Genomic DNA, 56,959 nt, shown 5'->3' with positions numbered 1-56,959 from the left:
CCTGCAGCCAGGGCTGACCGCGCTCGAAGCCGAGATGCTGGATGAATTTCGCTGCCGTCAGGATGGCGTCCGGGCCGCTCTGCTTCAGGCGGACATGGCCGTCGCCGTCGCCGTCCATGCCATAGGCGATGATGTCGCGCGGCAACATCTGGACCTGGCCGATCTCGCCGGCCCAGGCGCCGGTGTTGGTGGCGGGGTCAAGGTCGCCGTGCTCGACCATCTCGATCAAGGCGATCAGCTGCGGGCGGAAGAGTTCTGGGCGGCGGCAGTCGTGCGACAGCGTCACCAGAGCATTGCGGGTGTTGAAATCGCCCTGGACGGCGCCGAAATCGGTTTCCATCGCCCAGAATGCGGTGATGACGCCTTGGGGAATGCCGAATTCCTGCTCGGCCCGGGCAAAGACGTCGGCATATTGCTTCATCTTCTGGCGGCCGATGTCGAGACGGGCTTGGCTGACGGTGCGCTGCGAGAATTCTAGGAAGGTCTGCTTGAAGACGCCCTGGGCGCGATCCCGGCTCAGGACCTTGGGATCGATTTCGGCGCCGGCCAGCGCCTCGTCGGCGGCTGCGGCGCTGGCGCCTGCGGCGACCGCATCAGCCTTGACGCCCTGGAGAAAGGCAGACAGATCGCCGCCGCAGGGGGCTGCCGGAGCCGAGGCCGCGGGCGCCTGCTGGGCGGCCGCGCCGCCTGCAAAAGCGAGGGCAAACAGGAGGGCGAGTGCAGAGCGGCTTGTGAGCGAGCGGTGCATGAATGCGGTCCTTATAGCAAATGGATGCCCGTCGCTTTCACAGAGGAATGTGACGGAAGCAAGAAAGATTGAAAGACGTTACTAAGAATTTCTATCCTTGGAAACGGCCGCGACCCAATTGTTCCAGTTCTTTGCGCTGCCGGCAAAGACGTTGATGTCGGTCGGCCCCTTGATGCCGGGAATCACGCCGGTCGAGGTATATTGCCAGAAGGCCCAGCGGCGGTCGGAATAGGTCACCTCGGGATGTTTTGCCACCGAGCGGACCCAGAAATGATAATCCTGGAAGTAGCCGGCGAGATTATCGCGGTGGAAATCGACCGAGGTGTAGATAATCGGGCGCTTGCCATAATAGGCCTCCAGCCGGTCCATGAAACGCTGCATTTCGGAGCGCACGGTTTCCGCGTCGGGGCGGTAACGACAGGTCTTCGATTCGGCGTTCCATTCGACGTCGAGCACCGGCGGCAGGCGCATGGCCTCCTTCGGCACGTTGCGGATGAACCAGTCGGCCTGCTCATCGGCCGAGGAGCAGAAATAATAGAAATGGTAGGGGGCGTGCGGGATGCCGGCGGCGCGCGCCTCGCGCCAATATTCATCGAAGCGGGGGTCGACCCTGTCCTTGCCTTCCGTCGCCTTGATGAAGGCAAAGGCGACGCCGGAATTCCTCACCGTGCTCCAGTCGATATCGCCCTGCCATTTGGAGATGTCGATGCCGTGGATCGCATTCTGCTGCGGATGCTTGGGGCCGAAATCCTGCGGATCGGTATCCCGGAAGCGCGTCTTCGGCTTGATCGATGCGGTTTCGAGATAGTCGTGACCGGAGGAGGAACACCCCGCCAGCAGGATGGCCAGGGGCAGAACGCAAAACAAAAGCCGGCGCATGGGTATCCCGTCGTGAACCGAATGATCTCTTTGCTCCACAGCCTGACCTTCGAAAATGACTAGCCCAGCAGAGGAATAACCCTCTTTTCATCATATCAACGTAAAAAATCGGTTAGTTTCAAGCGAATTATGAGCGCCTGCTGATGATGGCCGCCCGCCAGGCGTAACCGCCGCCGACTGTTTCGAAGGATAAACGCGCATTGTGTTCCTGGGCCTGCGCTTCCAGGACCTCCCGCAGATCGGCGCGCGGAGTGACATGGAATCTCGCAAGCCAAGCCTGCAGCATGCGGCGGAACCAACGCGGCAGGCCTTCCTGCTGGCCGAAATCGACGATATGCAACTGGCCGCCGGGATTAAGTGCGGCGATCGACGCGTCGACGGCGCGTTCCCAGTCCGGGATCATCGACAGGGCATAGGAAATGAGGATGCGGTCGAAGCCGCTGACGCCGAATTCGCGCGGTGTAAACGCCGTCGCGTCGGCGACGCGGAATTCCGGGATGGTCGCCTTGGTGGCGAAGGTCTTGCGGGCCGAAATCAGCATTTCCTGGGAAATGTCGAGGCCGAACAGCTTTGCGCCTGGAAAATGCTTGTGCGCCAAGGCCATGTTGCGGCCGGTGCCGCAGCCGACTTCGAGCAGGGTGCCGCCGTCTGGCACGTCGAGATGGCGGATCGTGCTGTCGCGGCCGAGGAGGTAATATTTGCGGGTCAGGTCGTAGATATGGCGCTGGTAGCGGTACATGCCATCCATCAGGCTGGCATGTTGATCGCTCTTTCCTGCCGTCTCGGCGCCGATCTTACTCACGCCTTCTTCCCGTAAATGTGGAAACCGCCGTAGATCGCGGAGCGATCGAGCGCGGTCAGTTCTCGCGATTTCTCCTCGAGATAATCCCATTGGTCGCGGATCGAAGGAGACAGACGGCCTTCGATGATGCTCTTTTCGGCGGCGGTGCGGAAGATCACGCGCGCGCCTTCGCGCGCCGTGCGGGTGATTTCCCGCCAGACGTCGTTCAGTTGGTCGTCAGTCATCCAGTCCTGCGCGTCGAGCAGGATATAACGGTCGCGAGAGGCTGCCGGCTCGCAGGCCAGAAGTTCGGTGAAGCTTGCGTGGTGGACGTTGACGCGGTCGACATTGGCGCGGATCACCTCGTAGTGCTCCGCCTTTAGATAGGTCGGCAGCGGGCCCTCTTCTTCGGTGCCGTAGCGGCGGCCGAAGGCCTGCCAGGCGAAATAGTTGTCGCGCATCGGGAAATGACAGGCGAGCTTTTCCAGGCGATGCTTCAGCACCGGTGCGATCGAATGATCGGCGGCAAGGCTTGCGAGCTCGTCATATTGCTGCGGCGGAATGCCGAGGCCGAAGAGTGAGCTCTTGCGGCCGGTGATCCAGCGCACGACCGGCTTTTCGAACAGGGGGGCGATCTGTTCTTCGAAGAATTGGCGCTGTTCGCGGATCGAGCGGGTCTTGGTCATTTCGCGCAGCTTGACGCCATGCAGGCGGGCCAGAAGATGGGCTGCGCCGATGAAGCGGCCGAGCAGGCCTGTTTCGTAGATGTTGCGGTCGAAGACGGTGACGCGGCGGCGGCCGAACTTGCGGCCGTTCCAATAGCTGCGGGTCGCTTCATCGAGTTTGGCAGCGAGATGCTGGTCATAAGCGCGGCTGTTCGACTTCTCGTTCGGCATCGCCAGGAATCGGACGAGATCGGCGTGACCGGGAAGGTGCTTGAACGCAGCAAGCTTCAGGCGGTTCAGCGCGATGTGGTGCGGGTTGAGGTCGACGACGTCGATCGAGGCCGGCGCCTTGGAGAGATAGGCGAGCATGTTGCAGCCGCCGGAGCCGATGGTGACGATGCGATGATCGGGCTTCAGCTCCATCGCCTGCATGTCGAGGTCCGGATCCTCCCAGATCTGCGGATAGACGAGACCGGAGAAGAGAAGACTGAAGAGACGCTCGGAGAAGCCCTCCTTTGAAAAAGCCTTGTGGCGGAGAAGGGCGTCCTTGAGTTTCCGGTTCTTGCGGAAGCCGGCATCCGGTGCAAATTCTGACATGAGTCTGTCACCTTTTTAGCGTTCAGGGCGTGTAGCGCGCCACTGCTACAGTTTGATGACGCGGGCTGTGGGCCCGTGCCGTTCGAAAACATCGCCCCTCCTCGGAAAGTGATCGGGGTGACGGGATATTCTTGGCGCCGCGCCCTTCCAGGCAGGCGGAATTCCTGCTTCTCTCCGGGCATTCGGAGGAATGCCATGCGATTTGTCCTGCGTGTCCTGAAGGCGCTTGCGCTCCTTGTCGTTCTCATCGTCGTTGCCGGCGCCGTCTGGCTGCTCGTCCGGCCGCCGGAGCTTCTGCGCGTCGGCGACGGCTATGCCGCCAAGATCGTCTGCTCCAATGTCTTCGTTGCCGGCCGGAACGCCGAAGACGTGCTGGCGGATGACGTGCAGGCGCCGGGAAATCCGTTGCTGCGGCTCGTGCGCGTCAGCGTCGACCGCGACAACAACCGTGTGACCGCGCGCTTCCTGGGGCTGTTTGCTTCGAGCTACGCGCTTTACCGCGGCGCTTTCGGCTGCACGAGCGTGCCCGACGGCGATTTCGAGGCGGCGGCGAATGCCGTAGCTTTCGACGCGCCGGCAAGAATGGAGGCGAACGCGGCGCTGTGGCCGGAAGGCGAGGGTGTCGGCGGTCGGGACGAAAAGATCGCTGCGGTGCTTAACGACACAGGGATTGCCGGCCCGGCCATGCGAGGGATTGTGGTCGTGCGCGATGGCCGAATCGTCGCCGAAGCCTATGGTCCCGGATTCTCAGCGAAGACGCCGCTGATCGGCTGGTCGATGACGAAGACGGTGAATGCGGCCATCCTCGGCCGGCTGATGCTCGATGGTAAGATTTCCTTCGACGACAATCATCTGCTGGCGCAGTGGAAGGATGATGCGCGCGCCAAAATCAAAGTTTCCGACCTGCTCGGCATGGAGAGCGGTCTTGCCTTCAACGAGAATTATGGCGATGTCGCGGATGTGACGCGCATGCTCTATCTCGACCCCGACATGGTGTCGTTGCCGGCCAATGCGCCGATGGAGGCGGCGCCGGGTCAGCGCTTCCTCTATTCGAGCGGCACGGCGGTGCTCTTGTCGCGCATCTGGATGGACAGAGTCGGCAGGGCGCCGGCAGCCTTCTCCTACCCGCACGACGCGCTCTTCTCCCCACTCGGCATGACGAGTGCCGTCTTCGAACTCGACGCGCGTGGCACCTTTGTCGGAAGCTCCTATCTCTACGCGACGGCGCATGATTGGGCCCGCTTTGGGCAGTTCCTGCTGCAGGATGGCGTGTGGAACGGCCAGCGGCTGTTGCCGGAGGGTTTCGTCGGCGCCATGCGCACGCCGACGGCGGCGTCGAACGGCCGGTATACTCAAGGTCAGGCCTGGCTCGCGCCCGGTGGCTCAAGCGCCGCGTTCGGGCTGCCCGAGGATACGTTCTGGCTCACGGGGCATGACGGGCAGAGCATGGCGATCGTGCCTTCCGCCAATCTGATCGTCGTTAGGCTCGGCCTGACACCGGGCTGGCTCGGCTATCAACCGCAGACGCTTCTGAAGGCAGTCCTGGCGGCGTTGCCGCAAGCGCGAGCGCCGCAACAGCAGGCCGAATCACAGGGGCATCAGCCGCAACCGCAGCCGTAGGCTACGACCGCTGTTTCGATTGGTTTGTCTCGATAGCTGCCCGGTTTCAGTAATTACCCTGGGCGACATCATTCATGCCCTTGCGCTTGGCATCGTAGTAATAGCCGCGCGCATAGAGGCGGACGGCGTCGTCTTCCTTGTTGTCAGAGACGAGCCAGGCGCCACGCAGATATTTCGCGGCATATTTGATGTTGGTCTCGGCGTCGAAGAGGCCGCCCGGCGCACCGTCATAGCCCATGGATTTGGCGGTGTTGTATTTAATCTGCATGAGGCCGAAATAGCCGCGCTTGTTATAAGCCTTCGGATTGTAACGGCTCTCGCGATGGACGATGCGGTGGAGCAGCGTCTCGGGAATCTCGTAGATCTTCGAATATTTCTGGATGAGCTTGGTGACGAAGCTCTTCTCGACGGTCGGCGCATCGTCCCTGTCGTCGTCGCTGAACATCGGGGGAGCTGTCGGCGGATCGATCGGTCCGGATTCGTCGAAGCCGTAATCCATGGAGCGCGGCGTCGTGTCGACGGCGGCCAGTGCTGCAAGCGCGCTGTTCTGGGGGGTGGCGGCAAAGGCAAGCTGCGTCGCCGGCTGTGACGGCGTTCCCGGGCGCGGGGTCGGCACGACGGATTGGATCGCCGTCATCTCAGGCGTCAACGGGATCTGCGCATAGGCTGCCGGCTGTATGCCTGCCTGCATGGTAAGATCGACCGGCTGGGATGCGGCCACCGCCGGCATTGCCGTTGCGGTGAGCGACGGGCGTGGCTGGGGAAGCATGGCGCCTGCAATTGCCTGGCCGGTCGCGCCTTCTGCCGTCGGGATCGCGGCGAGTGTCGCGTCTTCGCCAGGCTTCGGCGTCGGCACCACTGTCTGAGCGGCTGTCAGTTCGGCCTGAGAGGTATATTCAACGCTCGTGCAGCCGGTGATCACGCCGCAGCAGAGCACCGTGGAAACGACAAGACTGCGTTTCAGGCCGGACAATCCGATCGCTACCATTCCGTCACTTTCGTGAAACCGCGCCGCCCCGGCAGCGTATAAAAGTTACTAAAAAATTTAAACCCGATGACCCCATTAACCTATTCGTTGCATTCCGGCAACCACGGAATATTTCTCAGCTGCAATAGCGCGATACCCGGATTTCAAGCCGCAATACGGCGATACCCAGCCGTTACGGCGCCTGCAGCGATCAGCAGGGTGCCGCCGGTCCGGTTCACGGCGCGCTGGACACTCGCCTTGCGAATCAGTCCGCGAGCGGAATGGGCGAGAAAAGCGTAGGCAGCGGCGTTGAGGATCGCCAGCACCAGGAAGGTCGCTTCCATGATCGCCATCTGCCCGAAGAAGGGCAGGGTCGGGTTGAGGAACTGCGGCACGAAGGCGACGAAGAAGACGATACTCTTCGGATTGAGGGCGGTGACGACATAGGCGTGGAGGAAGATCTTAAGCGACTTTTCCTCCGGCAGATTGTCGTTGTCGGCGACCGGCTCGCCAATCACGGGAGCCCGCCAGAGCTTGATTCCCAGCCAGATCAGGTAGGCGCCGCCGATCCACTTCAAAAGGGTGAAGAGGGCGGCGGAGGTGGCGAGCACTGCGCCGAGACCGAAGAGGGATGCGGTCATTGCGGTGAAGTCGCCAAGCGCCACGCCGCTCACCGTCGCAAAGGCCGTCCGGCGGCCATGGCCAAGCGCATAGGAAACGACGAGCAGTATCGTTGGTCCCGGTATGGCCAGCATGATGGCGGATGCGGCAGCAAAAGCGAGCCAGGCTTCAAGCGACATGGAATCTCCTCCTATTCCGTCGGGAATAAGCAAAGACACCATATTAACCGTCCGTCAATCATGCTTCTTTGTATTTCTGCCCTATATTGTCCATGACTTCTGCAAACCACGCCGTCGACAGGTCGAAAGCTTTGCCACCTTTGATGCGGGGAAATTCTATAGTGCGCAACTTACCGTTCTGCGCTTCGTCATGGCCGGTGACGCCGGACACCTTATTGAGCGCGCTTTCGACGGCGAGATCGACCATGCTCTGGATCAGCCTGAGGTCGTCGCCATTGGCCGGGGCCGAGCGAGCGAAATAGCCCGATTTCTGCACCAGCGAACGCTCGGCGTTCAGGAGGTTGGCGAACTGCTTCTGGAACCAGGCGCCGACATTGATCGTGTCGATCTTCACGTGGCCGAAAGCGTCACGCTTTACGGTCTCACCCGCAGCTTCACGCTCGGCGACGATAGCGTCGAGGCAGGCGCCTTCCGAGACGAAGACGGTGGCATGGCCGGTGCGGTCCATGATTTCCTTCAGGCGGGCGGCCTCGGCGTCGAGGTCGAAGGACATTTCGGGCAGATAGACGGCGTCGATGCTCTTCAGATGCGCGTCCATCAGCAGGCCGTCGACATACTGGTTGCGGCTGGTGCGCTGAAGATAGGAACGGGCGGTGGCTGCCGTCAGCCAGCCGCAATGGCGGCCCATCACTTCGTGGATGACGAGCGTGCGCGGCGCAGCCGTCTGCTCGTTGCTGACATTGTCGAAGAAATGCGCACCGACTTCGGCGGCCGTCCAGGCGCCGAGCGATTGGCGGATGGGCACGACATCGTTGTCGACCGTCTTCGGCAAGCCGACGACGGTCAGGTCATAGCCGTTGGCGGCGAGGTAGGCAGCAAGGTCGGCGGCCGTCGTATTGGTGTCGTCGCCCCCGATCGTGTGGAGAATGGTGATGCCGTCATCGGCAAGACGCTCGGCGGCGACCCTCAGCGGATTCTCGCCTTCCTTGACAAGGCCGCGCTTGACGCAGTCGGCGGCATTGGTGAGCTTGACGCGGCTATTGCCGATCGGTGAGCCGCCATAGCGGTGCAGCAGCGGCGCCTTTGCACGCATTTGACCGGTGATCTCGATGCGGTCACCGAGCAGCACGCCCTGATAGCCGGACTTATAAGCGACGATGTCGATTTCGGGGGCGATGTCGCTGTAGCGTTCAATGAGGCCGCCGACGGCAGAGGAAAGACAGGGCGCCAGGCCTCCAGCGGTCAGCATTGCGACTTTCTGTTTGGCCATGGATCCCTCCTGCGATGTTTCTGTGGGCAGCGTTAGCTAGCGCATGGATGCGGCAGGGAAAGGGCCCTGTAAAGTAAAGAATTTACGAAAAACGCGGCTTTCTGCCGAGTTGAACGGCAAAGGCGGCGGGAAGCGCGATATAATCGTTTCAAGCCCGAGCTGCCGCCGGGAACTGTTTGTGGAAATCGGCGGTCAAGCATTGAGCGAGCGTGGTGCGGCAACCCCTCTCACGGCGGATCCGGCGAACCGGTCGATCGCTTGCTGCAGTGCAATAATTACTGAATCGTGAAAACTGTTTTCGATGCTACGACCAATAGTCGCCTTGCAAAGGCTACGATTCTTTGGTCAAGCTGATTGCTCATACTTGGCACGCTTACGAGAGATTTCGATGTCCTTCTGGGAAAAATTGTTGAATGCCATTGGCAATACCGCGGGCAATGCGCTCTCCGCGGTGGTCGAGGCTATTCGAACGGTTTTCGAAGGCGATCCCGAGACCCGGCGCAAAGTGGCTTTCTCCGTGGCGATCATTGCGCTTTCGGCCAAGATGGCCAAGGCCGACGGCATCGTCAGCGAGAAAGAGGTCGAGGCTTTCCGCGAGATCTTCGAATTTCCCGAGGACCAGGCCAAGAATGTTGCCAGGCTCTATAATCTCGCACGCCAGGATGTCGCCGGCTACGAAGCCTATGCCGAGCGGCTTTCGACGCTCTGCGTCACCTGCGCGGCCAATTGCCCGGTCTTGGAAGACGTGCTTGACGGCCTGTTCCACATTGCCAAGGCCGATGGGCTGATTCACGAGAAGGAGCTGAATTTCCTCGGCCATATCGCCGAGATCTTCCAGATGAGCGAGACTCGTTTCGAGCAGATCGCAGCTCGCCATGTCTCGTCCGGCGGCGATCCCTACAAGGTGCTCGGCGTGTCGCCTTCCGACGATTTTCCGACGATCCGCCGCCGTTACCGTGGCCTGGTCAGCGAACATCATCCCGATCGACTGATCTCGCGCGGGGTGCCGAAGGAGTTTCATTTGATCGCCAATGAGCGCATGGCGGCGCTGAACGCAGCATATGCGGCGATCGAGAAGGAACGCCGCGCCGCATGACCTCTTTCGAGGCCGATTATCGAGGCGCTTGCGTGCGGCCTTCGCCCAACCGAGGCGAGCGGGCGGGCGGGCGTCGTCCCGATATGATCCTCCTGCATTATACCGGGATGCCGACGGCCGATGGCGCGCTCGACTGGCTGTGTCGGGAAGAGAGTCAGGTTTCCAGCCATTATTTCGTGCATGAGAATGGCGAGGTGATCCAGCTTGTGCCGGAGGCGCGGCGCGCCTGGCATGCCGGCAAGAGCAACTGGCACGGCGAGAGCGATATCAATTCGCTGTCGATCGGCATTGAAATCGCCAATGCCGGCCATCCCGGCGGTCTTCCCGATTATCCGAAAGAGCAGATCGCAGCAGTCATCGAATTGTGTCGTGACTGTGTCAAACGTTGGTCGATTGTGCCGGAAAGAGTGCTCGGGCATTCCGATGTCGCACCGATTCGCAAGGTTGATCCTGGCGAGAAATTCCCTTGGGCCGAGCTTCATCGGGCGGGTGTGGGCCATTGGGTCGAGCCGGCGACGATCACCGGCGGGCGTTTCTTCCAGCGCGGGGACGCCGGCCAGCCGGTGGAAGCGCTGCAGTCAATGCTGTCGCTTTACGGTTACAGCACTGAAATTACGGGCAAATTCTCCGAAAAGACGGCCGGCGACGTGGAAGCCTTCCAGCGCCATTTCCGGCCCGAACGGGTGGACGGGATCGCCGATTTCTCGACGATCGACACGCTGCACCGGCTGCTGTCGGCGCTACCGCGATTTTCCTGACGGCGGCAGCCGGAATTCCGGGCAGTTTTGCCGTCACAAGCGAGAAATCCGCCCCGCCACATCATTTCCCTATTATCTCCTCATTGCGATGGTCTAAGGACGCCCGCTGAACGGCGCTCGCGGCTGATTTCAAGTGTAACCGTGGCCGCCAAATGAAACGATAAGAATTGCCATGGAGCGCGATCAGTCCTTGATCGCGTGTATCCGGATGACAGCGAGGCGCGCAGTCCCTGCAGTTCTTTGGGTCGGAGTGAAGAAACTATATGAAAGAGTTTATTATTGGTGCTGCGGCATGCCTTGGCATGCTGCTGGCGGGGTATAACTTTGCCTCGGCTAATGATGACTGGGGCGTCAGGGCCGAAACCATCCCGCTGAAAACCGTCGATCGACAGAGCGGCTATGCCATGCCCGATTTCTCCAACAGCATTCCCTATGCTGCGCTGATCAACAAATATGCGGCTGAATACAACGTTCCGGTGGCGCTCGCCCAGGCGGTCGTTCGCGTCGAGAGCAATTTCAATCCGAAGGCACGCGGCAGCGCCGGCGAAATCGGCCTGATGCAGATCAAGCCGGCAACGGCCAGGATGATGGGATATTCCGGCACGCGCAAAGGCCTGTTCGATCCCGAGACCAACATCAAATACGGCATGAAGTATCTGGCGGCCGCCCACCAGCTCGGCGGCGGGCAGACCTGCAACACCATCCTCAAATATAATGCCGGCCATGGCGCAACGCGCATGAATCCGGTGTCGAAGACTTATTGCGGCAAGGTCCTGGCGATGCTCGACTGAGCCGCCGCGCGGCTCGGAGGGAAATCTTCCGCTGCTGTTTTTGTAATATGAATCGGGACGCTCGCCGTGATATCCCACCTCGAAACGAGGTGGTCACCTCGATATGAGGTGAGATATGGCAGTCGATTTCAGGTTCATCGTCATCGGGCGCGGCATGATGGGAGCGGCGGCCGCACGGCATCTCTCTTCCATGGCCGACGGCGTCGCGCTGATCGGCCCTTCGGAGCCGGAGGATCGCAAGGTCCATCACGGCGTTTTTGCCAGCCATTATGACGAAGCGCGCATTACCCGCACCTTCGACGGCAATCTCGCCTGGGGAACTTTCGCCGCGCGGGCGCTCCGGCGCTACCGCGACATCGAGGCGAAGAGCGGCATTTCCTTCTTTTCGGAAGTCGGATGTCTTTTTGCCGGTCCCCCACCGAAGGACGAGCAGGACTTTCTTCTGAGGGCGCTGACCGTCAGCGAGACGCTCGGCAGCGATATCGAGATCGTCGCCCCGGCGGAACTCGACCGGCGTTTTCCCTATCTTGCCGTCGGCCCTGATTTCAGCGGATATTTCGAGCGCAAGCGCGCCGGGCACATCAATCCGCGGGCGCTGGTGCGCGCACAAGCCAGGCTTGCCGAACAGGGCGGCGTCTCGCTGATCGAGGCGACCGCGACGTCGGTGCGCGACACAGGTTCCCATGTCGAGGTGACGGCCGGTGACAGAAGCTATAGCGCCGAGCGCGTATTGGTCGCGGCCGGCGCTTTCAGCAATTTCCATGCCCTGCTGCCGCGTCCCGTCGATTTGAGAGTGATGGCGCGTACCGTTGTCTTCTACGAAATCGGCGACCGCGAAATGGCGATTTTCGGCGACATGCCATCGACCATCGTGCTCGGCGACCGGGAGGAGGACCACATCTATATTCTGCCGCCGGTGCGTTATCTGGACGGCAAGATCTATCTGAAGCTTGGCGGCGATACCGAGGCGCTTTCCTTCAGCCGGCTGGAAGAGGCCGGCACGTGGTTCCGTTCCGACGGCAGTATGGCCGAGCGCGATCATCTCTCGCGCATCGCCCTGCGACTGATGCCGGAGCTTGCCGGATGCCCGGTCACGTCGGCTCCGTGCGTGGCGAATTTCACCCCGACCGGTTATCCTTACGTCGGCTTCACGCCGTCGCCGCGGATCGCGGTGCTGACTGGCGGCAATTTCGTCGCGGCCAAATCTTCCGACGAACTCGGGCGTCTCGGCGCCGTGCTTCTCAGGGAAGGGCGGCTCGGGGATGAGGATTTCGGCCGCGAGCTGACGCCGGTCTTCGCTTGAGAGGGATATCATGGCAGTCGATTTCAAATATATCGTCGTCGGCCGCGGGCTGATGGGAGCCGCCGCCGCGCGGCATCTGGCGCGGCAGACGGATGGTGTCGCGGTAATCGGCCCGGACGAGCCTGACGATCGCAAGGCGCATGAAGGCGTTTTCGCCAGCCATTACGACGAGGGGCGCATTACCCGCACCATCGATCCCGACCGCAACTGGGCGCTGCTCGCCAATCGCTCGATCGGTCGCTACGGCGAGATCGCGAACGAGAGCGGCATCGACTTCTATCGGGAGGCCGGCTGCGTCGTCGTCGCGCCTGATAGAGGCGATTATCTCGAAAGGACTCGGCAGGCCGCCGTTTCGCTCGGCATCGAGACCAGGCTTCTGGACGCGGGCGGATTGAAGACCGCATTTCCCTTCTTTGCCTTTCCCGCCGGCAGTGCAGGTGTGTTCGAGGCGAGGGGCGCCGGACATATCAGCCCGCGCAAACTGGTCAAGGCACAATCTCTGCTGGCAGAAAGGGCAGGCGCGACTGTCATCCGAGATCATGTGGTCTGGATCCGCGAGGAGGACGGGCTAGCGAGCGTCAAGACTGCCGGGGGCCTCAGCTATCGCGGTGAAAAGGTGCTGCTGGCAGCGGGCGGATTTTCCATTGCCGAAAATCTCTTGCCACGGCCTGTTGCCATGACGGTTTATGGCCGGACCGTAACGCTGTTCGAGATCGGCGAGGCTGATGCGCTCCGCCTTGCGGCGATGCCGTCGCTCATTCTCGACGTGCCCGGCACCCATATCTATCTGCTGCCGCCGATCCGTTATCCCGATCGCAAATTCTACCTGAAGATTGGCGGCGATCCCGACGATCTGATCTTACACAACGACATCGAGATGCGGGCCTGGTTCAAGACCGAAGGGCGAGAGAGCGTGCGCTCGCATCTGCAGCGCTTCGTCGCCGACCTTGTGCCCGATATGGCGCCGCTGTCGATTTCGACGGCCGCCTGCGTCGTCTCCTATACGGAAAGCGGCTATCCGATGATCGGCTATACCTCTTCGCCTGCGATCGCGGTGCTGACGGGCTGCGCCGGCACCTCGGCGAAGAGTTCGGACGAAATCGGCAGACTCGGCGCGGAGCTGCTTTTGTCGGGCAGAATCAGCGAACAGGGCTACTCCACGGATTTCACACCTAATTTCCGTTAGGGCTGTCCCCTATATTTCGGTGGCATTTACGGGCTCTCTCGTTTATGGGAGCCCTGCCAGTTGGCCGGGCAGCCGCGCTTTACCAATGCCGAAAGGCGGTAAGGTGAGGAAAGTCCGGGCTCCACGGAAACACGGTGCCGGATAACGTCCGGCGAGGGCGACCTCAGGGAAAGTGCCACAGAAAGCAAACCGCCTGTCAAGACAGGTAAGGGTGAAAGGGTGGGGTAAGAGCCCACCGCATCTCCGGCAACGGATATGGCACGGTAAACCCCACCGGGAGCAAGACCGAATAGGGATGACGTGGAGGGCCGAAAGGCTCTCCGGCCGGTTTCCAGGCCAGTCATCCGGGTGGGTTGCGTGAGGCAGCGTGCGAGCGCTGTCCCAGAGGAATGGCTGCCACGTTCCGGTTCGCGCCGGAGCCATACAGAACCCGGCTTACAGGCCAACTGGCGATTAACATCCGAGCTGCGGCAGGGCCTGGATTTTCAGCCTAAGTCGCTGAAACCGACTGTTTCCAAGCTGATATTCATGCACGTTATGGACGGATTTTAATAAGGCGCAATCAATGCTTGCCATCTGCAAAATGGCTGCGCTAACCCTTTGTTAAACTTAACAGCTTATAAATGTTTGATCATACGTCCGTTGCAAAACGGTCGCATCCCATTGACGCCCATATGGTCCCATGCTATCCCAAATGCGCACTGCACCAGGGCAATCATTTGCCCATTCATCGCAAAGCAAAGGCGCCTTCCTCTCTGGAAGCGTCGGGTGGGATTTGGCTCATCCGGCTTGCGAGGCTGTGCCTGATATTGGGACTTTCGGGCGTCTTTTTGTCCGGCTCCCTGCGGGAACGGATGTTTCGAGTCATGAGCCGCTTCCTTTCGAACGCGACCAACAGGATCGATGCCAAGGGCAGGGTTTCCGTGCCTTCGGCATTCCGTTCCGTGCTGGCGCAGCGCAACGTCCAGGAGCTCTACTGTTTCCAGGACTTTGTGTTTCCGGCGATCAGCGTCGGCGGCTCGGATCTTCTCGAAAGATTCGAGCGGCAGATTGCTGCGGAAGATCCATTTTCGCCGGATGCGAACGCGATGTCGCTTCTGATCCACGGAGGCGGGGTCTTCATGAAGCTCGATGCCGAGGGGCGGCTGATGGTCACGGATTTCATCCGCGACTTCACCGGCATCTCGGACGAAGTGACCTTCGTCGGTCGAGCGGATCATTTTCAGCTCTGGCAGCCGCAGGCATTCTTGGCTGCGCAGGCGCAGGCACGAGGGGAGCGCAAGCTGGCGGGCAAGCGTTCCTAAAGGAACGAGGGAACGGAATGGTGACGAATCCTGGCGGAGGTTCAACTGATGCCGGTGGCGGACCGGTTCGTCACATTCCTGTTCTTCTCAATGAGGTCCTCGCAGCGCTCTCGCCCGCACCCGGCAAGCTCATCCTCGATGGTACATTCGGTGCGGGTGGTTATAGCGCGGCCATCCTCGCGGCCGGCGCCGAGGTGATTGCGCTCGATCGTGATCCCACAGCGATTGCGGCGGGCCAGGCGATGGTTGCCGCTCATGCCGGCCGCCTCCGGCTCATTCACGCGCAGTTCTCGAATCTTGCCGATCATGCGCCGCAGGGCGGGCTTGACGGCGTGGTGCTCGATATTGGCGTCTCTTCCATGCAGATCGATGAGCCCGAGCGCGGCTTCTCCTTCCAGAAGAGCGGGCCGCTCGACATGCGCATGTCGGCAACAGGCGTTTCGGCCGCCGATGTCGTCAATCGCGCCAAGGTCGCGGATCTGATCCGCATCTTCCATTTTCTCGGCGAGGAAAACCAGGCACCGCGAATCGCACATGCGATCGAGAAGCGGCGCGAGGAAAAGCCCTTCGAAACGACGCGCGATCTTGCCGGTCTCATCGAGTTGGTCACTCCGCGCAAGATGAAGGACAAGATCCATCCCGCGACGCGCGTCTTCCAGGCATTGCGCATTTTCGTCAATGACGAGCTCGGGGAGCTGGCGCAGGCATTGTTTGCGGCGGAACGAGCTCTGAAGCCCGGCGGCCGGCTCGTCGTCGTCACCTTTCATTCGCTTGAAGACCGCATCGTCAAGAAATTCTTCTCCGACCGCGCCGGCAAGGCGACCGGCTCGCGGCACCTGCCGGCAGCACATGAGCGGGCGGCGACGTTCACGGCAATCGGCAAGCCGATGGTTTCTGCGAGCGAGGCGGAGGCTGAAGCCAATCCGCGCGCCCGCTCCGCCAAGCTGCGCGCCGGCCTGCGGACAGACGCGGCCGCCGAGGCCGCGGATATGTCGCTCTTCGGGTTTCCCAATCTTGCCTCGCTCGGAAAGCTCGGAGGTTGATATGCTGAAAACATTCGATCTCGTGCTCATCGGCGTCATGACGGCGACTGCCGCCGTCACCTACACGATCAAACATCGCGCCGAATTGAAGCTCGAGGAGGTTCATCGCCTCGAAGCCGAGATCAAGCTCGAGAAGGACACGATCGATCTTCTCAAGGCCGATTGGGCGCTGCAATCGCAGCCGAACCGGCTGGAGCGGCTGGTCAATGCCTACAATGCGGAATTGCAGCTGCAGCCGACGGATTCGACGGCACTCGTGCATGCCAAGGAATTGCCGATGCTGAAATCCGCGGTTCCGGTACCCGACGTAACGGAGGCCAAAGCCGATGCCAAGGGTGCGACGGTCGCCAGCGCCAAAGGCGCGACCGGCAAAGCGCAGCCCGTGCCGATGCCCGCGCCACGCGGCGCAGCACAGCAGCGCGACGCGGCCGAGCAGCGTGGAGTGGTGGCGGATGAAGCAGACGAGATCGAAACGGGGTCGGTGGAATAATGTCGTTTCTTTCCCGCATCATGGTCCTGAAGAGCCAGGCGCATTTCTCCGCCGGCGTCTATAACCGCTTCGGCGGCCCTTCTGCCGGCGTCGCCATCGAGGGGTCGCGCAAGAAGAAGACGGGGCAGGCAAAAAGCCGCGTCGGGCTGCTGATCCTTGGCTTCATGGGTGTCTATGTCGTCATCGGCGGCCGTCTGGTCGAATATGCCATGAAGGATCAGGAGGTCGTCTCCAGCATCCTGCCGCCCGACCGGCTTATGGCCTCGCGGCCCGACATTCTCGATCGCAATGGCGAGGTGCTGGCGACCGACATCCGCACGGTCTCGCTGTTTGCCGAGCCGAACAAGATCGTTGACGTCGATGAGGCGGTCGAGAAGCTTGCAACTGTTCTGCCGGAGCTCGACGTCAGGGACACCTACAAGAAACTTTCGGTCAAGAGCTCGCATTTCGCCTGGCTGCGCCGGCAGCTGACGCCGAAGCAGCAGAGCCAGATCCTGGCGCTCGGCATTCCCGGCATCGGCTTTCGGCCGGAGAAGCGCCGCTTCTATCCCGGCGGCTCGACCGCGGCGCACATCCTCGGCTATGTCAACATCGACAACCGCGGCGTGGCCGGCATGGAGAAATTTATCGACGACCAGGGGCTCGCCGATCTCGCCTCGGTCGGCATGACGAGCGACCAGCCGCTGGAGCCGGTGCGGCTGTCGATCGACCTGCGCGTGCAGAACATCGTTCGCGATGCCGTCGTCAACGCCGTCAACAATTTCCAGTCCAAGGGGGCCGGCGCGGCTGTTATCGACGTGCACACCGGGGAAGTGCTCGGCATGGCATCGGCACCCGACTTCGATCCGAACAATCCGCAGGAGGGCGCCAAGGAAGGCTGGCTCAACCGGATGACGAACGGCACCTTCGAAATGGGGTCGACCTTCAAGACCTTCTCGCTGGCGATGGCGCTCGACAGCGGCAAGGTGAAGATGTCCGACACGTTCGACGCCAGCAAGCCGATCTATATCGGCGGCTTCACCATCCATGACTTTCACGGACAGCGGCGCTGGCTGACCGTTCCCGAAATCTTCCAGTATTCATCGAATATCGGCACGGCGCGCGTCATCGACCTCGTCGGCATCGACGCGCAGAAGGACTATCTGACCAAATTCGGCTTGCTGACGAAGATGCAGACCGAACTGCCGGAAGTGAAGATGCCGAGCCAGCCGCGCGTCTGGAAGAAGATCAATTCGATCACGATTTCCTTCGGCCACGGCGTCTCGACGACCGCGCTGCAGACGGGCGTGGCGGCTGCCGCCCTTGTCAACGGCGGCAAGCTGATCGAGCCGACATTCCTGCCGCGCACCCGCGAACAGGCTGACCAGGTCGCCAAGCAGGTCCTCAAGAAGTCGACCAGCGATGAGATCCGCTATCTTCTCGATTTCAACGGTTACAAAGGGTCGGGACGCGTCGCCCGTGTTCCGGGCTTTGCCGTCGGCAGCAAGACCGGCACGGCGGACAAGGTGGTGAACGGGCGTTATTCCGCGACGCTCAACTTCAACTCATTCATCTCCGCCTTCCCGATCGACAATCCCCAATATGTGGTCATCACCTTCTGCGACGAGCCGAAAACAGGCGAGAAGCAATATGGTGGAACGATCTCCGCCGGTACTGCCGGCCCGATCGCTCGTGAGATCATCCGCCGCGCGGCTCCCATTCTCGGCATCGAGCCGAAATTTGGGGAGGGCGGTTCGGCCTTGCTGGTGTCTTATTGAGTGTGAATGAATACCGACGCCGATTCGCGAGGGGTGAACCGGCTTCAAGAGAGAAAAGTGCGTTCGATGAAATTGCGAGACCTGGCCGGAGATCAGTTTCCGGAACTTGAAGCACAACTGGAAGGCCCGGCAGGCTTGCTTGATATCTCAGGCCTGTCTTCGGACAGCCGCAAGGTGGAACCGGGCAACGCTTTTGTCGCGGTCGCCGGCACCAAGGCGGATGGCGCGGGCTTCATCACGGATGCCGCCGGCCGCGGGGCCGCCGTCGCGATCACCTCCCAGGCTGTCGATGCTCCGATCCCGGTGCTTGCGGTCAAGGAGCCGCGCCGCTTCCTTTCCATTGCCGCCTCCCGCTTTTACGGCAGGCAGCCCGAGACCATGGTCGCCGTCACCGGCACGGCCGGCAAGACTTCCGTCGCCTCTTTCACCCGCCAGATCTGGGCACATGCCGGCCAGGCAGCCGCGATGATCGGCACAACAGGTGTCGTTTCGCCGACGCGCAATGAATATGGCGCACTGACGACGCCGGATCCGGTGTCGCTGCACAAACTGCTGGCGGAGCTCGCCGACGAGGGTGTTACGCATGCCTCGATGGAGGCTTCCAGCCACGGCCTCGACCAATGCCGTCTCGACGGCGTCAGGCTCGCCGCCGCAGCCTTCACCAATCTCGGCCGCGATCACATGGATTATCATCCGACGATCGAGGCCTACATGGCCGCCAAGATGCGGCTTTTCGATACGCTGCTGCCCAAGGGTGCCCCGGCCGTCGTCTTCGCGGACGATCCGTGGTCTGCTCAGGCCATCAAGGCGGCTGCCGATGCGGGTCACGATGTCCGCACCGTCGGGCGCAAGGGGCAATATCTGTCATTGAAACGCGTCGAGCATTTTCGCCACAAGCAGACGGCAGAGATCCATATCGGCGACGAGATCTTCGAGGTGGATATTCCGCTGGCCGGCGATTTCCAGGTCGCCAACGCGCTGGTTGCGGCAGGACTTGCCATGTCCACGGGAGTCGAACCGAAGGTCGCGATGGCGGCGCTCGAGAAACTGGTGGGCGCGTCCGGCCGCCTCGAACTGGTCGGCCATACCAAAGATGGCGCACTCGCTTATGTCGATTATGCCCACAAGCCGGATGCGTTGGAAAATGTGCTGAATTCGGTGAGGCCATTCACCACCGGCCGTGTCGTCGTCGTCTTCGGCTGCGGCGGCGACCGCGACCGCGGCAAGCGGCCGATCATGGGTGAAATCGCCTGCCGCCTTGCCGATGTCGTCATCGTCACCGACGACAATCCGCGTTCGGAGGAGCCGGCTTCGATCCGGGCCGAGATCATGGCGGCAGCAGGTTGCGCCTCCGAGATCGGCGATCGCGCCGCGGCTATCCGCGAGGCGGTCGGCATGCTGAAAACCGGCGATACGCTGATCGTTGCCGGCAAGGGGCACGAGGAGGGGCAGACGATTGGGAGCGTCACACTGCCGTTCTCCGACCACGCGGAGGTGCGCAAGGCCTTGGAGGAACTGCAATCTTGAGCTGGCTCTGGACGACCGAAGACATGATCGCAGCGATGGCGGGGCGCCCCTTCGGCACGCTGCCCGAAGGCATCACCGGCATTTCCATCGACAGCCGCTCGATTAGATCAGGCGAAGCCTTCTTCGCGATCAAGGGCGACCGCGTCGACGGTCACGATTATGCTTCGATGGCAATGGCGAATGGGGCTTCGCTGCTGGTCGTCAGCGAGGCGAGGCTTCCCGCGATGGGTCGCCTGACGGTGCCGATGATTGTCGTCGACGACGTGCTCGCCGCACTCGGCCGCCTGGGACAGGCTTCCCGCGAGCGCTCGCGGGCAAAGATCATCGCCGTCACCGGTTCTGTCGGCAAGACAACCACCAAGGAGATGCTGCGGCACGTGCTGTCGCCGTCGGGCAAGGTGCACGCCTCCGTCGCCTCCTTCAACAATCACTGGGGCGTGCCGCTGACGCTGGCGCGCATGCCTGATGATACGGATTACGGCGTCTTCGAGGTCGGCATGAACCATCCGGGTGAGATCCGGCCGCTGGTGGCGATGATTCGCCCCGATGTCGCGGTCATCACGACGATCGCGCCGGCCCATCTCGGCAATTTCAAGAGCATCAGGGAGATTGCTGCCGCTAAAGCGGAGATCTTCGAGGGGCTCGAGCCCGGCGGCCATGTCGTGCTCAACCGCGACAATGACCAGTTCAATTTCCTTGATCGAACGGCGCAGTCGCTCGGCATCGAGCATATTCATTCCTTCGGCCAGCATGCCAAGGCGGAATTCCGGCTCGCGGAATTCAACGGCTCGGACGAGAATTCGACGTTGTGGCTGACGATCGGCGGCGAGACGCTGGAGGTCGCGATCGGTGCGCCGGGCCGCCATATCGCCGAAAATGCTCTCGCGGCGCTCGGCGTTGTCAGGATCGTCGGCGCCGATATGGAAAAGGCGATCGGGGCGCTTGGGACGCTGCAGCCGGAAAAGGGCAGGGGCAAGCGCCACCGGCTGTCGATCGGCAGCGGCAGCTTCACGCTGATCGACGAGAGCTATAACGCCAATCCCGCTTCGATGCGCGCGGCGATCGCACTGCTGGCGGCCTCCGAGCCGACCGGCCGCGGACGCCGTATCGCCGTGCTCGGCGACATGCTCGAGATGGGCGAGTATGCTCAGAAGGTCCATAGCGATCTCGCCGTGCCGCTACTTGCGGCCGGCATCGAACATGTCTGGCTCGCAGGAGCAGAGATGGTGGCGCTGAAGGAATCGCTGCCGGAAAGCGTCCAGGTCGAATATAGCGAGAGGACGGACGAATTGGCGAAATATGTATTGAACTCGGTCGCACCGGGCGACGTGTTGATGGTGAAATCGTCTCTGGGCATCGGTTTCGGCAAGATCGTCGCCGCGCTCCTTGACAAGTTCCCAGCATTTGCCGACACGCAACGCGAACTTTGATCGGGTAAACAAGGGGCCCTGAATGCTGATCTGGCTTGTCGAACTGTCGGAATATTTCAAATTTCTGAATCTGTTCAGATATATCACTTTCCGCACAGGGGCCGCTCTCTTCACCTCCGCATTGATTGTTTTCCTGTTCGGGCCGACGATCATCAATTCGCTGCGCATCCGGCAGGGCAAGGGGCAACCGATCCGCGCGGACGGGCCGCAGACGCATTTCAAGAAGGCCGGCACGCCGACCATGGGCGGGCTGATGATCCTGGCCGGCATCGTCGGGGCGTCGCTGCTCTGGGCCGATCTTTCCAACGTCTATGTCGTCGCCACCTTGCTGGTGACGCTGGGCTTCGGCGCAATCGGCTTCTATGACGATTATCTCAAGGTGACCAAGCAGAGTCACAAAGGCTTTTCCGGCAAGGCGCGTCTCGGCATCGAATTCGTCATCGCCGGCATCGCGGTCTATTTCATGATGCGCACGGCCCTTGCATCGGGGACCGCCGGTTCGACCTTCGGTTCCTCCATCGCTTTTCCCTTCTTCAAGGACTTCCTGATCAATCTCGGCATCATGTTCGTCGTCTTCGGCGGCTTCGTCATCGTCGGCGCCGGCAATGCCGTCAATCTGACCGATGGCCTCGACGGGCTTGCCATCGTGCCAGTCATGATCGCTGCCGCCTCCTTCGGCGTCATCGCCTATCTCGCCGGCAATGTGGTGTTTGCGAACTACCTGCAGATCAATTTCGTGCCCGGCACCGGTGAGCTCGCCGTCGTGCTCGGCGCCGTTATTGGCGCCGGCCTCGGCTTCCTCTGGTTCAACGCGCCGCCGGCCGCCATCTTCATGGGCGATACCGGCTCGCTTGCGCTCGGCGGCACGATCGGCACCGTTGCCGTCGCCACCAAGCATGAGATCGTCATGGCGATCATCGGCGGCCTCTTCGTCATTGAGACGCTGTCGGTCATCATCCAGGTCGGCTTCTTCAAGATGACCGGCCGGCGCGTCTTCCTGATGGCGCCGATCCATCATCATTTCGAGAAGAAGGGCTGGACCGAGAGCCAGGTGGTGATCCGCTTCTGGATCATCGCCGTCGGCCTGGCCCTGCTCGGCCTTTCGACGCTGAAGCTCCGGTGAGGCGGCGATGATCCCCGCCACGACGCTCAAGGACAAGAAGGTCGCGCTCTTCGGGCTCGGCGGCTCCGGTTTTGCGACTGCTCACGCGCTCGTCGCGGGCGGCGCCGAGGTGACCGCGTGGGACGACAATCCCGACAGCGTCGCCAAGGCTTCGGCGGAAGGCATCCGGACGGAGGATCTGCACGTCATCGACTGGAGCCAGCAGGCGCTGTTCGTGCTGTCCCCCGGCGTGCCGCTCACCCATCCCAAGCCGCACTGGACCGTCGACCTCGCGCGGGCGGCCGGCGTCGACATCGTCGGCGACGTCGAGCTCTTCGTGCGCGAACGCCGCGCCCATGCGCCGGATTGCCCCTTCATCGCCATCACCGGCACCAACGGCAAGTCGACGACGACGGCGCTGATCGCCCACATCCTGAAATCCGCAGGCTACGACACTCAGCTCGGCGGCAATATCGGCACGGCGGTGCTGACGCTCGATCCGCCGAAGGCGGGGCGTTATTTTGTCATCGAATGCTCTTCCTATCAGATCGATCTGGCGCCGACGCTGAACCCCTCCGCGGGCATCCTGCTCAACCTGACGCCCGATCATCTCGACCGCCATGGCACAATGCAGCACTACGCCGACATCAAGGAGCGTCTGGTCGCCGGCAGCGATGTCGCAGTCGTCGGCATCGATGACAGCCATTCGGCGCTGATCGCCGACCGGATCGAGCGGGCAGGTGTCAAGGTGGTCCGGATTTCGCGCCGCAACGTGGTGGCTGAGGGCATCTATGCCGAGGGCACTACGCTCGTTAAGGCCGGCGGCGGCGCCATGCTGCCCTTTGCGGAGATCGACGGCATTCAGACGCTGCGCGGCAGCCACAATGCCCAGAATGCCGCCGCGGCCGTTGCCGCCTGCCTTGCCGTCGGGGTTTCCGCCGACGACATTCGTTCGGGCCTTGCCTCCTTTCCCGGCCTCAAGCACCGTATGCAGCCTGTGGGCAAACGAGGCCGCGTCGTTTTCGTCAACGATTCCAAGGCGACCAATGCCGATGCCGCGGCGCCGGCGCTTTCGAGCTATGATCGCATCTACTGGATCGCCGGCGGCCTGCCGAAGGCTGGCGGCATCACGACGCTCGTGCCCTATTTCCCGCGCATCGCCAAGGCCTATCTGATCGGCGAGGCGGCAGCGGAGTTCGCCGCCACACTCGGCGAGGCCGTGCCCTACGAGATCTCCGGCACGCTGGAGCGCGCAGTCGCACATGCGGCGGCCGATGCGGAGCGCGACGAAGCTGCTGCTTCCGCCGTGATGTTATCCCCGGCTTGCGCAAGCTTCGACCAGTATAAGAACTTCGAAGTCAGGGGCGATGCCTTCGTCAGCCATGTGGCCGCCCTTGACGGAATGATGATGCTGATCGGTCCGGCAACAGGAGAGAGATGACATGGTAAGCCGCGCGGAACGTGGGCCTCTGGCCGATTGGTTCTGGACCATCGACCGCTTCTTCCTGGCGATGTTCATATTCCTGATGGGCATCGGGTTCATGCTGTCGTTTGCGGCATCTCCAGCTGTTGCCGAGCGCATCGGGCTCGAACCCTTCCATTTCGTCAAGCGTCATGCGGCCTTCATGATCCCGTCGATCGCCGTCATGCTCGGGCTGTCGTTCCTGACGCCGCGCCAGGTGCGGCGAACCGCGATCCTGCTCCTGATCATTTCGCTCGCCATGATGGTGCTGGTTCTCTTCGTCGGCCAGGAGGTCAAGGGCGGCAGGCGCTGGATCTGGATCGCCGGCCTTTCAATCCAGCCGTCGGAATTCATGAAGCCCGCTTTCGTCGTCGTCTGCGCCTGGCTGTTTGCCGAGCATGCGCGTCAGCCTGAAATCCCCGGCAATCTCTTTGCCATCATTCTGTTCGGCATCGTTGCGGCGCTGCTGGTCGCGCAGCCCGACCTCGGTCAAACCATCCTGACGACCGCCGTCTGGGGTGGCATGTTCTTCATGGCCGGCATGCCGTGGATCTGGATCATGCTGCTCGGCATCGGCGGCGCCGGCGGTCTGCTCAGCGCCTACTACGTCTTTCCGCACGTTGCGCTGCGCATAGACAAGTTCATGACCGGCGAAGGTGACACGTTCCAGATCGACACGGCGCGTGAGGCGATCATCCGCGGCAGCTGGTTCGGTCAGGGGCCGGGCGAAGGCATCGTCAAGCGTATTATCCCGGATGCGCATACCGACTTCATCTTCTCGGTCGCGGCCGAGGAATTCGGCATCGTCTTCTGCATGGCGCTCGTTGCGCTGTTTTCCGCGCTGGTGCTGCGCGGCCTCTCGCATGCCTATCGCGAGCGCAATGATTTCAACCGCTTTGCCGTCGCTGGCCTCGTGCTGCAGATGGGCATTCAGTCGATTATCAACATCGGCGTCAATCTTGAACTGCTGCCGGCGAAGGGGATGACGCTGCCGCTGATTTCCTACGGCGGCTCGTCCATGGTGGCGATCTGCGTCACCGCCGGCTTCATTCTGGCGCTGACGCGCCACCGCCCGGAAAAACGTGCGCAGGACCGGAGCCTCTTCCGCGTCCCGCACGGCATGCCCGCGGAGTAAGAGGTCATGAGCAAAGGCATCGTGCTGCTTGCCGCCGGGGGGACCGGCGGCCATGTGTTCCCGGCGGAGGCGCTGGCCTTCAAGCTGAGGGAGCGTGGTTATTCGGTGCATCTCGTCACTGACAGCCGGGCCGAACGCTACGCCGGCAAGTTCCCGGCCGAGGAGATCCATGTCGTGCCGTCGGCGACGATCGGCTCGAAGAACCCCGTTGCCGTCGCCCGCTCGCTGTGGACACTGTGGAGCGGCATTCGAGCGGCCAAAAGGCTGATCCAGCGGCTGAAGCCGGTGATTGTTGTCGGCTTCGGCGGTTACCCCACCGTGCCGCCGCTGCTGGCCGCGACGCGGCTCGGCGTCGCCTCGATGCTGCATGAGCAGAATGCGGTCATGGGCCGCGCCAACAAGGCGCTGGCGCCGCGCGTCAGGGCGATTGCCGGCGGCTTTCTGCCGGAAAGTGGCGATGCTTTTTCCGATAAGACGGTTGCAACAGGCAATCCCGTGCGCCCGGCAATTCTTGCCGCAGCCGAGCAGCCTTACACGCCGTCGCATCCCGGTGAGCCCTTCAATCTCGTCGTTTTCGGCGGCAGCCAGGGCGCGCAGTATTTTTCCAAGGCCATGCCGACGGCGATCAGCCTTCTCGATGACGGTCTGCGCACACGGCTCAGGGTGACGCAGCAGGTGCGCCCTGAGGATTTGGAAATGGTCAGCGGCTGTGTCGCCAAGCTGGAGATGGGAGCCGACATCGCGCCATTTTTCAACGATATGGCGGAACGTCTTGCACAGGCACATCTGGTGATCTGCCGCTCCGGCGCTTCGACGGTTTCGGAGATCTCCGTCATCGGACGCCCGGCCATTCTCGTGCCCTATCCGCATGCGCTCGACCATGATCAGGCGGCGAACGCCGCAGCACTGGCTGCGACCGGGGGGGCGAAGGTGATCTCTCAGTCTGAGCTTTCACCTGAGCGTATCGCCTCTATACTGAGCCATGTGATGAACGATCCGGACAAGCTTTCGCAGATGGCGGCGGCGGCCAGGCTCGCCGGGAAACCGAATGCGGCGAACTTGCTTGCCGACATGGTTGAGGCTATTGCCGCCGGCAAGACAGTCTCAGAATTCAAGAGGACACGCGCATGAAACTGCCGAAGGCGATCGGTCTCGTCCATTTTATCGGCATTGGCGGCATCGGCATGAGCGGCATTGCCGAAGTGCTGCACAATCTCGGGCACAAGGTGCAGGGATCGGATCAATCCGACAGCGCCAATGTGCAGCGACTGCGCGACAAAGGCATTGAGGTATTCGTCGGCCATCGCGCCGAAAATCTCGGTGATGCCGAAGTTGTGGTCGTTTCGACGGCGATCAAGAAGACCAATCCGGAACTTATCGCCGCGCGTGAAAAGCTGCTGCCGGTGGTACGCCGCGCCGAAATGCTCGCCGAGCTGATGCGCTTCCGCAATGCGATCGCCATTGGCGGCACCCACGGCAAGACGACGACCACCTCGCTGGTCGCCACCCTGCTCGAAGCCGGCGGGCTCGATCCGACCGTCATCAACGGCGGCATCATCAACGCCTACGGCACCAACGCCCGCATGGGCGAGGGCGAGTGGATGGTGGTCGAGGCCGACGAATCCGACGGCACCTTCCTGAAACTTCCAGCCGATGTCGCCGTCATCACCAATATTGACCCGGAGCACCTCGACCATTATGGCAGTTTCGACGCCGTGCGTGCCGCCTTCCGGCAATTCGTCGAAAACGTGCCGTTCTACGGCTTCGGCGTGATGTGCCTCGACCATCCCGAGGTGCAGGCGTTGGTCGGCCGCATCGAAGACCGCAAGATCATCACCTATGGCGAGAACCCGCAAGCCGACGTGCGTTTCAAGAATGTGCGCATCGACGGCACGCGCTCGATCTTCGACGTCGAGATCCGCCGTCGCCGCACCGGCCAGAGGACCGAGCTCAAGGGGCTGGTCATGCCGATGCCCGGCCGCCACAATATATCGAACGCCACGGCGGCGATCGCGGTCGCCAACCGACTTGGCATCTCGAGTGAAGATATCGCCAAGGGGCTTTCTTCCTTCGGCGGCGTCAAGCGTCGCTTCACTCTGACCGGCGAATGGAACGGGGTGCAGATCTTCGACGACTACGGCCACCATCCGGTGGAGATCAAGGCGGTGCTGAAGGCGGCCCGTGAATCCTGCAAGGGGCGCATCATCGCCGTCCATCAACCGCATCGTTACACGCGTCTCGCGAGCCTGTTCGAGGAATTCGCCGCCTGCTTCAACGACGCCGACAGCATTTTCCTGGCGCCCGTTTATGCGGCAGGCGAGGATGCGATCGAAGGGATCGACTCCATGTCGCTCGTCTCGCGGATTAAATCCGGCGGCCATCGCGACGCCCGCTTCCTCGCTTCGGCGGAGCTTCTGCCGCAAATGGTTGCGGAGGTTGCAAAGCCTGGTGATTTCGTGGTTCTGTTGGGGGCTGGGAGCATCACATCATGGGCGGCAGCACTGCCCAAGCAACTGGAAGGTCTATCGGGAAAGTCCGCATGAAACAGGTGAATGGGGAAAAGCTTCTGGCGTCTCTCGGAGACGGTGTAAAGGATATCCGCGGCCGTATCACGCCGGATGCCCCCATGGATCGCGTCACCTGGTTCAGGGCCGGCGGCCTCGCCGAACTGATGTTCCAGCCGCATGACGTCGACGACCTCATTGCCTTCCTGAAGATATTGCCGGAAGAGGTACCTCTGACGGTGGTCGGCGTCGGCTCCAACATCCTGGTGCGCGACGGCGGCATTCCAGGCGTTGTGCTGCGCCTCTCGGCCAAAGGCTTCGGCTTCGTCGAGCTTGCCGGCGAAAACCGCATCCTCGCCGGCGCCATCTGCCCCGACAAACACGTCGCGGCAATGGCGATGGACAACGGCATCGGCGGCTTCCATTTCTTCTACGGCATTCCGGGCGGTATCGGCGGCGCGGCGCGGATGAATGCCGGCGCCAACGGTGTCGAGACGCGTGAGCGGCTGATCGAGGTTAACGCCGTCGACCGCAAGGGCAACAAGCATGTGCTTTCCAATGCGGAGATGGGTTATTCCTACCGGCATTCAAAGGCACCCGCCGATCTGATCTTCACCTCGGTCCTGTTCGAGGGCTATCCGGAAGATCGCGCCCAGATCCGCGCCGAAATGGACGCTGTACGCAATCACCGCGAGACGGTGCAGCCGGTGCGTGAGAAAACCGGCGGTTCGACCTTCAAGAACCCGCCCGGCCATTCCGCTTGGAAGCTGATCGACGAAGCCGGCTGCCGCGGCTTGGTGATCGGCGGTGCGCAGATGTCATCGCTTCACTGCAACTTCATGATCAACATGGGCCAGGCGACCGGCTATGATCTCGAATATCTCGGCGAGCAGGTTCGCCGTGAGGTCTTCGAGAAAGACGGCATCAAGCTCGAATGGGAAATCAAGCGCCTCGGCGTCTTCATGCCCGGCCGGGAAGTGCGCCCGTTCCAGGGCGTGACGAGCGAATAGGGCCTACTTCACTGCCAGTTTCAGCCCATCGCGCGGGGTGACGACGGGCGACCAGCCCAGAACCTCACGCGCCCGGGATATGTCGACCTGTAGCGAACCGCAAAGGCGCTGGTAGACGGCTTCCTTCCCGGCTGCCTTCGCCGCCATGTGCAGCAGCGCAGGCGGGACGGGGACCAGCATCGGCTTGACGCCGAGCCCTGCGGCAACTCCCCTGATGAGCTCAGGCGTCGAGAGGTCCTCGCCATCTCCGGCAAGGAAAGTCTCGCCCGCGGCGGCGGGATGGTCAATGCAGGCGATGATCAGATCGACGAGATTTTGCACCGCGACCAATGTGCGGCGGTTCTTCAGTGAAGCGAAGGGGAGTGGCAGCTTCTTGCGGACAAGATTGACGAGAAGCGCGAAGTTGCCGCGTGCGCCGGGGCCATAGACCAGCGGCGGGCGGATGATGACGACTTCCATGCCGGTGCGTGCCGCGATTTCGCGCAGGCCGATTTCGCATTCCAGCTTCGAAATGCCGTAGGGATCAATCGGCTTCGGTGTGTCGTCGTGCCGGAACGGCCGGTCGTTCTCTTCTCCGTTGACCTTGATGGTGCTGACGAAGACGAATCTCTTCACGCCGGCGCGGGCGGCCTGTTCGGCGAGATTGAGCGCGGCGGCGGTGTTGACCCGGCGGAATTCCGCCAGCGGATCGGCTGCGCGGTCGTCCATGATGTGAACGCGGGCGGCGAGATGGATGATGACGTCGACGCCTTCAAGCGCGGCCGTCCAGTCGGTTCCGTCGGTAATTTCAATCGGAAAATGCGCTACCTCAGACGGAAAGGCAGAGGTCTTGGATCTCGTGGTGGCCACGAGCTCGCAAGTCTTGTCTGTGTGCAGCCGTTTGACAAGCGGACTACCGACGAAGCCGGCAGCGCCGGTGACGAGGCATCGCATGATTTTCTCCCTGCTCACCCATGCGCCTTCGCTAACCGGAAGCGCTATCGGCATCAATAGAAAAGCGGTGACGCCCGCGCGCCGAGGCGCTCTGCATTAATGAATTCAAGACGCCGGCCGCCGCCTCACTGTTGCCGGTATCCGGCTGAGAGATTGCATCCGATTCCCCTGGCTATCTCCATCGCGGGTGAGCGCAATCGGGTATGTCGTTGAACGGCGGGGCTTTTTTCACCTCCGCGCAGGTTCATTCCCGGACGGCGATGGGTCGGTCGCACAATGAGCAAATGTTAAAAGGCCGCGAAACTCCGGGCTAACAGTTAACGAAAGTAAACACTTCATTAACCATAATGATGCTCTAATGCATGTGAGGCCCGGCAAAGGCGCGAACGACGTAGACAGCTTCGCGCAAGCGTCGATTTCAAAAGTGGAAGTTATTTTTGGGGGCGTTGATGAGTCGCAAGCATGTTGCTGTCCTGATGGGCGGATTTTCCTCGGAAAGGCCCGTCAGCCTTTCCTCGGGAAAGGCTTGCGCAGAGGCACTCGAAGCAGAAGGCTTCAAGGTGACCACGATCGATGTCGCCCGCGATGTTTCTGAAAAGCTTGCGGCATTGAGGCCCGATGTCGTCTTCAATGCGCTACATGGGCCGTTCGGTGAGGACGGGACCATCCAGGGCATCCTAGAATATCTGGAGATCCCCTACACGCATTCAGGTGTGCTTGCCTCGGCGCTGGCAATGGATAAGGACAAGGCGAAGCGTGTCGCTGCCGCCGCCGGCATCCCTGTCGCCGAATCGCAGGTCATCAACCGTTTCGCCTTTCCTTCGACGCATCCGATAAAGCCGCCTTATGTGGTGAAGCCTGTGCGCGAGGGCTCGAGCTTCGGCGTCGTGATCGTCAGCGAAGATCAGGCGCATCCGCCGCAGGTCGTCAGTTCGCCCGAATGGCGTTATGGCGAAGAAGTGCTGGTCGAACGCTATGTCTACGGCCGCGAGCTCACCTGCGGCGTCATGGGCGAGACTGCGCTCGGTGTCACGGAGGTGGTGCCGCAGGGACACAATTTTTATGATTACGATTCCAAATATGCTGCGGGCGGTTCAAAACACGTCATCCCGGCGAAAATTTCACCGAATATTTACCAAAAAATACAAACATTGGCCCTAAGGGCGCATCAGGCAATCGGTTGTCGCGGCGTCAGTCGGTCCGACTTTCGTTACGACGATCGTTTCTCCGAAGACGGCGAGATCATCTGGCTGGAGGTCAATACCCAGCCAGGCATGACTCCTACCTCGCTCGTGCCCGAAATGGCCGGTCATGCCGGCTATTCCTTTGGTGAGTTTCTCCGGTGGATGGTGGAGGACGCGTCTTGTTTGCGTTGACGGTCAAAAGGATAGGGCGCCCCAGCCATCATGCCGTGCTTCCGATCGTGGAGGCCGAAGAGCGGTTCGTGCTGCCGCGTCCGCTGCGCCGCGTCACCCGTTTCCTGATCAGTCTCGGCAGCGGCCGCATCTACATTCCGGCCCATACCGGGACGGTGTCGGCGCTTGCCTTCCTGGTTGCGACCGGCCTCTACGGCATGTCGCTCGGCGGTCACACTGAAGCCGTCGCGCAGGCCACGACGACGGCCGCAGGTTTTGCGATCGAGGACGTAAAAGTCTCCGGCAATTCGGAAACCTCCGAAATCGAGATCCTGCAGCTGATCGGTCTCGACGGCACGACCTCGCTGGTCGCGCTCGACGTCGATGCGGCCCGCCGGAAGATCGCGCACCTTCCGTGGGTCGAGAATGTCGAGGTTCGAAAGGTCTATCCGAGGACGATCGAAGTGAAGCTCAAGGAGCGTGAGGCCTATGCGATCTGGCAGCACGGGCAGGAGCTTTCGCTCATCGAGAAGAACGGCAGCGTTATTGCGCCACTGCGTGACAACAAGTTTTCGTCGCTGCCGCTCGTCGTCGGTCGCGACGCCGAGACCGCGGCGGCTTCGCTCGGCGACGCCTTCTCGAAGTGGCCCGACGTGAAGGCCCGCGTGAAGGCCTATGTGTGGATATCGGGCCGTCGTTGGGATCTGCACATGGATAACGGCGTCATCGTCAAGCTGCCGGAAGACGGCATCGATCAGGCGCTGGCGACGCTTTCGAAGTTCGACAGGGAGCATCAGCTCCTGGAGCGGGACATCGCCGCGATCGATCTGAGATTGCCCGACAGGACCGCGATCCAGCTGACACCGGAAGCGGCGGTCCGCCGGCAGGCGGCGGTAACGGAGCGTACCAAGGAATTGAAGAAGGCGGGGCAGAATATATGAGCTTGTTCGGTTCATCCCATTTCGGATTGCCGCGCCTGAAGCCGCTTTCGTCGAAGCGCTCGCATGTCGTTTCGGTGCTCGACATCGGCTCGACCAAGGTCGTCTGCATGATCGGCCGGCTGACGCCGCGCGAGGAAAGCCAGATCCTGCCGGGCCGCACGCACAATATCGAGATCATCGGTATCGGCCATCAGCGCTCCCGCGGCATCAAGACCGGCGTCATCGCCGATCTCGACGCGTTGGAAGGCGTCATCCGTCTTGCCGTGGATGCGGCGGAGCGGATGGCGGGGCTGACCGTCGAAAGCCTGATCGTCAACCTGACGGCCGGCCGCCTCGGCAGCGACATCTACACCGCGACGATCGACCTGGGCGGCCAGGAAGTCGAACTCAACGATTTGAAGAAGGTGCTGTCGGCCGCTTGTCAGCAGTCGCTGCGCCAGGACCGTTCGGTGCTGCATTCGCTGGCGACCGGCTTCTCGCTCGACGGCGAGCGCGGCATCCGCGACCCGCTGGCAATGTACGGCGATGCGCTCGGCGTCGACATGCATGTCGTGACCGCGGAGCGCTCGGCGCTGAAGAATCTGGAACTCAGCGTCAACCGCGCGCATCTGTCGGTCGAGGGCATTGTGGCGACCCCCTATGCATCCGGTCTTGCGGCTCTCGTCGACGATGAGGTCGAACTCGGCTGCGCGGCGATCGACATGGGCGGCGGCACGACGACGATTTCGGTCTTTGCCGAAGGGAAGCTCGTTCATACCGATGCCGTCGGCCTCGGCGGCCATCATGTCACCACCGACCTAGCGCGCGGCCTTTCGACCCGCATCGAGGATGCAGAGCGGCTGAAGGTCGTGCATGCCTCCGCACTCTTGAATTCCTCCGATGAGCGCGAGCTGATCTCGATCCCGCCAATCGGCGAGGACGATCGCGACCAGCCGTCTCAGGTGCCGCGGGCGCTGGTTTCGCGCATCGTATCAGCCCGAATCGAAGAGACGATGGAACTGATCCGCGACCGGATCCAGCGTTCCGGCTTCAGCCCGATCGTCGGAAAACGCGTCGTGTTGACGGGAGGCGCGAGCCAGCTGACCGGCCTTGCCGAGGTGGCGCGGCGCATTCTGGCCCGCAACGTCCGCATCGGCCGTCCGATGGGCGTCTCGGGACTGCCGACGGCGGCCAAGGGCCCGGCCTTTTCGACGGCCGTCGGCCTGATGATTTATCCGCAGGTCGCGGACATGGAGACACATGCGTCACAGAGCGGTCTGCTCATGTCGCTTGGGGGAAATAACAGCCGCATAGCCCGCATGGGCCAGTGGCTGAAGGAAAGCTTCTGAAATTTGCGTAATTGGCCGGCGTGGCGATGCGGCCAGAGAGAGAAGGAACAGGTACCATGACCATCAAGCTGCAAAAGCCTGACATCACCGAGCTGAAGCCGCGCATCACCGTGTTCGGCGTCGGCGGCGGCGGCGGCAACGCCGTCAACAACATGATCACCGCAGGCCTCCAGGGCGTCGACTTCGTCGTTGCCAACACGGACGCGCAGGCGCTGACGATGACGAAGGCCGAGCGCATCATCCAGCTCGGCGCCAACGTCACCGAAGGCCTCGGCGCCGGCTCGCAGCCGGAAGTCGGCCGTGCGGCCGCCGAAGAGTGCATCGACGAGATCATTGATCACCTGAACGGCACGCATATGTGCTTCGTCACCGCGGGCATGGGCGGCGGCACCGGCACCGGCGCTGCGCCCGTCGTCGCGCAGGCAGCCCGCAACAAGGGCATCCTGACGGTCGGCGTCGTCACCAAGCCGTTCCATTTCGAAGGCGGCCGCCGCATGCGTCTGGCCGAGATGGGCATCCAGGAACTGCAGAAGTCTGTCGACACGCTGATCGTCATTCCGAACCAGAACCTCTTCCGCATCGCCAACGACAAGACGACCTTCGCCGATGCTTTTGCCATGGCCGACCAGGTTCTCTATTCAGGCGTCGCCTGCATCACCGACCTGATGGTCAAGGAAGGCCTCATCAACCTCGACTTCGCCGACGTCCGCTCGGTGATGCGCGAGATGGGCCGCGCGATGATGGGCACCGGCGAAGCCTCCGGCTCCGGCCGCGCACTCCAGGCAGCCGAAGCGGCAATCGCCAACCCGCTGCTCGACGAAACCTCGATGAAGGGTGCGCAGGGCCTGCTGATCTCCATCACGGGCGGTCGCGACCTCACCCTCTTCGAAGTCGACGAAGCTGCGACCCGCATCCGCGAAGAAGTCGATCCGGACGCCAACATCATCCTCGGCGCCACCTTCGACGAATCGCTCGAAGGCATCATTCGCGTCTCGGTCGTCGCGACCGGTATCGACCGGGCGATCAGCGAAGCCGCCGAGCGCAACTTCCAGCCGGCCGCCAGGCCCGCTATCCGTCCCTCCGCGGCTGTTGCTCCGGCAGCGGCCGCAGTTCAGCCTGCCCCGGTGATGCAGGCACCGAAGGCCATCGATCCGATCGCGCAGACCATCCGCCAAGCCGAGATGGAACGTGAGCTCGAAATTTCGGCCCCGCGTGCCGCAGCACCCGTCCAGCAGCCTGCTGCGCAGCAGGAAGTCTTCCGCCCGCAGAGCAAGATTTTCGCGCCTGCACAGGAAGCTCCGGCGATCCGTCCGCAGGTGCAGCAGCAGGCTCCGGCGCCGGTAATGAGCCAGCCGGTGATAAGCCAGCCCGTCCAGCAGCAGCCCGTCCAGCAGCAGCCCATCCAGCAGCAGCCGGTCCGACAGGAGCCGGTTATCCGGCAGGCGGCTGAACCGGTGCGCATGCCGAAGGTCGAGGATTTCCCGCCGGTCGTCCAGGCTGAACTCGACCATCGCACGCAGCCGGCTTCCGCGCATAGCCAGGAAGAGCGCGGCCCGATGGGCCTGCTCAAGCGAATCACCAATTCGCTTGGCCGCCGCGACGATGACGCCGTTGCCGCCGACATGACCGCCGCACCGCCGGCCGCGTCACAGCAGCGCCGTCCGTTGTCGCCGGAAGCAAGCCTCTATGCGCCGCGTCGCGGCAATCTCGACGATCAGGGTCGCGCGGTTCCGCAGGCTCGCATGATGCAGGAAGACGATCAGCTGGAAATTCCGGCATTCCTGCGCCGCCAGTCGAACTGAAATATCGGGGCATCGGCACCGTTCATGCCCGGGATCCAGGTCCCGGGCATTGCTGTTTTTCGGCCGGGAATTCTTGAGCGATATCAACCGTGTGACTTCGTAACAAAACGAAAGAAACAGTGATTTGGATTGGAGCGCCGGCGCACGTAAATATGGCGCAAGAAAACTGCGCTGGGAGTCGTCTGGACGAGACTCTTTCTGCAGAAGGAATGATAACCGCGCCGTGGGACAAGCCGCTGGAGCGGAAAAATAAAGGCAGATTTTATGGCAATTGGCTTGCTGGGTTTTCAAACGACGGTTTCGCGTCCCGTGACGCTCTCGGGCATCGGCGTTCATTCGGGTGCGAATGTCTCGATCACGCTGAACCCGGCCGAAGCGGACACCGGCGTCGTTTTCCAGCGCCTGCACGATAATGGCGACATCACCGAACTGAAGGCCGTCTCCTCGCAGGTCGGCAATACAGACCTCTGCACGGTGCTCGGTTTCTCACCCACGCGTTCAATCGCGACGATTGAACATGTCATGGCCGCCGTCTATGCGCTCGGCCTCGACAATGTCATCATCGAGGTGCAGGGCGCAGAAATGCCGATCATGGACGGCAGTTCGCTGCCCTTCGTCGAAGCGATCGAGCAGGCCGGTCTCGTCTCGCTCGGCGTCAAGCGTCGTTATATCCGCATCACCAAGCCGGTGCGGATCGAGCATGGCGGCTCCTGGAGCGAATTCCGTCCCTACGACGGCACGCGCTTCGAAGTCGAGATCGATTTCGAATGCCCGCTGATCGGCCGGCAGAAGTGGGTCGGCGACATAAGCGCCGCCGTCTTCAAGTCCGAACTTTCTCGCGCCCGCACCTTCGGCTTCATGCGTGATGTCGAGCGTCTCTGGGCATCGGGCCATGCGCTCGGTTCTTCGCTTGAAAATTCCGTCGTCATCTCGGACGACAATACGGTCATCAATGTCGAAGGCCTGCGATACGCCAAGGACGAGTTTGTCCGCCACAAGACGCTTGATGCCGTTGGCGACCTGTCTCTCGCCGGCGTCCAGTTCATCGGTTGCTACCGATCCTATCGTGGCGGCCACAAGATGAATGCCAATGCTTTGAAGGCGCTGCTCGCCGATCCCTCTGCCTACGAGGTGGTCGAGACTTCGACGCCGCGCCAGCGCGTCGCCGCTCGTGAGCTGATCGCCGTCAGCGCTTCGGAATTCACTCCCTGGTCGGCATGACCTCCAGCATATTCTCAAGACCAGGCCGCCTCTTTCCCGGAGGCGGTTTTTTTATATCCGGTCGCACTGGCGGCAACAGGCATTTCTTGCAGATGCGCTGCTGCAACAGATCGGCAAGAAGATGAAAAGCCGGCCAATCCGGCGGCGGCTGCCACAAAAATGCGTTAATGCCTTATCATTGCGTTGCTCTTGATGCACATTTGTGGCTAGAAACGCCAGCGAGGCGTGGCTGTCGTGGAGCGAGCGGCGGCAGTGGGGTTCTTTTGAATGGCTTATGCAGGATCTGAAGGTATGATGAAGACAGCGCGCGCTTTGTTCGCATCGCTTCTGGTGCTTAGCGCAGGCGCCTCGATCTCCGGCTGCCAGTCGGATCCCGATATCGACATCACCAAGCTTGGCCTCGAAACCGATCCGCCTGACGTGCTCTACACCCAGGGCCTTGCCAATATGAAGGCGGGCAACATGGCGGAAGCGTCGCGCAAGTTCGATGCGATCGATCGCGAGAACCCATTCTCCGAATGGGCGCGCAAGGCGCTTGTGATGAGCACCTTCGTCAAATACCGCCAGGGCAAGCTCGATGATGCGCTTGCGTCGGGCAACCGTTACATGTCGCAATATCCGAAGTCTCAGGACGCTGCCTATGTGCAGTATCTCATCGGTCTCACCTATTCCAAACAGATCGTCGACGTCACCCAGGACCAGCGCGCCTCGGCCAAGACGATCGAGGCGATGCAGGCGGTCGTCGACAATTATCCGAACTCCGAATATGTCGACGATGCCCAGGCGAAGATCCGCTACGCCCGTGATCAGCTCGCCGGCAAGGAAATGCAGATCGGCCGTTACTATATGGAGCGGAAGGAATATCTCGCCGCAATTTCGCGCTTCCGCATCGTCGTCGAGAAGTATCCGAACACGAACCAGATCGAAGAGGCCCTGGCCCGTCTCGTCGAGGCTTATTACGCCATGGGTATCGTCGACGAGGCGCAGACCGCGGCAGCCGTTCTTGGTCACAACTATCCGGACAGCCAGTGGTACGCCGATTCCTACAAGCTGCTGCAGACGGGTGGCGCCGAGCCGCGTGAGAACAAGGGCTCGTGGATCGCTGCGGCAGGCAAGAAACTCCTGCTCGGTTCCTAAGTCCCATGCTGATCCAGCTTTCGATCCGCGATATCGTCCTGATCGAGCGGCTGGATCTTGCCTTCGAGACCGGCCTTTCCGTGCTGACGGGCGAGACGGGAGCGGGCAAATCCATCCTGCTCGACAGTCTGTCGCTGGCGCTCGGCGGGCGCGGTGATGGCGGTCTGGTGCGCCATGGCGAAGACAGGGGCCAGGTGACGGCGGTGTTCGATGTCGGCATGGACCACGGGGCGCGGGTGCTCCTGCGTGAAAACGGCATAGACGACGATGGCGACCTGATCTTCCGCCGTCAACAATCAGCCGATGGGCGCACCAAGGCCTATGTCAACGACCAGCCGGTCAGTGTGCAGCTGATGCGCCAGGCCGGCCAGATGCTGGTCGAGATCCACGGCCAGCACGATGATCGCGCTCTTGTCGACACCAATGCCCACCGCAACCTGCTCGATGCCTTCGGCGGCCTTACTGATGAAGTCGCTGAGGTGTCCCGGCTGTATCGTCTGTGGCGCGACAGCGAACGGACGCTGAAGAAACACCGCGAGAAGGTGGAAAGCGCGGCGCGCGAGGCTGACTATCTGCGTTCCTCTGTCGAGGAGCTCGAGAAGCTTTCGCCGCAAGACGGTGAGGAAGAAGAACTCGCCGAAAGCCGGCAGAGGATGATGAAGGCAGAGCGAATCGCCGGCGACATCGCCGAAGCCTCCGAATTCCTCAACGGCAATGCCTCGCCGGTGCCGCATATCGCCTCGCTGGTGCGCCGACTGGAACGCAAGAGCCATGAAGCGCCCGGGCTGCTCGAGGAGACGGTGACGCTGCTCGATGCCGCGCTCGACCAGCTTTCCAATGCGCAGATGGAAGTCGAGGCAGCGCTGCGCAAAACCGAATACGATCCCAGGGAGCTGGAGCGGGTGGAGGAGCGGCTTTTCGCGCTCAGAGCCGCGTCGCGCAAATATTCCGTGCCGGTCACCGAGCTGCCGGCGCTGGCGGTGCGCATGATCGCCGATCTTGCCGACCTCGATGCGGGCGAGGAGCGGCTTGCGCGTCTGGAAGCGGAGGTCGGTCTGGCGCGAGAGAATTACGATTCGGCGGCGCGCTCGCTTTCCGACAAGCGCCATCAGGCCGGCGCCGCGCTGGCTGCCGCCGTGATGGCCGAACTGCCAGCTCTGAAGCTCGAACGCGCTCGTTTCATGGTCGAGATCACCACGGATGCGCAGGAGGCGCTGCCCGAAGGCATCGACGTCGTCGAGTTCCATGTCCAGACCAATCCCGGCACGCGCCCCGGCTCGATCATGAAGGTCGCCTCCGGCGGCGAATTGTCGCGTTTCCTGCTGGCGCTGAAGGTGGCGCTCGCCGATCGCGGGTCCGCGCCGACGCTCGTCTTCGACGAAATTGATACCGGTGTCGGCGGTGCTGTGGCCGATGCGATCGGCCAGCGGCTGAAGCGGCTCTCTGATCGGGTGCAGGTGCTATCGGTCACGCATGCGCCGCAGGTCGCAGCCCGGGCGGCGACGCACCTGCTGATCTCCAAGGGGCCGGCGGCCGAAGGTTCCGAAAAGATCGCCACTCGCGTCGCGACGATGGCGCAGAAGGACCGCACCGAAGAAATCGCCCGCATGCTCGCCGGCGCTTCGGTGACGGAGGAGGCGAGGGCGGCCGCCAAGCGGTTGCTGGCCGGTAACGGCTGATCGCTGCTGCCGGCAACGGTGACAAGCGTTCGGCTTGACGGATATTGTCCGACCAGCGCTTTCCATTTCTACGATCAAGTTTGGCGCGAACATTCACGTCAATCTCCCTCATCCCTGTGGCCTCAGGGCTTTGCCCGAGGGAGGTCACAGAGATCCAGCAAGCTCAAGTCCTTGGGCGCGGAAGACTCCTTTCATTCTGCGTGAGTCATTCACCGCGCAGACGCGCGGTGGCTGGATTCCTGTGACGGGCACAGGAATGAGGAGGAGAGGTAGGCGAGCTTGTCCGATGCTGAGCCATCCGGCATGCTATACATGCAGCGGTGACAAATATTCCGCTTCACATTATGCCGGTCACTCCGATCAGCGGCGATCCATTGCCATGCGTCTTTTCCATTTCAGTGATGGTCCCGACATTGCAGCCTTCGAGCCGCGCCGGGTTCGCATTCCCTCGGCCCGCCCAGCGGGCAAGGAATGGCTGAACGCTCCGCTCGTCTGGGCGATCGACGCTGACCATGACTTCATGTATCTCTTTCCCCGCGATTGCCCGCGCATCCTGATATGGGCAACCTCCGAGACGTCCGGAGCCGAGCGGCGGCACTGGCTCGGCGACTGGCGGGCTGCCGCCTTCATCGAGCGCCAGTGGCTGGAAAAGCTCGAAGCGGAGACGATCCATCGCTACGAGCTGCCGGTCGAGGATTTCGAGGATCTCGGCGATGCAGGCATGTGGGTCGCCCGTACACGCGTCGTTCCCATCGAGCGAACTGCGATCTCGCGCCTCGACCGGGAGTTTGCGCCGCGCGGGGTGGAGCTGCGGGTAGTCGACAGCTTGCGGCCGCTGAAGAGCCTTGGGAATACCGGCCTGCATGTCAGCGGCATCCGGCTGCGCAATGCGCGGGATTGGGAATAGGGCGGGCAGGACGGCGACAACGGTTTCGTGAGCAGAGGTCTGGTGCATACGCCTACCTCAACTTCCCTCATCCCTGTGCTCGTCACAGGGATCCGGAACGCCCAAGTCTTTGGGTGCGAGAGATTGTTTGCCGACCTGTAAGTCATTCACGGCGCGGACGCGCCGTGGCTGGATTCTTGTGACAGGCACAGGAACGAGGGTGGAGAAGCCGGCGGGTCGATCTTCCCGATACGGGATATGCAGCCTCTCTTTTCATCCGTCGATTTTGCTCTAAAAACAATGCAGATTTCTGGCCAGATTCTCTGGAGTGATGTTCCATGTCCACCGAAAGTTCCGCCGTCGATACGGTGACGATCGAAGAGGCTGCTGTCGAGCTCGAACGGCTGGCGAAGGAGATCGCGCATCACGATGCGCTCTACCACGGCAAGGACCGGCCGGAGATTTCGGATGCCGATTACGACGCATTGAAGCGCCGCAACGATGCGCTGGAAGCGCGGTTTCCCGAGTTGATCCGTGAGGACAGCCCGTCGCGGCGGGTTGGTGCTGCGCCCTCGGTCACCTTCTCGCCCGTCGTCCACGCGCGGCCGATGCTGTCGCTCGACAACACCTTTTCGCAGGAGGACGTGCAGGATTTCGTCGCCAGCGTTTATCGATTCCTCGGTCGCCTGCCGGACCAGTCGATCGCCTTTACCGCCGAACCGAAGATCGACGGGCTTTCGATGTCGATCCGCTACGAGAACGGCAGGCTGACGACGGCTGCCACGCGCGGCGACGGCACCACGGGCGAGAACGTCACCGCCAATATCCGGACGATCGCCGAAATACCCAACCAATTGCCGAAGGGCGTTCCCACGGTCGTGGAGATCCGCGGCGAAGTCTATATGGCCAAGAGCGATTTCCTGGCGCTGAACCGGCAGATGGAGGCGGAGGGCAAACAAACCTATGTCAATCCGCGCAACACGGCAGCGGGGTCGCTGCGCCAGCTCGATGCCAAGGTGACGGCGAGCCGCAAGCTGAAATTCTTTGCCTATGCCTGGGGCGAGATGTCTGACATGCCGGCCGATACGCAATTTTCCATGGTGCAGACCTTCAAGGATTGGGGATTTCCGGTCAATCCGCTGATGAAGCGGCTGAATTCGGTCGCCGACATCCTGGCGCATTACGATGAGATCGGCCTCAAGCGCCCGGATCTCGATTACGATATCGACGGCGTCGTCTACAAGGTCGACAGCCTGGAACTGCAGCAGCGCCTGGGCTTCCGTTCGCGCAGCCCACGCTGGGCGACGGCGCATAAATTCCCGGCCGAGCAGGCCTTTACCGAGGTCGAGAAGATCGAGATCCAGGTCGGCCGCACCGGGGCGCTGACGCCTGTGGCGCGGCTGAAGCCGATCACGGTCGGCGGCGTCGTCGTCACCAATGCGACGCTGCATAATGAGGATTACATCAAGGGCATCGGCAATAGCGGCGAGCGCATCCGGCCGGAGGAACACGATATCCGCGAGGGCGATACCGTCATCGTCCAGCGCGCCGGCGACGTCATTCCACAGATCCTCGATGTCGTGATGGAGAAGCGGCCGGAGGCGGCAAGGTCTTACGAATTTCCGAAGACATGCCCGGTCTGCGGTTCGCACGCGGTGCGCGAGGTCAACGAGAAGACCGGCAAGATGGATTCGGTGCGTCGCTGCACCGGCGGCTTTATCTGCCGGGCGCAGGCGACAGAGCACCTGAAGCATTTCGTGTCGCGCAATGCCTTCGATATCGAAGGGCTCGGTTCGAAGCAGATCGACTTCTTCTTTGAAAACGAGGACCCGTCGCTGCAGATCCGCACGGCCCCGGAGATTTTCACGCTGGAGAAGCGCCAGCAATCCTCGCTCACCAAGCTGGAGAATATCGACGGCTTCGGCAAGGTCAGCGTCGGCAAGCTCTATGCGGCGATCAACGAGCGGCGCAGCATCGCGCTCCACCGCTTCATCTATGCGCTCGGGATCCGCCATGTCGGCGAGACCACGGCAAAGCTCTTGGCGCGCTCCTACGGCACCTATGAGGCCTTTGCGACCGCGATGAAGGAGGCGGCACCGCTTTCCGGCGATGCCTGGAACGATCTCAACACTATCGAGGGCATCGGCGAGGTCGTGGCGCGCGCCATGGTCGAGTTCTACAAGGAGCCACGCAATATCGAGGTGATCGGCCGCCTGCTCGACGAGGTGACGCCTACGGAGGCCGAACAACCGGTCACGTCAGGCAGCCCGGTCGCCGGCAAGACGGTGGTCTTCACTGGTTCGCTCGAAAAATTCACCCGCGACGAGGCGAAGGCGAGGGCCGAAAGTCTCGGCGCCAAGGTGGCGGGCTCGGTGTCGAAGAAAACCGATATCGTCGTCGCCGGCCCTGGCGCCGGCTCGAAGCTCGACAAGGCGCGTGAGCTCGGCGTCCAGACGATGGACGAGGATGAGTGGCTGGCGCTGATTGGCGGGTAGGAGATCGGTGTGAAAGCCTTGAGGGTTCCTCGGAGTCATCCTCGGCTTTGTGTCGAGGATCTCTCCTGTATCGATCGTTGCAGATGCTCGGGACAAGCTCGAGTATGACGAAGGAGCGTTTGGCAGGCCCTCCCTGCGTTTGACGTCGGTGTCGATGGCCCTTTGTCTCAAGTCCTCAGCCGCGCCATCGTGTAGGCGTCGACATATTCTCCGGCGCGGTAGGCGAATGCGCGCAGGAGCCCTTCCTTCTCGAAACCGAATTTCTCGTAGAGGGCGATCGCGGCCTCATTATCCGTGTAGACGGTCAGTTCCAGCCGTTTGACGTCGAGCCAGTCGTCGGCGGCGTCGACCATCGCACCAAGCAAGATAAGGCCGAACCCGCGGCCGGTGAAGTCGTCATGCACGCCCATGCCGATGCTGGCGACGTGTTGCCGGCGGCCGCCGAGGCGGTTGAGGCCGCAATTGCCGACGATCTTGCCCTCCAGCGTGACGACGAGGTTGAGCGCGCCTGGCGAAGGATTTTCCATGTTCTTGCGGACCTCTTCGACCCGCTGGTAGGGCGGCCGCAGCGTGCCTGCCCGATAGCCCGGCAAATTTATGAGATCGGTGATTTCCTCGGCATCGGAAAGACGGACGGCGCGCACGACGACGCCATCCGGAAGGCGCGCTCGGTCGCGGGGTTTATTCTCTTCGGTTTCAGACATTGGATGGCCTCCTTGGATTTCAGGGGAGGAGAGCCGGCTTTTCGAAAACCCCGCTCGCCTCGGCAGGGTTCTCGGGATGATCGGACGGCTAGTGACGCACCATCGCTCCCGCGTACCCCGGAAGGGTCGTGGCGATATGATGCATGGTAAGGGTCACAGAGTTGATCATGCGCGGAAGTTTCCCCATCGGTGTGCAGATGTCAACAGGTCGAAATTTGCCTTCGCGCGCCGCTATGGTTATTCCGGTAGGGCAGACGATTCGGATATTTCTCCTTGACGACCATTGCCATCGATTTCGAGACTGCCAATGAGCAGCGCGGCAGCGCTTGCTCGGTCGGCCTTGCCTGGATCGAAGAGGGGCGGGTGACGCGTGTCGAGGAGAGGCTGATCCGGCCGCGCAACATGCGGTTTTCCGGCATGAACATCGCGATCCACGGTATCCGGCCGGAGCATGTCGAGGATGCGCCGGAGTTTCCCGAGGTGATGGACGAGTTCTACGATGATATCAGCGGCGCGACGATGATCGCGCACAACGCGGCCTTCGATTTCAGCGTCTGGCGGGCGAGCCTCGATCTCTACCGGCAATCCTATCCGGAACTGACCTATCTCTGCAGCCTGAAGATGGCGCAGCGGATCTGGCCGCATTTCCTCTCACATCGGCTGAACCTGATCGCCGAGCATCTTGGGCTGCGTTTCATGCACCACAACGCCGCCGAAGATGCGGCGGTCTGCGCGGCAGCGGCGATCGAAATGGCGAAGGCAGTCAAGGCGAAAGCCGTGGAGGCGATCCCGGCGCTGATCGGAATGACGCCGGGGCGGTTGACGGCGAGGGGCTATGAGCCCTGCACCTGCAGGAAGGGCTGAGTGTCCCGCGCCGCAGCGGCGCTTTCTTGCAAAGCCTGTGGGCATGCTTATCTAGGATGCGGATCATCCAGGGAGCCGCCATGTCCAAGCTGCGCACGTTTTTTCTCGCCGCATTTTCCTTCGCTGCCATTTCCGCGGGCGCCACCTCGGCCGAGGTCGTCGGCAAGGTCGGGGTCGACTGGATCGGCAACGACATCATCGTCGAGGCACTCTCCGATCCCGAGGTCAAGGGTGTCACCTGCCACGTCACCTATTTCGATCGCAGCCTGATCGATCGCTTCAAGAACGGCAACTGGTTCGAAGATCCGTCCAACAATTCCATCGCATGCCGGCAGACAGGCCCCATAGAGATCGGCAACATCGACCTCTCCAGGGACGGCAGCGAGGTGTTTCGTCAGGGCATGTCGCTGATCTGGAAGACGCTCGTTGTCAACCGCATTTACGACAAGAGCAACGACACGCTGATCTATCTCGCCCATTCGCGGGAGTTGACGGACGGCTCGGCGAAGATGTCGATTTCGACCATTCCGCTCTATGGGCAGAATGTGACGTGGAAGAATGGGAAGCCATAGTAGGGTTGCGGATGTTAGGAAGGGGGTGAGTCGTCTCCCCAAACTCCCTCATCCCTGTGCTTGTCATAGGGACCCAGCGCGCCCAAGTCTTTTGGCGCAGAAGACTCTCCGCCCGAGCGATGGTCATTCACCGCGCAGACGCTCGGTGGCTGGATCTCTGTGACAAGCACAGGGATGAGGGAGGAGAGGGGCATCAGGTCAATAGGTCAGATCAGTCACGTCTTCCAAAACGAAAAGGCCCGGACGAGCCGAGCCTTCGCAATCTCTCTGGTGATAAATATCAAGCCGCCTGATTCAGCTCGTCGGCGATGACCGTATCGAGGTTCAGGAAGCAGACCATGGTCTTCTCCAGCGCGACGATGCCACGGCAGAAGGCGCGCTGGGCTTCCGGGATGATTTCCGGCGGCGGCTGCAGGTCTTCGCTCTTGATCGTCATCATGTCGGAAACCTGCTCGACCAGCAGACCAACCAGCTTGCCCGCGATGTCAGTGACGATGATCGCCGAACGCTCGGAAGGCTCGGTCATCTTCATGCCGAGGCGGCAGGCCATGTCGATGACCGGGATCACCGCGCCGCGCAGGTTGATGAGGCCGAGAACGTAGGGCGGGGTGTGCGGCATCGGCGTCACCGGCGCCCACCCACGGATTTCGCGGATGGCCATGATGTCGATGCAGAACTCCTGGTCGCCCAGGTGGAACGAAACGATTTCGAGGTAGGCGCCCGACTGCTTGATGGCGTTGTTGTTCATGATCAGAATTCTTCCCAGTTGTCCCCGGCGGGAGCGGCGATGGCTTTGGCGGCGGAACCGCCGTTGAATGCGCCCGCGACTTTGCCTATCAGGCTGCGTGCGGGAGAAGGTCTCGAATGCGAGGCGGCCGTTGCCTCTCGCGGCGTTTGCCGGGCGCTCATGCCCTCGCCGGTCTTGAACTGCTTGACCAACTGCGTCAGGTTTTCGGCATCGATGGCGAGCGTATGGCTTGCGGCGTTCGTCTCTTCCACCATGGCCGCGTTTTTCTGCGTGACCTGATCCATCTGGCTGATCGAAGTATTGATTTCGTTCAATCCAACCGATTGTTCGCGCGCAGAGGTTACGATTGATTTAACATGCTCATCGATGCGCAGAACATCCTCGCCGATCTGGCGAAGCGCTTCACCTGCGGCCGTCACCAGTTCGCCGCCGATCTTCACTTCCTCGCCGGATTTTCCGATCAAGGCCTTGATATCCTTGGCAGCACCCGCAGCACGGCCAGCGAGTTCGCGCACTTCCTGGGCGACAACGGCAAAACCCTTGCCGGCCTCGCCGGCGCGCGCTGCCTCGACACCGGCGTTGAGCGCGAGGAGGTTCGTCTGGAACGCGATCTCGTCGATGACGTTGATGATCTTGCCGATCTCGCGGGAGGCGCCCTCGATTCGCTCCATCGCGGCCATCGCATCACCGACGACGATGTCCGACTTCGCTGTATTTTCGCGGGTGTGGGAGACCATGTGGCCCACTTCCTCGGCGCGGTTGGTGGCGTTACGGACGGTGGCGGTGATCTGGTCGAGGGCGGCGGAGGTCTCTTCCAGCGAGGCGGCCTGCTGCTCGGTGCGTTTGGCGAGGTCGTCGGCGGCGGCGCGCATCTGGCGGCTGTTCGCCTCGATCGAGCTGCTGTTGATGGCGATGTCGCTCATCGCTTTGCGCAGCGTCACGGTCGTCTGGTTGAAATCCAAGCGCAAGCGCTCCAGCTCGTCGCGGAACGGCTGGTCGATCGTTACGGTCACATCGCCGCCCGACAGACGGGTGAGGCCGGCGCCGAGAGCGCTGACGGCGGCGTTCAGAGCTTCGGCATCGGCAAGCTTGGCGGCTTCGCGGGCACGGTGCTCGGCATCGCTGCGTTGCCTTTCGGTCTGAGTCTGGGCTTCAAGGTCGCGTTTTTCGATGGCGGCGAGGCGGAAGCTGTCGGCGGCGCGGGCCATTTCGCCGATCTCGTCGCCGCGGTTCTTTTCCTGAACGTCGCTGGCTAGGTCGCCGCTCATGATGCGCTGCATGCTCTGGCGCACGGCGCCGATGCCGCGCCGGATCGAGCCGCCATGGACATATTGCAGGACGCCCATTGTGAGGATGGCCAGGACACCGAGGCCGATCTGCAGGATGAGGGCCTCCCGCGATACGGCATTGGCGAGCTCGACATGTTGTTGGGCGAAAATGGTGCCGTCAGCGGCCAGCTTGTCGAGGGTCGCGGTCAGCTCGTCGCCGGCGCTATCGATCGCGTCGTCGATCTTGTCGAAGTCCGCATCGGGCGCGCCCTGCTGAACCAGCGCGACTAGATCGGTCTGGATGGCCTTACCCATTGCGGCGACGTCGGCGTCGTAACTCTTTAGCAGATTGCCGTCATTCATCTCGTCGGCGAGCAGACGCATTTCCTTCGAGCCGCTGGTAAGGGCGGCGAGGGAGTCGCCGATCAGCTTAAGGCGTGCCGGCTCCACCACCTTGTCATCCTTGTCGACGATGATGTCCATGGCGGCCAGGACCATCGTCAAGTTCGCAACCCGCATGTCGTCGATATGATTGACGCTCGTCTGTATTTCGCCGGCGCGACGCAAGCTGGCGTCGACCCGCACATTTTCGTACCAGCCGATGCCGAGCATCGTGCCGAAACCAATGAAGGCCGCGCCGCCGAGCGTCCAGAGCCGCTGGCTGACCGACAGGCTCTTGCGCACTGCTGATTTCGTCATGAAAAGACCTCCCATAAACCGCGCGGGGTTTATCTTTTTCCTACCCTCATGCGGACGTCCGGAGGTTTCGCCACTCGGCAGACTTCATGTCAGAACGGCTCGAGTACGCCGCACGCACCGCTAAATATAGACATGACGGTTTAAGCCTTTCCTAATGGTGTTGATCGTGAGATCGTCGGTTCGGGCAGAAGGGAAGTCGTTCAAGCGCAATGCTTTTTTGATGAACGCCAAGTCTGGCAGGCTGACTTTCGGGTGATCGACGGCTGCGGTTCGTGAGACAATTAATCACGGGTCAAAAAACATATTCTTGAATTGCGCGCCTTCGGCCGAGACGATAATCACGCCGACAGGGGCGGGTGGCAAATCCGCCCGATCGAGGATCACGCCATGAAGACATTCCGCATCGCCGTCTGGATCGGTGTTCTGATACTTGCCGGAGTTCTCGGCGCGGTGAGTTATTCCATGAAGTCGCGGGATGTCGTGGCGGAAGCTCCCTTCGGCGTGCCTTTCACGCTGGTTTCTCAAAGCGGCCAGCCGATCACCGAACAGGCGTTGCGCGGCAAGCCGACGGCATTGTTCTTCGGCTTTACCCATTGCCCGGAAGTCTGCCCGACGACGCTTTTCGAGCTGAACGGTTGGATGGAGAAGGTCGATCCCCATGGTGACAAACTGCAGGCCTATTTCGTGACCGTCGATCCGGAACGCGATACGCCCGAGATCATGAACGAGTACGTCTCCAACGTTTCCAAACGCATTACCGGCATTTCAGGCCCGCCCGACAAGATCGCCGAAGTCATCAAGGGGTTCCGCGTCTATGCCAAAAAGGTGCCGGTCGACGAGAAGGATCCAAACGGCGACTATACGATGGATCATACTGCCTCGGTATTCCTGCTCGATTCAGCCGGGCGGTTTGCCGGAACGATCGCCTATGGCGAAAATCCGGACACGGCGGTAAAGAAACTGGAGAATCTCGTCAGTAAGGGATGACGGCTTCAGCGTGATAGGGCGTTGGCTCGACCGGTGGCGGGCAACGGAAACGGGAAAGACCGCCTATCGTGAGTGAAATCCGCCTTTACGTGTCGACCACCGAAAGCGAGGCAGAAGCGATCCTCGACCTCCTGACCCAAGTCTTCGGCGAAGAAGACTTTGCCATCGGCACCACCGAAATCGATGAAAAGAAGGATGTCTGGGAAGCCTCGGTCTATATGATGACCGAGGACGAGTCAGATGTGCGCTCCCGCATCGAGGCGGCGCTGAAGGTTGCTTTTCCCGATGCTCAGCTGTTGCGAGAAGTCATCCCGGATGTCGATTGGGTGGCGAAATCGCTCGAAGGGCTGAAGCCGGTCAGGGCAGGGCGCTTCCTGGTGCATGGCTCGCATGACCGCGACAAGGTCCTCTCCGGCGACATCGCCATCGAGATCGATGCCGGCCAAGCCTTCGGCACCGGCCATCACGGCACAACGGCCGGTTGCTTGGAGATGATCGATGCCGTGGTGCGTTCGCGCCGGGTTCGCAACGCGCTCGATCTCGGCACCGGCAGTGGCGTTCTGGCGATCGCGGTGCGCAAGCTCAAAAATATACCGGTGCTTGCGACCGATATCGATCCGATCGCGACGCGGGTCGCGGCTGAGAACGTACAACGCAACGGCATCGCGTCGGGCATCGTCACGAAGACCGCGCCGGGCTTTCATTCGACGGCCTTCTTGGAGCATGGCCCATTCGACCTTATCATCGCCAATATTCTCGCCCGGCCGTTGATCCGAATGGCGCCAAAGCTCGCTACGCATCTTGCGCCCGGCGGTTCGGTGATTCTTTCGGGCATTCTCGCGTCACAACGGTGGAAGGTGATCGCCGCCTATAGTGGCGCCCGGCTCCGCCATGTCAGGACGATCTGGCGGAACGGTTGGGTGACAATTCATTTCGATCGGCCTTGAGTTTTCGCTACGAAGCTCAAACTCGCCCTGAAACATTTACCGTTGCCAAGGCGCGGCTGCTCGTCACAGGAATCCAGCCACCGCGCGTCTGCGCGGTGAATAGCTTTATGAGCGATTGAAGAGAGTCTCTTGTGCCCAAGGACTTGGGCACGCTGGATTCCTGTGACGAGCACAGGAATGAGGGAGGTGGAGGTTTGCGCGCGCCATGGGAGACAAACTGCTTTTGGCGCTGTCTAAAAACAATAGCTCCCTTCAGGCAAAAGAAAAAGGCGGCGCCAGTGGCACCGCCTTAGACCGGCCTATCCGGCCAACGCCCGCGAGCTCGAAGGAGGAGGAGTGCTCAAGCGGGCTCTACTGCATTCCAATGGGCCTGTCCGGGAGGGAGGAGACGACAGGCTTTAAGCTTAGAACGCGTAGCTGGGTGCGCCCTGGTGGCGCGTGACGCGCTGACCGGCACCGAGCAGCTTGAGGCTGTCCTCGTTCTGCGGGCGGCGGGCGCCGATCACGTGACGCACGGTCTGGCGTTCGCCAGCCTGTACCGGGCTGCTATATGCGAAGCGCGAGAGAGAGGCGGTCATTTCAAAAACCTTTGTTTGCTGTTCATCCGAACTGTTCGATGGCGCCTATATAGCTATTCTGAAATGCGGAGGCAGAGGGTTTTCCTCATGGGAGCCATGCGGCCAATGCATAAAGCGTGCCAAATAAACTCTTGGCGTCATCGTTCTGTCAAAATGACGAGCGTCCGCAGTGACTTCGACTCGTTTCGTCGCTTTTTCTCCCCATCGATTGAAATTTCGCTAACATGGCGCGCATCCCATTAACCGGATTCGTTTCAACCATTCGGATTTCCCAGCATGTTCCAGTCTTTCGAGGTCACCTCCACGCCGCAGTTCGGCAAGGATCGGGTTTCGGCGTTGCGTGCCGGATTCGATGCGCTCGGCATAGATGCCTTCCTCGTGCCGCGCGCCGACGAATTCAACGGCGAATATGTTCCGGCCTGCTCCGAGCGCCTGGCATGGCTGACGGGCTTCACCGGCTCGGCGGGCATTGCGCTGATCCTGCGGACCCAAGCGATCGTCTTCGTCGACGGGCGCTATGTGACGCAACTGGCCGAACAGGTCGACGGCTCGGTGTTCTCGGGTGGTGATCTCGTCAACGAGCCGCCGCATGTCTGGCTTGCCGCAAACGGAAGCAAGGGGCTGAGGCTCGGCATCGATCCCTGGCTGCACGCGGGCGCGGAGGTACGGCGCCTGGAAAAAGCACTGGCGCAGATCGGCGGGACGTTGGTCTTCCTGCCGTACAATCCGCTCGACAGGCTCTGGCACGACCGGCCCGCCGAGCCGCTCGGCGCCGTCACCATCCAGAATGTTGCCCAGGCCGGCGTGCTGGCGAGCGACAAGATTGCGACGATAGCTGCCGATCTTTCGAAGAAAAACCTTGCTGCGGTGCTGATCGCCGATCCCTCGTCGGTTGCCTGGATCTTCAATATCCGCGGCGCCGACGTGCCGCACACGCCGCATCCGCTGGCGCGCGCTATCATTCATGCCGACGGACGGGCCGAACTCTTCCTCGACAAGCGCAAGACAGGCATCGAGCCCGAAGCCTATCTCGGGCAGATCTGCACGCAGCTGCCGCCTTCGGCGCTCGAAGAGAGGCTCGCTGCCGTTTCCAGGGACGGCGGCCGCGTGCTGATCGACGCTGATATCGCCTCTCATGCGCTGGCGGAGATCATCCGCCGGGCTGGCGGTGAAGTGGTGGAGGGCGCCGATCCCGCCAAGCTGCCGCGTGCTGTGAAAAACGACGTCGAAATCAACGGCTCGGCCGCTGCACATCTGCAGGATGGAGCAGCGATGGTGGAATTCCTTTATTGGCTGTCGCAGGAGAAACCAGGCAGCGTAAGCGAGATCGCCGCCGCCGAACATCTGGAGGCGGTGCGCGCCCGTGTCGGCCAAAGCATGCAGAACCCGCTGAAGGACATTTCCTTCGATACGATCTCGGGCGCCGGCGAACATGCAGCGATCATGCATTATCGCGTCACCACCGAGACCAACCGGATGATCGAGGCAGGCGAACTCTTCCTCATCGATTCCGGTGCGCAATATATCAACGGCACGACCGATATTACCCGCACGGTCGGAATCGGCACGGTTTCAGAGGAGCATCGCCGTTTCTTCACGATGGTGCTCAAGGGAATGATCCAGATCAGCACGGCACGTTTCCCGAAGGGTACACGCGGCTGCGACCTCGATCCGCTGGCGCGCATCGCACTGTGGCGGGCAGGCGCCGATTTTGCCCATGGCACAGGCCACGGAGTCGGCTCCTATCTCTCGGTGCATGAGGGACCGCAGCGCATCTCCAGGCTCTCGACGCAGGAGCTGCTGCCCGGCATGATCCTTTCGAACGAACCCGGTTATTATCGGCCGGGCAGCTTCGGCATCCGCATCGAGAACCTGATCTATGTGCGCGGCGCCGAGGAGATTGACGGCGGCGACATGCCGATGCTCGGCTTCGAGACGCTGACCTTCTGCCCGATCGACCGCAGCCTCGTCATTCCCGAGCTTCTGACCCATGATGAGCTGCATTGGTTCAACGACTATCACCGCCGCACATGCGAGGCGCTGATGCCGCTGATCCACGATCACGACGTCAGGGCTTGGCTCGAAAACGCGACGCTGCCGCTCGAATATTAGGCAAGAGGTGGCGGACACTGCTTTCGGGCTGCAAGGTCGCGCATCTTTCAGGCGCAAGGCAGGGCTAGGCGCCGATCGTGTAGCGCCATGCCATCACGACAACCCAGGCGGCAACCAGCATCCATGTATGAGCAATGCGCAGGCCGACGATAAGGGCAACGATCAGCGCCAGTTTCGATTCCCAGCCGCCGATGAAGAAGGCAGGTGCGACAAGAGTCGTCAGCACGGCGGCCGGCACGGCATTCAGCGCCGCTTCCACGCGCGGGGGAATGCTCTTCATTCGGGTGATGAGGATATAGCCGCCGATGCGGGTGGCGAAGGTGGCGACTGCAGCGGCGAGGATGACGAGCGCCATGTGGAGATCGAATTCCATGGCTCAGACCTCGTGCACTTCGGATTGAAGGGCGTCGGCTTCGAGATCCGGCACCTCGCGCGGCAGCGGCAGCAGGGCAGCCAGCACGATGCCGGCGGCCGCACCCAGGCTGACATGCCAGGGCGAGCCGACGTAACGGTAGGCGAGCACTGATGCCACCGCGCTGACGAGCGCCACCGGCAGGAAATTGTCGCGCTTGCGGAAACCAACGACAATGCCGAGAAAATAGGCTGGCAACAGGATATCGAGGCCGATCGCCTTGGGATCGCCGATGAAGCCGCCGAGCATGCCGCCGGCGATGCTGATCAGCACCCAGGGGATGTAGATGATGATGCCGAAGCCGAGATACCAGGCGAAGGTGAGCGGCTTGCCGGCTTCGCCGCGCTTGACCGCCGCCGCAAATTGCGGATCGACGAGCAGGAAGAAGGTGAAGAATTTCTGCACCGAGCTGAAATGGCCGATGTAGCGCGCTAAGGCCGCGGAATAGAGCACGTGGCGGAAATTGACGGCAAGGATCGACAGCACGATCAGCCAGGCATGGACATTGTGGCCGAAGAGTTCGATGCCGACCATCTGGCTGGCGCCTGCATAGACCGTGGCGCTCATGAAGGCGGCCTCGGAAAGCGACATGCCGTTTTCAACCGCCAGCGCTCCGAACAGCGCGCCAAAGGGCGCCGATGCCAGTGCAACGGCCGAGCCGCCCCGCAAACCTTCAACAAAGTCGGCGCGATTCATGTGAGTGTCCTGTTGGAAATTCAGGTTTCCCTTATGAGCTATGGTCTTCCGCGACAATTGAATTTCGTTGATTGACCAATCGATTTCGCTGAAGCATCAACGTGGTGATTGCATTTGTCGGAGAGGCAGACGTGCAGAAGATCGAATTTTCCAGGGAAGAAAAGACTGAGATCGTTGCACGCATCCGCGCTTATTTCGACCGCGAACTTGATCCCATCGGCATGCTGCCGGCCGAATTCCTGCTCGATTTTTTTACCGAGGAGATTGGCCCGTACTTCTACAATCGAGGGCTGAGAGATGCCCAGGCTGCCCTACTGAAGAGAATGGAAGACGTGGCCGAAGATATTCATCTTCTTGAGAGAGAGCAGAAATCCAGCGCCTGAAAATCGGGCGGCGGGCCCGCTTAACGCCAAATTATGGCTGCGGCGATACGGTCGGCGCTTTCCTTCACCAGGTTGGTGTCATTTGGCCCTGATTGTCTCTGTTATTGATGAACCTCGATCCGCCAGGCTCGCCAAGGCGATGCTCTTTCTCGCCTGGCTTGCGCTGGCGTCTGCGCTTTGCTGGTCCGAAACGGTATGGCGTGACGAAGTTCGCGCATTGTCACTGGCCCTTCAGGGAGACAATTTCGCCGCCATGCTTCGCCAGCTGCGTGGCGAGGGGCATCCTGCCCTGTGGTATATCCTGCTGCGCGCCGCCCATGTCATGGTCGGCTCGCCCGTCGTCTTGAAAATCGTCGCACTGACGATTGCGGCCGCCGCCGCCTACCTTCTTGTTTTCCGGTTGAAACTGCCCCTTCCCATCATGCTGCTGTCGCTGTTCAGCAGCTTTTCGATCTTCGATTACGCGGCGATGTCGCGAAATTACGGCATCAGCATGCTGGTGGTCTTCCTTATCGTCCTGAACTGGGGGAAAGGCCGACGCAACGGAATATTGCTCGGCCTGCTGTTCGCCTTGCTGGCCAATACCAACGTCCATTCGGTGGTCCTCGTCGGCGGTTTCCTCGCCCATTGGTTTTTCGATCTGGTTCTGGCGCGGCCAAGACCCCCTTTGAGCGCATATCGGGCCTTTTCGACAGCCGCTGCCATTGCCGCCGTCGGCATTGTTCTCTGCGTCATGACGGTCTATCCGACCTTCAACGATGCGGGGCAGAACGATCTTGCGGGCAAGAATTTCGCTTTGCTTGTCCTTTCGGCGCTTGTCGCCCCCAGTTCCTATTTCATGGCGTTCTACCCCGACCGGATCCTTGCACTGGTCTCGGCTGATCCATTGTTCGCCCGGATATTCGCGTCGCTCATGGCTGTGCTCATCTATGGCAGTCTGTTGGGGCTGGCGAACCGGCGACCGGCGATGTTCGCAGCAGCACTGGTTCTCCTCGGGCTTTCTCTGCTTTTTACGCTGGTTTACCCAGGTAGCTACAGGCATCAGGCGCTGTGGCTGGTCTTCATGATCGCAATCACCGCTTTGACCCTGCCGCCTCGGGCCGGCCTCGCCGATGTTGCCGGCACCGAAGCTGCCGGCGGCATCGTGAAGATCGGGCGCCTGTGCTTCATGATATTGCTCGCGCTGCAGGTCGCTTCCGGCATCGAGAGGGTCCATCAATTCCTTTTCACCGACATGCCGCTCAGCCGAGCCCAGGATCTCGGCTCGTTCATTCAATCCCGTCCTGATCTCAAGGATGCGATCATCATGGCGGATCCCGACTATCTCGTGGAAGCCTTGCCCTATTATGTTTCCAATCGCACCTATCTCCTAAGAGAGGAGCGGTTCGGTGCCATTGTGCACTATACCCGCAATGCGCGGCTTTCTCTCAGCCTTGCCGACATTCTGCAGACGGCGCGGCAGTTGCAGCAGAGCGAGCATGCTCCTGTCGTCGTTCTTCTCTCACAACGGCTTGACCGAATTGCCGCGCCGGCGTCATTGCGCGAAAGTTACAATTGGCTGCTGTCCCTGACGCCAGAGGACATTTCCGCATTCCGGAGCGAGATGACCCTGGTCAAGCGCTTCGGCCCCGTTGCCGGCAGCGATGAGACATTCGATGCCTATTTGTTGAAATAGCCGGCGATCGCAAGCTCATTGGCGCAAGGCATCTGCGCTTTTTATCACAGTGATGCCGTGCGCCCGCATTTCGTCGATGGCGGCGGCAACACCTTCGGGGGTGATGCCGCGGCTTGCGTCCTCGATGAAGCGGACGCGCACCCCAGGCATCATCTCGAGCGCGTCGAGCGCCGAGAACTTGACACAGTAATCGGTCGCCAGCCCGCAGACGTCGAGATCGGTGACACCCTGTTCCTGGAGAAAATTGGAAAGACCGGTCGAAGCATCGCGGTCATTGTCGCGGAATGCCGAATAGCTGTCGATCCTGGGATCCTCGCCCTTCTGCTGGATCAGGTCGATCTCTTCGGATCTCAGTTCCGGATGCAATTCGGCGTCGAGCGTACCCTGGATACAGTGGTCGGGCCACATCATTTGTGGCTTGCCGGACAATTCGCCCATCTCGAAGGGGGTGGCACCCGGATGGGCAGAGGCGAAGCTGCCGTGGCCGGGCGGATGCCAATCCTGGGAGGCGACGATCAGATCATATCTGCCACTGTCGATCAGCCGGTTTGCGACGGGGACCACCTTGTCGCCGTCTGGCACCGGCAGATTGCCGCCCGGACAGAAGCCGTTCTGGATATCGACGAGCAGCAGCGCTTTCATCAAGGCCAATCCCTTCGCGTTATTGCAATGCAAATGCCAAATGCACCGAACACACCAACACACCAGTAGTGGATTTCCCAGCGCGGGCGCGCAAGTGTTAATTCTGGTACCTCCGGTAGTGGCTAGTCGAAAAAGCACACGCTAATGCAACCATTGATATGTGATCGCAGTAACTATCCTCTCGAAACGGCGGGAAGGCGAAGGTTTTACACTGCGGATCTCCCCGGCCGAGCCTCATTTTCCGGTGTCAGCCTTCATCGGTCTGCCGGCTGAGGTGCTGCAGCGCCTTCTTCGACGGCGACGTCCGCTCGATCTTGCCGGCCGCCGCGATTTCTGTCTTTCTGAGCTCATCAGCAAGTCAAGATTGAAGCCATGTCCGAGCCTCAAGCAGATGAAAAGATCGACGCCACCTTCCGCAACGGGTCGCTGACGGCGACCGGGATCATTCTTGGTTTCTCCCTCAATTTCATCAGTCTTTGGGTGTCCAATCCCAATGACTGGAGCCGCGTCGATCTGCTGCCGATGTCATTTCTGACCGTCGGTATCGCCATTCAGGTGAAGGTGTTTGCGGATCTGCTCGCGCGCGACTCCCTGCTCGCCGCAAAATATGACCGGGCTCGGCGACTGTTCCTGATCGGGCTGTCGATCGTCGCCGTCGGAATGGGCATCGCCCTGCTGAACGATATTCTCGGGCTCAGCAGTATGCGGATGTTCGGATAACGGTTTCCACGCGGTATAACCGCAAAATCACACGCGCTCGACGAACCCGTCCAGCACCCGCTTCTGTCCGGCGCGATCGAAATCGATCGTCAGCTTGTTGCCTTCGATGCCAGTGATGTTGCCATTGCCGAATTTCAGGTGGAAGACGCGGTCGCCGAGGGTGAAGCGCGATGATTCAGAGGACGTGGACTTCGCCACCAGTTCCCCGTCGATCGTGCGTCCCTTCGGGCCGCTTTCGCCATAACCGATGCGTTCGACGGCGTGGCCGGAGCGGGTGCCCCAATTGTCGCGGGTGGCGTCGGTCCTGTTGGCCTGGGCGCGCTTCCAGCCGGGGGTCGAATAAGAGTTGGCGAAGGGTTCGGCTTTGTCGAAGCGGGACTGGCCGTAACCGCCGCGGCCGTAACCGCCGTAGCTCTGTTCCATCTCGGCGACCTCGACATGGGTCTCCGGCAATTCGTCCAGGAAACGCGAGGGCAGGGTCGATTGCCAGAGACCGTGGATGCGGCGGTTGGAGACGAACCAGATGTGGCAGCGACGTTTGGCGCGGGTGATGCCGACATAGGCGAGGCGGCGTTCCTCCTCCAGGCCGGCACGGCCGCTTTCATCGAGCGAGCGCTGGTGCGGAAAAAGGCCTTCCTCCCAGCCGGGCAGGAAAACGGTGTCGAATTCCAGGCCCTTGGCCGAATGCAGCGTCATGATCGAGACGGCGTCGAGGTTCTCGTTGGTCTCGGCATCCATCACAAGGGAGACGTGTTCGAGAAAGCCGCGCATTGACTCGAAGCTTTCCATCGAGCGGATCAGTTCCTTCAGGTTTTCCAGGCGGCCCGGGGCTTCCGCGCTCTTGTCGTTCTTCCACATGTCGGTATAGCCGGACTCTTCGAGGATCTGCTCGGCAAGTTCGGTATGTGGCGTGTTTTCAAGCAGTTCCTGCCATCGGCGGAAAGATTGAA

General features: G+C 61.6%; 51 protein-coding genes and 1 other RNA gene (2 of these 52 cut by a window edge). 36 read left to right on the top strand and 16 right to left on the bottom strand.

The genetic code is table 11. The features are described from left to right. From HJC00_RS10935 to HJC00_RS10920, 4 genes are all read right to left on the bottom strand, one after another. A protein-coding gene (locus HJC00_RS10935) for a lytic murein transglycosylase (RefSeq protein ID WP_210630596.1) crosses the window boundary here: on the bottom strand, positions 1-748 show its 5' portion. It extends 473 nt beyond the left edge of the window; 748 of the gene's 1,221 nt are visible here — the first part of the coding sequence; it begins with the start codon at positions 746-748; its stop codon lies off the left edge, out of view. An 81-nt stretch (positions 749-829) separates the two neighbouring features. Continuing rightward, the gene (locus HJC00_RS10930; RefSeq protein WP_210630597.1) at positions 830-1,627 is read right to left on the bottom strand and encodes a GH25 family lysozyme; all 798 of its coding nucleotides are present in this window, start codon (positions 1,625-1,627) and stop codon (positions 830-832) included. A gap of 127 nt (positions 1,628-1,754) precedes the next feature. Next, positions 1,755-2,429, bottom strand: coding sequence for a class I SAM-dependent methyltransferase (locus HJC00_RS10925; RefSeq protein WP_210630598.1), 675 nt, complete (start codon positions 2,427-2,429; stop codon positions 1,755-1,757). Next, the gene (locus tag HJC00_RS10920; RefSeq protein ID WP_221164009.1) at positions 2,426-3,670 is read right to left on the bottom strand and encodes a DUF3419 family protein; all 1,245 of its coding nucleotides are present in this window, start codon (positions 3,668-3,670) and stop codon (positions 2,426-2,428) included. Before HJC00_RS10920 ends, HJC00_RS10925 begins: the two co-directional genes overlap by 4 nt. A gap of 195 nt (positions 3,671-3,865) precedes the next feature. On the opposite strand from HJC00_RS10920, the gene HJC00_RS10915 reads away from it, so the two are divergent. Next, positions 3,866-5,290, top strand: coding sequence for a serine hydrolase (locus tag HJC00_RS10915; protein WP_221145578.1), 1,425 nt, complete (start codon positions 3,866-3,868; stop codon positions 5,288-5,290). A gap of 46 nt (positions 5,291-5,336) precedes the next feature. Here the strand turns inward: HJC00_RS10915 and HJC00_RS10910 are convergent, their stop codons facing one another. The 3 genes from HJC00_RS10910 to HJC00_RS10900 form a co-directional block, all read right to left on the bottom strand. Further along, positions 5,337-6,278, bottom strand: a complete 942-nt coding sequence (locus tag HJC00_RS10910) for a lytic transglycosylase domain-containing protein (RefSeq protein WP_221145576.1) — start codon at positions 6,276-6,278, stop codon at positions 5,337-5,339. A 143-nt stretch (positions 6,279-6,421) separates the two neighbouring features. After that, a complete protein-coding gene (locus HJC00_RS10905) occupies positions 6,422-7,057 on the bottom strand; it encodes a LysE family translocator (RefSeq protein ID WP_210630602.1) in 636 nt (211 codons plus the stop codon). A 58-nt stretch (positions 7,058-7,115) separates the two neighbouring features. Continuing rightward, positions 7,116-8,327 (bottom strand): pyrophosphate--fructose-6-phosphate 1-phosphotransferase, encoded by a 1,212-nt coding sequence (locus HJC00_RS10900; RefSeq protein ID WP_210630603.1) that lies wholly within the window; start codon positions 8,325-8,327, stop codon positions 7,116-7,118. 388 nt (positions 8,328-8,715) lie between these two features. Here HJC00_RS10900 and HJC00_RS10895 point away from each other — a divergent pair, with 388 nt between their 5' ends. The 18 genes from HJC00_RS10895 to murB all read left to right on the top strand — a co-directional run bounded on the left by HJC00_RS10895 (position 8,716) and on the right by murB (position 28,225). Further along, the gene (locus HJC00_RS10895) at positions 8,716-9,423 is read left to right on the top strand and encodes a DnaJ family molecular chaperone (protein ID WP_210630604.1); all 708 of its coding nucleotides are present in this window, start codon (positions 8,716-8,718) and stop codon (positions 9,421-9,423) included. Beyond that, a complete protein-coding gene (locus tag HJC00_RS10890) occupies positions 9,420-10,181 on the top strand; it encodes an N-acetylmuramoyl-L-alanine amidase (RefSeq protein WP_221145572.1) in 762 nt (253 codons plus the stop codon). Before HJC00_RS10895 ends, HJC00_RS10890 begins: the two co-directional genes overlap by 4 nt. Before the next feature lie 263 nt (positions 10,182-10,444). Beyond that, positions 10,445-10,972 (top strand): lytic transglycosylase domain-containing protein, encoded by a 528-nt coding sequence (locus HJC00_RS10885; protein WP_210630606.1) that lies wholly within the window; start codon positions 10,445-10,447, stop codon positions 10,970-10,972. Positions 10,973-11,087: 115 nt separating this feature from the next. Beyond that, entirely contained in the window at positions 11,088-12,275 is a 1,188-nt protein-coding gene (locus HJC00_RS10880) for an FAD-binding oxidoreductase (RefSeq protein WP_210630607.1), read from the top strand. A gap of 10 nt (positions 12,276-12,285) precedes the next feature. Then, positions 12,286-13,461 (top strand): FAD-binding oxidoreductase, encoded by a 1,176-nt coding sequence (locus tag HJC00_RS10875; protein WP_210630608.1) that lies wholly within the window; start codon positions 12,286-12,288, stop codon positions 13,459-13,461. Positions 13,462-13,517: 56 nt separating this feature from the next. Beyond that, positions 13,518-13,915, top strand: an RNA gene (rnpB, locus tag HJC00_RS10870) — RNase P RNA component class A. A gap of 412 nt (positions 13,916-14,327) precedes the next feature. Continuing rightward, entirely contained in the window at positions 14,328-14,765 is a 438-nt protein-coding gene (mraZ, locus tag HJC00_RS10865; RefSeq protein ID WP_221102475.1) for a division/cell wall cluster transcriptional repressor MraZ, read from the top strand. 17 nt (positions 14,766-14,782) lie between these two features. Next, on the top strand, positions 14,783-15,808 hold the full coding sequence (rsmH, locus tag HJC00_RS10860; RefSeq protein WP_221122656.1) for a 16S rRNA (cytosine(1402)-N(4))-methyltransferase RsmH: 1,026 nt from the start codon (positions 14,783-14,785) through the stop codon (positions 15,806-15,808). A 1-nt stretch (position 15,809) separates the two neighbouring features. After that, positions 15,810-16,298 carry a hypothetical protein gene (locus HJC00_RS10855; protein ID WP_210630611.1) on the top strand — a complete coding sequence of 163 codons (489 nt, stop codon included), beginning with the start codon at positions 15,810-15,812 and terminating at the stop codon, positions 16,296-16,298. Further along, the gene (locus HJC00_RS10850) at positions 16,298-18,055 is read left to right on the top strand and encodes a penicillin-binding protein 2 (protein ID WP_221122657.1); all 1,758 of its coding nucleotides are present in this window, start codon (positions 16,298-16,300) and stop codon (positions 18,053-18,055) included. The genes HJC00_RS10855 and HJC00_RS10850 overlap by 1 nt, the downstream gene beginning before the upstream one ends. A 6-nt stretch (positions 18,056-18,061) precedes the next feature. Next, positions 18,062-19,582, top strand: a complete 1,521-nt coding sequence (locus HJC00_RS10845; RefSeq protein WP_210630613.1) for a UDP-N-acetylmuramoyl-L-alanyl-D-glutamate--2,6-diaminopimelate ligase — start codon at positions 18,062-18,064, stop codon at positions 19,580-19,582. Beyond that, positions 19,579-21,012, top strand: coding sequence for a UDP-N-acetylmuramoylalanyl-D-glutamyl-2,6-diaminopimelate--D-alanyl-D-alanine ligase (locus tag HJC00_RS10840; protein ID WP_210630614.1), 1,434 nt, complete (start codon positions 19,579-19,581; stop codon positions 21,010-21,012). The genes HJC00_RS10845 and HJC00_RS10840 overlap by 4 nt, the downstream gene beginning before the upstream one ends. 22 nt (positions 21,013-21,034) lie before the next feature. Next, on the top strand, positions 21,035-22,135 hold the full coding sequence (gene mraY / locus HJC00_RS10835) for a phospho-N-acetylmuramoyl-pentapeptide-transferase (RefSeq protein WP_210630615.1): 1,101 nt from the start codon (positions 21,035-21,037) through the stop codon (positions 22,133-22,135). 7 nt (positions 22,136-22,142) lie between these two features. Further along, on the top strand, positions 22,143-23,555 hold the full coding sequence (gene murD / locus HJC00_RS10830; protein ID WP_221124058.1) for a UDP-N-acetylmuramoyl-L-alanine--D-glutamate ligase: 1,413 nt from the start codon (positions 22,143-22,145) through the stop codon (positions 23,553-23,555). Between the two features lies 1 nt (position 23,556). Continuing rightward, positions 23,557-24,711, top strand: coding sequence for a putative lipid II flippase FtsW (ftsW, locus tag HJC00_RS10825; RefSeq protein WP_184459238.1), 1,155 nt, complete (start codon positions 23,557-23,559; stop codon positions 24,709-24,711). Positions 24,712-24,717: 6 nt separating this feature from the next. After that, on the top strand, positions 24,718-25,842 hold the full coding sequence (gene murG / locus HJC00_RS10820) for an undecaprenyldiphospho-muramoylpentapeptide beta-N-acetylglucosaminyltransferase (RefSeq protein WP_221164008.1): 1,125 nt from the start codon (positions 24,718-24,720) through the stop codon (positions 25,840-25,842). Further along, entirely contained in the window at positions 25,839-27,254 is a 1,416-nt protein-coding gene (murC, locus tag HJC00_RS10815; RefSeq protein ID WP_210630618.1) for a UDP-N-acetylmuramate--L-alanine ligase, read from the top strand. The genes murG and murC overlap by 4 nt, the downstream gene beginning before the upstream one ends. Beyond that, positions 27,251-28,225, top strand: a complete 975-nt coding sequence (gene murB, locus HJC00_RS10810) for a UDP-N-acetylmuramate dehydrogenase (protein ID WP_064810823.1) — start codon at positions 27,251-27,253, stop codon at positions 28,223-28,225. Before murC ends, murB begins: the two co-directional genes overlap by 4 nt. A 3-nt stretch (positions 28,226-28,228) precedes the next feature. Here murB and HJC00_RS10805 read toward each other — a convergent pair whose 3' ends face one another. Continuing rightward, complete coding sequence (locus tag HJC00_RS10805; protein ID WP_221164007.1) at positions 28,229-29,158, bottom strand: SDR family oxidoreductase; 930 nt, start codon at positions 29,156-29,158, stop codon at positions 28,229-28,231. A gap of 449 nt (positions 29,159-29,607) precedes the next feature. On the opposite strand from HJC00_RS10805, the gene HJC00_RS10800 reads away from it, so the two are divergent. From HJC00_RS10800 to ligA, 9 genes are all read left to right on the top strand, one after another. Beyond that, positions 29,608-30,534 (top strand): D-alanine--D-alanine ligase, encoded by a 927-nt coding sequence (locus HJC00_RS10800; protein ID WP_221164006.1) that lies wholly within the window; start codon positions 29,608-29,610, stop codon positions 30,532-30,534. Next, positions 30,522-31,454, top strand: a complete 933-nt coding sequence (locus tag HJC00_RS10795; RefSeq protein WP_221164005.1) for a cell division protein FtsQ/DivIB — start codon at positions 30,522-30,524, stop codon at positions 31,452-31,454. The genes HJC00_RS10800 and HJC00_RS10795 overlap by 13 nt, the downstream gene beginning before the upstream one ends. Beyond that, positions 31,451-32,782 carry a cell division protein FtsA gene (gene ftsA, locus HJC00_RS10790; RefSeq protein WP_064803798.1) on the top strand — a complete coding sequence of 444 codons (1,332 nt, stop codon included), beginning with the start codon at positions 31,451-31,453 and terminating at the stop codon, positions 32,780-32,782. The genes HJC00_RS10795 and ftsA overlap by 4 nt, the downstream gene beginning before the upstream one ends. Positions 32,783-32,838: 56 nt before the next feature. Continuing rightward, positions 32,839-34,584 carry a cell division protein FtsZ gene (gene ftsZ / locus HJC00_RS10785; RefSeq protein WP_221164004.1) on the top strand — a complete coding sequence of 582 codons (1,746 nt, stop codon included), beginning with the start codon at positions 32,839-32,841 and terminating at the stop codon, positions 34,582-34,584. Between the two features lie 264 nt (positions 34,585-34,848). Further along, positions 34,849-35,805 carry a UDP-3-O-acyl-N-acetylglucosamine deacetylase gene (gene lpxC, locus HJC00_RS10780; RefSeq protein ID WP_210630623.1) on the top strand — a complete coding sequence of 319 codons (957 nt, stop codon included), beginning with the start codon at positions 34,849-34,851 and terminating at the stop codon, positions 35,803-35,805. Positions 35,806-36,072: 267 nt separating this feature from the next. Then, on the top strand, positions 36,073-36,942 hold the full coding sequence (locus tag HJC00_RS10775; RefSeq protein ID WP_210630624.1) for an outer membrane protein assembly factor BamD: 870 nt from the start codon (positions 36,073-36,075) through the stop codon (positions 36,940-36,942). A 5-nt stretch (positions 36,943-36,947) separates the two neighbouring features. Further along, on the top strand, positions 36,948-38,621 hold the full coding sequence (gene recN / locus HJC00_RS10770) for a DNA repair protein RecN (protein WP_210630625.1): 1,674 nt from the start codon (positions 36,948-36,950) through the stop codon (positions 38,619-38,621). A gap of 379 nt (positions 38,622-39,000) precedes the next feature. Next, positions 39,001-39,528: a DUF6886 family protein gene (locus tag HJC00_RS10765; protein WP_210630626.1), complete on the top strand. Its 528-nt coding sequence runs from the start codon at positions 39,001-39,003 to the stop codon at positions 39,526-39,528. A 317-nt stretch (positions 39,529-39,845) separates the two neighbouring features. Then, positions 39,846-42,002: an NAD-dependent DNA ligase LigA gene (ligA, locus tag HJC00_RS10760; RefSeq protein ID WP_210630627.1), complete on the top strand. Its 2,157-nt coding sequence runs from the start codon at positions 39,846-39,848 to the stop codon at positions 42,000-42,002. 167 nt (positions 42,003-42,169) lie between these two features. On the opposite strand, the gene HJC00_RS10755 is transcribed toward ligA, so the two are convergent. Then, a complete protein-coding gene (locus HJC00_RS10755) occupies positions 42,170-42,706 on the bottom strand; it encodes a GNAT family N-acetyltransferase (RefSeq protein ID WP_221164003.1) in 537 nt (178 codons plus the stop codon). 273 nt (positions 42,707-42,979) lie between these two features. Here HJC00_RS10755 and HJC00_RS10750 point away from each other — a divergent pair, with 273 nt between their 5' ends. Both HJC00_RS10750 and HJC00_RS10745 read left to right on the top strand, forming a co-directional pair. Then, on the top strand, positions 42,980-43,570 hold the full coding sequence (locus HJC00_RS10750; RefSeq protein WP_210630628.1) for a 3'-5' exonuclease: 591 nt from the start codon (positions 42,980-42,982) through the stop codon (positions 43,568-43,570). A gap of 80 nt (positions 43,571-43,650) precedes the next feature. After that, positions 43,651-44,142, top strand: coding sequence for a CreA family protein (locus tag HJC00_RS10745; protein WP_210630629.1), 492 nt, complete (start codon positions 43,651-43,653; stop codon positions 44,140-44,142). Positions 44,143-44,422: 280 nt separating this feature from the next. Here the strand turns inward: HJC00_RS10745 and HJC00_RS10740 are convergent, their stop codons facing one another. Both HJC00_RS10740 and HJC00_RS10735 read right to left on the bottom strand, forming a co-directional pair. Continuing rightward, positions 44,423-44,890, bottom strand: coding sequence for a chemotaxis protein CheW (locus HJC00_RS10740; RefSeq protein ID WP_004668786.1), 468 nt, complete (start codon positions 44,888-44,890; stop codon positions 44,423-44,425). A 2-nt stretch (positions 44,891-44,892) separates the two neighbouring features. Further along, complete coding sequence (locus HJC00_RS10735; protein ID WP_221122663.1) at positions 44,893-46,857, bottom strand: methyl-accepting chemotaxis protein; 1,965 nt, start codon at positions 46,855-46,857, stop codon at positions 44,893-44,895. A 387-nt stretch (positions 46,858-47,244) separates the two neighbouring features. Between HJC00_RS10735 and HJC00_RS10730 the strand changes: the two genes are divergently transcribed. Continuing rightward, positions 47,245-47,844, top strand: coding sequence for an SCO family protein (locus tag HJC00_RS10730; RefSeq protein ID WP_210630631.1), 600 nt, complete (start codon positions 47,245-47,247; stop codon positions 47,842-47,844). Between the two features lie 68 nt (positions 47,845-47,912). Beyond that, entirely contained in the window at positions 47,913-48,791 is an 879-nt protein-coding gene (locus tag HJC00_RS10725) for a 50S ribosomal protein L11 methyltransferase (protein ID WP_221153424.1), read from the top strand. A 404-nt stretch (positions 48,792-49,195) separates the two neighbouring features. Here HJC00_RS10725 and HJC00_RS10720 read toward each other — a convergent pair whose 3' ends face one another. Next, positions 49,196-49,369 (bottom strand): hypothetical protein, encoded by a 174-nt coding sequence (locus HJC00_RS10720; RefSeq protein ID WP_004668779.1) that lies wholly within the window; start codon positions 49,367-49,369, stop codon positions 49,196-49,198. 276 nt (positions 49,370-49,645) lie between these two features. Here HJC00_RS10720 and HJC00_RS10715 point away from each other — a divergent pair, with 276 nt between their 5' ends. Beyond that, positions 49,646-51,481, top strand: a complete 1,836-nt coding sequence (locus tag HJC00_RS10715) for an aminopeptidase P family protein (protein ID WP_210630633.1) — start codon at positions 49,646-49,648, stop codon at positions 51,479-51,481. 64 nt (positions 51,482-51,545) lie between these two features. Here the strand turns inward: HJC00_RS10715 and HJC00_RS10710 are convergent, their stop codons facing one another. Both HJC00_RS10710 and HJC00_RS10705 read right to left on the bottom strand, forming a co-directional pair. Continuing rightward, a complete protein-coding gene (locus HJC00_RS10710) occupies positions 51,546-51,854 on the bottom strand; it encodes an AzlD family protein (protein ID WP_210630634.1) in 309 nt (102 codons plus the stop codon). Between the two features lie 3 nt (positions 51,855-51,857). Beyond that, positions 51,858-52,589, bottom strand: coding sequence for an AzlC family ABC transporter permease (locus HJC00_RS10705; RefSeq protein ID WP_210630635.1), 732 nt, complete (start codon positions 52,587-52,589; stop codon positions 51,858-51,860). A 131-nt stretch (positions 52,590-52,720) separates the two neighbouring features. Here HJC00_RS10705 and HJC00_RS10700 point away from each other — a divergent pair, with 131 nt between their 5' ends. Together HJC00_RS10700 and HJC00_RS10695 are read left to right on the top strand one after the other, a co-directional pair. Then, positions 52,721-52,972 (top strand): DUF2164 domain-containing protein, encoded by a 252-nt coding sequence (locus HJC00_RS10700; RefSeq protein ID WP_210630636.1) that lies wholly within the window; start codon positions 52,721-52,723, stop codon positions 52,970-52,972. 82 nt (positions 52,973-53,054) lie between these two features. Continuing rightward, positions 53,055-54,647, top strand: coding sequence for a hypothetical protein (locus HJC00_RS10695; RefSeq protein ID WP_221153425.1), 1,593 nt, complete (start codon positions 53,055-53,057; stop codon positions 54,645-54,647). A 15-nt stretch (positions 54,648-54,662) separates the two neighbouring features. Here HJC00_RS10695 and pncA read toward each other — a convergent pair whose 3' ends face one another. Further along, positions 54,663-55,289 (bottom strand): bifunctional nicotinamidase/pyrazinamidase, encoded by a 627-nt coding sequence (gene pncA, locus HJC00_RS10690; RefSeq protein ID WP_210630638.1) that lies wholly within the window; start codon positions 55,287-55,289, stop codon positions 54,663-54,665. 372 nt (positions 55,290-55,661) lie between these two features. Here pncA and HJC00_RS10685 point away from each other — a divergent pair, with 372 nt between their 5' ends. Then, positions 55,662-56,009: a hypothetical protein gene (locus tag HJC00_RS10685; protein WP_097598119.1), complete on the top strand. Its 348-nt coding sequence runs from the start codon at positions 55,662-55,664 to the stop codon at positions 56,007-56,009. 27 nt (positions 56,010-56,036) lie between these two features. On the opposite strand, the gene HJC00_RS10680 is transcribed toward HJC00_RS10685, so the two are convergent. Then, positions 56,037-56,959: the 3' end of an ATP-dependent helicase gene (locus HJC00_RS10680; protein ID WP_221153426.1), read on the bottom strand. It continues 1,555 nt past the right edge of the window; 923 of the gene's 2,478 nt are visible here — the last part of the coding sequence; its start codon lies off the right edge, out of view; the stop codon is at positions 56,037-56,039.

The organism is Rhizobium sp. NLR22b, from assembly GCF_019685295.1.
GTDB lineage: Bacteria > Pseudomonadota > Alphaproteobacteria > Rhizobiales > Rhizobiaceae > Rhizobium.
This window is presented reverse-complemented; position numbering and strand designations above follow the sequence as displayed.

Excerpts from the sequence above, each read along its gene's own strand:
- ftsA (WP_064803798.1), top strand. The coding sequence starts at position 31,451 with ATGAGCTTGTTCGGTTCATCCCATTTCGGATTGCCGCGCCTGAAGCCG.
- mraY (WP_210630615.1), top strand. The coding sequence starts at position 21,035 with ATGCTGATCTGGCTTGTCGAACTGTCGGAATATTTCAAATTTCTGAAT.
- HJC00_RS10915 (WP_221145578.1), top strand. The coding sequence starts at position 3,866 with ATGCGATTTGTCCTGCGTGTCCTGAAGGCGCTTGCGCTCCTTGTCGTT.
- HJC00_RS10720 (WP_004668779.1), bottom strand. The coding sequence starts at position 49,369 with ATGACCGCCTCTCTCTCGCGCTTCGCATATAGCAGCCCGGTACAGGCT.
- murG (WP_221164008.1), top strand. The coding sequence starts at position 24,718 with ATGAGCAAAGGCATCGTGCTGCTTGCCGCCGGGGGGACCGGCGGCCAT.
- HJC00_RS10875 (WP_210630608.1), top strand. The coding sequence starts at position 12,286 with ATGGCAGTCGATTTCAAATATATCGTCGTCGGCCGCGGGCTGATGGGA.
- HJC00_RS10735 (WP_221122663.1), bottom strand. The coding sequence starts at position 46,857 with ATGACGAAATCAGCAGTGCGCAAGAGCCTGTCGGTCAGCCAGCGGCTC.
- HJC00_RS10740 (WP_004668786.1), bottom strand. The coding sequence starts at position 44,890 with ATGAACAACAACGCCATCAAGCAGTCGGGCGCCTACCTCGAAATCGTT.
- HJC00_RS10800 (WP_221164006.1), top strand. The coding sequence starts at position 29,608 with ATGAGTCGCAAGCATGTTGCTGTCCTGATGGGCGGATTTTCCTCGGAA.
- mraZ (WP_221102475.1), top strand. The coding sequence starts at position 14,328 with ATGAGCCGCTTCCTTTCGAACGCGACCAACAGGATCGATGCCAAGGGC.
- ftsW (WP_184459238.1), top strand. The coding sequence starts at position 23,557 with ATGGTAAGCCGCGCGGAACGTGGGCCTCTGGCCGATTGGTTCTGGACC.
- HJC00_RS10920 (WP_221164009.1), bottom strand. The coding sequence starts at position 3,670 with ATGTCAGAATTTGCACCGGATGCCGGCTTCCGCAAGAACCGGAAACTC.
- HJC00_RS10775 (WP_210630624.1), top strand. The coding sequence starts at position 36,073 with ATGGCTTATGCAGGATCTGAAGGTATGATGAAGACAGCGCGCGCTTTG.
- HJC00_RS10855 (WP_210630611.1), top strand. The coding sequence starts at position 15,810 with ATGCTGAAAACATTCGATCTCGTGCTCATCGGCGTCATGACGGCGACT.
- ligA (WP_210630627.1), top strand. The coding sequence starts at position 39,846 with ATGTCCACCGAAAGTTCCGCCGTCGATACGGTGACGATCGAAGAGGCT.
- ftsZ (WP_221164004.1), top strand. The coding sequence starts at position 32,839 with ATGACCATCAAGCTGCAAAAGCCTGACATCACCGAGCTGAAGCCGCGC.
- HJC00_RS10805 (WP_221164007.1), bottom strand. The coding sequence starts at position 29,158 with ATGCGATGCCTCGTCACCGGCGCTGCCGGCTTCGTCGGTAGTCCGCTT.
- HJC00_RS10890 (WP_221145572.1), top strand. The coding sequence starts at position 9,420 with ATGACCTCTTTCGAGGCCGATTATCGAGGCGCTTGCGTGCGGCCTTCG.
- HJC00_RS10885 (WP_210630606.1), top strand. The coding sequence starts at position 10,445 with ATGAAAGAGTTTATTATTGGTGCTGCGGCATGCCTTGGCATGCTGCTG.
- HJC00_RS10850 (WP_221122657.1), top strand. The coding sequence starts at position 16,298 with ATGTCGTTTCTTTCCCGCATCATGGTCCTGAAGAGCCAGGCGCATTTC.
- pncA (WP_210630638.1), bottom strand. The coding sequence starts at position 55,289 with ATGAAAGCGCTGCTGCTCGTCGATATCCAGAACGGCTTCTGTCCGGGC.
- murC (WP_210630618.1), top strand. The coding sequence starts at position 25,839 with ATGAAACTGCCGAAGGCGATCGGTCTCGTCCATTTTATCGGCATTGGC.
- HJC00_RS10910 (WP_221145576.1), bottom strand. The coding sequence starts at position 6,278 with ATGGTAGCGATCGGATTGTCCGGCCTGAAACGCAGTCTTGTCGTTTCC.
- HJC00_RS10685 (WP_097598119.1), top strand. The coding sequence starts at position 55,662 with ATGTCCGAGCCTCAAGCAGATGAAAAGATCGACGCCACCTTCCGCAAC.
- HJC00_RS10900 (WP_210630603.1), bottom strand. The coding sequence starts at position 8,327 with ATGGCCAAACAGAAAGTCGCAATGCTGACCGCTGGAGGCCTGGCGCCC.
- HJC00_RS10905 (WP_210630602.1), bottom strand. The coding sequence starts at position 7,057 with ATGTCGCTTGAAGCCTGGCTCGCTTTTGCTGCCGCATCCGCCATCATG.
- HJC00_RS10730 (WP_210630631.1), top strand. The coding sequence starts at position 47,245 with ATGAAGACATTCCGCATCGCCGTCTGGATCGGTGTTCTGATACTTGCC.
- rsmH (WP_221122656.1), top strand. The coding sequence starts at position 14,783 with ATGGTGACGAATCCTGGCGGAGGTTCAACTGATGCCGGTGGCGGACCG.
- HJC00_RS10880 (WP_210630607.1), top strand. The coding sequence starts at position 11,088 with ATGGCAGTCGATTTCAGGTTCATCGTCATCGGGCGCGGCATGATGGGA.
- HJC00_RS10765 (WP_210630626.1), top strand. The coding sequence starts at position 39,001 with ATGCGTCTTTTCCATTTCAGTGATGGTCCCGACATTGCAGCCTTCGAG.
- HJC00_RS10930 (WP_210630597.1), bottom strand. The coding sequence starts at position 1,627 with ATGCGCCGGCTTTTGTTTTGCGTTCTGCCCCTGGCCATCCTGCTGGCG.
- HJC00_RS10715 (WP_210630633.1), top strand. The coding sequence starts at position 49,646 with ATGTTCCAGTCTTTCGAGGTCACCTCCACGCCGCAGTTCGGCAAGGAT.
- lpxC (WP_210630623.1), top strand. The coding sequence starts at position 34,849 with ATGGCAATTGGCTTGCTGGGTTTTCAAACGACGGTTTCGCGTCCCGTG.
- HJC00_RS10755 (WP_221164003.1), bottom strand. The coding sequence starts at position 42,706 with ATGTCTGAAACCGAAGAGAATAAACCCCGCGACCGAGCGCGCCTTCCG.
- HJC00_RS10710 (WP_210630634.1), bottom strand. The coding sequence starts at position 51,854 with ATGGAATTCGATCTCCACATGGCGCTCGTCATCCTCGCCGCTGCAGTC.
- murB (WP_064810823.1), top strand. The coding sequence starts at position 27,251 with ATGAAACAGGTGAATGGGGAAAAGCTTCTGGCGTCTCTCGGAGACGGT.
- HJC00_RS10895 (WP_210630604.1), top strand. The coding sequence starts at position 8,716 with ATGTCCTTCTGGGAAAAATTGTTGAATGCCATTGGCAATACCGCGGGC.
- HJC00_RS10845 (WP_210630613.1), top strand. The coding sequence starts at position 18,062 with ATGAATACCGACGCCGATTCGCGAGGGGTGAACCGGCTTCAAGAGAGA.
- recN (WP_210630625.1), top strand. The coding sequence starts at position 36,948 with ATGCTGATCCAGCTTTCGATCCGCGATATCGTCCTGATCGAGCGGCTG.
- HJC00_RS10745 (WP_210630629.1), top strand. The coding sequence starts at position 43,651 with ATGTCCAAGCTGCGCACGTTTTTTCTCGCCGCATTTTCCTTCGCTGCC.
- HJC00_RS10705 (WP_210630635.1), bottom strand. The coding sequence starts at position 52,589 with ATGAATCGCGCCGACTTTGTTGAAGGTTTGCGGGGCGGCTCGGCCGTT.
- murD (WP_221124058.1), top strand. The coding sequence starts at position 22,143 with ATGATCCCCGCCACGACGCTCAAGGACAAGAAGGTCGCGCTCTTCGGG.